General features: G+C 70.1%; 51 protein-coding genes (2 of these 51 running past the window's edge). 19 read left to right on the forward strand and 32 right to left on the reverse strand.

The genetic code is table 11. The features are described from left to right. From BLR21_RS06870 to BLR21_RS06880, 3 genes are all read left to right on the forward strand, one after another. Positions 1-306, forward strand: the 3' portion of a protein-coding gene (locus BLR21_RS06870) for a COG4315 family predicted lipoprotein (protein ID WP_090004832.1). The gene continues 186 nt to the left of window position 1, outside the view; only the last 306 of its 492 coding nucleotides appear in the window; its start codon lies off the left edge, out of view; it ends in the stop codon at positions 304-306. A gap of 18 nt (positions 307-324) precedes the next feature. Next, the gene (locus tag BLR21_RS06875; protein ID WP_090004833.1) at positions 325-1,296 is read left to right on the forward strand and encodes a LysR family transcriptional regulator; all 972 of its coding nucleotides are present in this window, start codon (positions 325-327) and stop codon (positions 1,294-1,296) included. A 230-nt stretch (positions 1,297-1,526) separates the two neighbouring features. Further along, entirely contained in the window at positions 1,527-3,767 is a 2,241-nt protein-coding gene (locus tag BLR21_RS06880) for an exo-beta-d-1,3/1,6-glucosidase (protein WP_090004834.1), read from the forward strand. On the opposite strand, the gene BLR21_RS06885 is transcribed toward BLR21_RS06880, so the two are convergent. From BLR21_RS06885 to BLR21_RS06920, 8 genes are all read right to left on the reverse strand, one after another. After that, the gene (locus BLR21_RS06885) at positions 3,745-4,518 is read right to left on the reverse strand and encodes a hypothetical protein (protein ID WP_090004835.1); all 774 of its coding nucleotides are present in this window, start codon (positions 4,516-4,518) and stop codon (positions 3,745-3,747) included. The two genes, BLR21_RS06880 and BLR21_RS06885, sit on opposite strands and share 23 nt — an antisense overlap. Beyond that, positions 4,515-6,248, reverse strand: coding sequence for a class I SAM-dependent methyltransferase (locus BLR21_RS06890; RefSeq protein WP_090004836.1), 1,734 nt, complete (start codon positions 6,246-6,248; stop codon positions 4,515-4,517). Before BLR21_RS06890 ends, BLR21_RS06885 begins: the two co-directional genes overlap by 4 nt. Then, the gene (locus tag BLR21_RS06895) at positions 6,245-7,372 is read right to left on the reverse strand and encodes a glycosyltransferase (protein WP_090004837.1); all 1,128 of its coding nucleotides are present in this window, start codon (positions 7,370-7,372) and stop codon (positions 6,245-6,247) included. Before BLR21_RS06895 ends, BLR21_RS06890 begins: the two co-directional genes overlap by 4 nt. After that, positions 7,369-8,136 carry an alpha/beta fold hydrolase gene (locus BLR21_RS06900; RefSeq protein WP_030475932.1) on the reverse strand — a complete coding sequence of 256 codons (768 nt, stop codon included), beginning with the start codon at positions 8,134-8,136 and terminating at the stop codon, positions 7,369-7,371. Before BLR21_RS06900 ends, BLR21_RS06895 begins: the two co-directional genes overlap by 4 nt. Beyond that, positions 8,129-8,389 (reverse strand): acyl carrier protein, encoded by a 261-nt coding sequence (locus BLR21_RS06905; RefSeq protein ID WP_090004838.1) that lies wholly within the window; start codon positions 8,387-8,389, stop codon positions 8,129-8,131. The genes BLR21_RS06900 and BLR21_RS06905 overlap by 8 nt, the downstream gene beginning before the upstream one ends. Next, positions 8,389-12,054, reverse strand: a complete 3,666-nt coding sequence (locus BLR21_RS06910) for a type I polyketide synthase (protein WP_090004839.1) — start codon at positions 12,052-12,054, stop codon at positions 8,389-8,391. The genes BLR21_RS06905 and BLR21_RS06910 overlap by 1 nt, the downstream gene beginning before the upstream one ends. Then, complete coding sequence (locus BLR21_RS06915; RefSeq protein ID WP_256334516.1) at positions 12,042-18,527, reverse strand: type I polyketide synthase; 6,486 nt, start codon at positions 18,525-18,527, stop codon at positions 12,042-12,044. Before BLR21_RS06915 ends, BLR21_RS06910 begins: the two co-directional genes overlap by 13 nt. Before the next feature lie 283 nt (positions 18,528-18,810). Continuing rightward, a complete protein-coding gene (locus tag BLR21_RS06920; RefSeq protein ID WP_090004840.1) occupies positions 18,811-19,683 on the reverse strand; it encodes an aminoglycoside phosphotransferase family protein in 873 nt (290 codons plus the stop codon). 120 nt (positions 19,684-19,803) lie between these two features. On the opposite strand from BLR21_RS06920, the gene BLR21_RS06925 reads away from it, so the two are divergent. Then, on the forward strand, positions 19,804-20,193 hold the full coding sequence (locus BLR21_RS06925) for a MerR family transcriptional regulator (RefSeq protein WP_090004841.1): 390 nt from the start codon (positions 19,804-19,806) through the stop codon (positions 20,191-20,193). After that, positions 20,181-20,492 (forward strand): thioredoxin, encoded by a 312-nt coding sequence (trxA, locus tag BLR21_RS06930; protein ID WP_090004842.1) that lies wholly within the window; start codon positions 20,181-20,183, stop codon positions 20,490-20,492. The genes BLR21_RS06925 and trxA overlap by 13 nt, the downstream gene beginning before the upstream one ends. On the opposite strand, the gene BLR21_RS06935 is transcribed toward trxA, so the two are convergent. Genes BLR21_RS06935 through BLR21_RS06945 form a run of 3 tightly spaced genes read right to left on the reverse strand, consistent with a single transcriptional unit; the run spans position 20,489 to position 23,118 of the window. Continuing rightward, positions 20,489-22,063 carry a hypothetical protein gene (locus tag BLR21_RS06935; RefSeq protein WP_090004843.1) on the reverse strand — a complete coding sequence of 525 codons (1,575 nt, stop codon included), beginning with the start codon at positions 22,061-22,063 and terminating at the stop codon, positions 20,489-20,491. The genes trxA and BLR21_RS06935 overlap by 4 nt on opposite strands. A gap of 58 nt (positions 22,064-22,121) precedes the next feature. Continuing rightward, positions 22,122-22,295, reverse strand: a complete 174-nt coding sequence (locus BLR21_RS06940) for a DUF397 domain-containing protein (RefSeq protein ID WP_090004844.1) — start codon at positions 22,293-22,295, stop codon at positions 22,122-22,124. Then, on the reverse strand, positions 22,270-23,118 hold the full coding sequence (locus BLR21_RS06945; protein WP_090004845.1) for a helix-turn-helix domain-containing protein: 849 nt from the start codon (positions 23,116-23,118) through the stop codon (positions 22,270-22,272). Before BLR21_RS06945 ends, BLR21_RS06940 begins: the two co-directional genes overlap by 26 nt. Before the next feature lie 130 nt (positions 23,119-23,248). On the opposite strand from BLR21_RS06945, the gene BLR21_RS06950 reads away from it, so the two are divergent. Genes BLR21_RS06950 through BLR21_RS06965 form a run of 4 tightly spaced genes read left to right on the forward strand, consistent with a single transcriptional unit; the run spans position 23,249 to position 26,693 of the window. Next, positions 23,249-24,340: an efflux RND transporter periplasmic adaptor subunit gene (locus tag BLR21_RS06950; RefSeq protein WP_090004846.1), complete on the forward strand. Its 1,092-nt coding sequence runs from the start codon at positions 23,249-23,251 to the stop codon at positions 24,338-24,340. Beyond that, positions 24,337-25,017 (forward strand): ABC transporter ATP-binding protein, encoded by a 681-nt coding sequence (locus BLR21_RS06955; RefSeq protein ID WP_090004847.1) that lies wholly within the window; start codon positions 24,337-24,339, stop codon positions 25,015-25,017. The genes BLR21_RS06950 and BLR21_RS06955 overlap by 4 nt, the downstream gene beginning before the upstream one ends. Next, positions 25,014-26,204, forward strand: a complete 1,191-nt coding sequence (locus tag BLR21_RS06960) for an ABC transporter permease (RefSeq protein WP_090004848.1) — start codon at positions 25,014-25,016, stop codon at positions 26,202-26,204. The genes BLR21_RS06955 and BLR21_RS06960 overlap by 4 nt, the downstream gene beginning before the upstream one ends. Positions 26,205-26,216: 12 nt before the next feature. Continuing rightward, positions 26,217-26,693, forward strand: a complete 477-nt coding sequence (locus BLR21_RS06965) for a hypothetical protein (RefSeq protein WP_143027636.1) — start codon at positions 26,217-26,219, stop codon at positions 26,691-26,693. 6 nt (positions 26,694-26,699) lie between these two features. Here the strand turns inward: BLR21_RS06965 and BLR21_RS06970 are convergent, their stop codons facing one another. The 3 genes from BLR21_RS06970 to BLR21_RS06980 all read right to left on the reverse strand — a co-directional run bounded on the left by BLR21_RS06970 (position 26,700) and on the right by BLR21_RS06980 (position 29,155). After that, complete coding sequence (locus tag BLR21_RS06970; protein ID WP_176929513.1) at positions 26,700-27,749, reverse strand: DUF1684 domain-containing protein; 1,050 nt, start codon at positions 27,747-27,749, stop codon at positions 26,700-26,702. Beyond that, positions 27,746-28,495, reverse strand: a complete 750-nt coding sequence (locus tag BLR21_RS06975) for a class I SAM-dependent methyltransferase (protein ID WP_090004851.1) — start codon at positions 28,493-28,495, stop codon at positions 27,746-27,748. The genes BLR21_RS06970 and BLR21_RS06975 overlap by 4 nt, the downstream gene beginning before the upstream one ends. A 90-nt stretch (positions 28,496-28,585) precedes the next feature. Beyond that, on the reverse strand, positions 28,586-29,155 hold the full coding sequence (locus BLR21_RS06980; protein ID WP_090004852.1) for an XRE family transcriptional regulator: 570 nt from the start codon (positions 29,153-29,155) through the stop codon (positions 28,586-28,588). An 83-nt stretch (positions 29,156-29,238) separates the two neighbouring features. Between BLR21_RS06980 and BLR21_RS06985 the strand changes: the two genes are divergently transcribed. Further along, positions 29,239-30,054, forward strand: a complete 816-nt coding sequence (locus BLR21_RS06985) for a bifunctional 4-hydroxy-2-oxoglutarate aldolase/2-dehydro-3-deoxy-phosphogluconate aldolase (protein ID WP_256334517.1) — start codon at positions 29,239-29,241, stop codon at positions 30,052-30,054. A gap of 110 nt (positions 30,055-30,164) precedes the next feature. Beyond that, positions 30,165-31,103 (forward strand): sphingomyelin phosphodiesterase, encoded by a 939-nt coding sequence (sph, locus tag BLR21_RS06990; RefSeq protein WP_176929514.1) that lies wholly within the window; start codon positions 30,165-30,167, stop codon positions 31,101-31,103. On the opposite strand, the gene lysA is transcribed toward sph, so the two are convergent. Both lysA and BLR21_RS07000 read right to left on the reverse strand, forming a co-directional pair. Further along, positions 31,094-32,404 (reverse strand): diaminopimelate decarboxylase, encoded by a 1,311-nt coding sequence (lysA, locus tag BLR21_RS06995; protein WP_090004853.1) that lies wholly within the window; start codon positions 32,402-32,404, stop codon positions 31,094-31,096. The genes sph and lysA overlap by 10 nt on opposite strands. Positions 32,405-32,514: 110 nt before the next feature. Then, positions 32,515-34,005 (reverse strand): amidohydrolase family protein, encoded by a 1,491-nt coding sequence (locus BLR21_RS07000; protein ID WP_090004854.1) that lies wholly within the window; start codon positions 34,003-34,005, stop codon positions 32,515-32,517. Positions 34,006-34,532: 527 nt separating this feature from the next. On the opposite strand from BLR21_RS07000, the gene BLR21_RS07015 reads away from it, so the two are divergent. Next, a complete protein-coding gene (locus BLR21_RS07015; protein WP_090004855.1) occupies positions 34,533-35,237 on the forward strand; it encodes a hypothetical protein in 705 nt (234 codons plus the stop codon). 15 nt (positions 35,238-35,252) lie between these two features. Here BLR21_RS07015 and BLR21_RS07020 read toward each other — a convergent pair whose 3' ends face one another. The 3 genes from BLR21_RS07020 to BLR21_RS07030 all read right to left on the reverse strand — a co-directional run bounded on the left by BLR21_RS07020 (position 35,253) and on the right by BLR21_RS07030 (position 39,040). Further along, positions 35,253-36,356 (reverse strand): winged helix DNA-binding domain-containing protein, encoded by a 1,104-nt coding sequence (locus BLR21_RS07020; protein ID WP_090005105.1) that lies wholly within the window; start codon positions 36,354-36,356, stop codon positions 35,253-35,255. Between the two features lie 14 nt (positions 36,357-36,370). Beyond that, on the reverse strand, positions 36,371-38,347 hold the full coding sequence (locus tag BLR21_RS07025) for an MMPL family transporter (RefSeq protein ID WP_090004856.1): 1,977 nt from the start codon (positions 38,345-38,347) through the stop codon (positions 36,371-36,373). 102 nt (positions 38,348-38,449) lie between these two features. Beyond that, complete coding sequence (locus BLR21_RS07030; RefSeq protein ID WP_090004857.1) at positions 38,450-39,040, reverse strand: maleylpyruvate isomerase family mycothiol-dependent enzyme; 591 nt, start codon at positions 39,038-39,040, stop codon at positions 38,450-38,452. Positions 39,041-39,096: 56 nt separating this feature from the next. Here BLR21_RS07030 and BLR21_RS07035 point away from each other — a divergent pair, with 56 nt between their 5' ends. Next, positions 39,097-40,047: an RNA polymerase subunit sigma-70 gene (locus BLR21_RS07035; protein ID WP_090004858.1), complete on the forward strand. Its 951-nt coding sequence runs from the start codon at positions 39,097-39,099 to the stop codon at positions 40,045-40,047. 15 nt (positions 40,048-40,062) lie between these two features. Further along, on the forward strand, positions 40,063-40,416 hold the full coding sequence (locus BLR21_RS07040) for a VOC family protein (RefSeq protein ID WP_090004859.1): 354 nt from the start codon (positions 40,063-40,065) through the stop codon (positions 40,414-40,416). Here BLR21_RS07040 and BLR21_RS07045 read toward each other — a convergent pair whose 3' ends face one another. Both BLR21_RS07045 and BLR21_RS07050 read right to left on the reverse strand, forming a co-directional pair. Next, positions 40,417-40,959 carry a hypothetical protein gene (locus tag BLR21_RS07045; protein ID WP_090004860.1) on the reverse strand — a complete coding sequence of 181 codons (543 nt, stop codon included), beginning with the start codon at positions 40,957-40,959 and terminating at the stop codon, positions 40,417-40,419. Between the two features lie 68 nt (positions 40,960-41,027). Continuing rightward, entirely contained in the window at positions 41,028-41,714 is a 687-nt protein-coding gene (locus BLR21_RS07050; RefSeq protein WP_090004861.1) for a DUF6338 family protein, read from the reverse strand. Between the two features lie 75 nt (positions 41,715-41,789). On the opposite strand from BLR21_RS07050, the gene BLR21_RS42330 reads away from it, so the two are divergent. After that, positions 41,790-41,939: a hypothetical protein gene (locus BLR21_RS42330; RefSeq protein ID WP_176929515.1), complete on the forward strand. Its 150-nt coding sequence runs from the start codon at positions 41,790-41,792 to the stop codon at positions 41,937-41,939. 50 nt (positions 41,940-41,989) lie between these two features. Beyond that, complete coding sequence (locus BLR21_RS07055; RefSeq protein WP_143027637.1) at positions 41,990-45,952, forward strand: CHAT domain-containing protein; 3,963 nt, start codon at positions 41,990-41,992, stop codon at positions 45,950-45,952. Here BLR21_RS07055 and BLR21_RS07060 read toward each other — a convergent pair whose 3' ends face one another. Further along, positions 45,953-46,600 (reverse strand): response regulator, encoded by a 648-nt coding sequence (locus tag BLR21_RS07060; protein WP_030475967.1) that lies wholly within the window; start codon positions 46,598-46,600, stop codon positions 45,953-45,955. Further along, on the reverse strand, positions 46,597-47,859 hold the full coding sequence (locus tag BLR21_RS07065; RefSeq protein WP_256334520.1) for a sensor histidine kinase: 1,263 nt from the start codon (positions 47,857-47,859) through the stop codon (positions 46,597-46,599). The genes BLR21_RS07060 and BLR21_RS07065 overlap by 4 nt, the downstream gene beginning before the upstream one ends. A gap of 58 nt (positions 47,860-47,917) precedes the next feature. Here BLR21_RS07065 and BLR21_RS07070 point away from each other — a divergent pair, with 58 nt between their 5' ends. Further along, positions 47,918-48,670 carry an MBL fold metallo-hydrolase gene (locus BLR21_RS07070; RefSeq protein ID WP_090004863.1) on the forward strand — a complete coding sequence of 251 codons (753 nt, stop codon included), beginning with the start codon at positions 47,918-47,920 and terminating at the stop codon, positions 48,668-48,670. Here BLR21_RS07070 and BLR21_RS07075 read toward each other — a convergent pair. The 3 genes from BLR21_RS07075 to BLR21_RS07085 are packed head-to-tail and all read right to left on the reverse strand — an operon-like array spanning position 48,657 to position 51,880. After that, positions 48,657-49,079 (reverse strand): VOC family protein, encoded by a 423-nt coding sequence (locus BLR21_RS07075; RefSeq protein WP_090005109.1) that lies wholly within the window; start codon positions 49,077-49,079, stop codon positions 48,657-48,659. The genes BLR21_RS07070 and BLR21_RS07075 overlap by 14 nt on opposite strands. A gap of 10 nt (positions 49,080-49,089) precedes the next feature. Next, complete coding sequence (locus BLR21_RS07080) at positions 49,090-49,524, reverse strand: helix-turn-helix transcriptional regulator (RefSeq protein WP_030475971.1); 435 nt, start codon at positions 49,522-49,524, stop codon at positions 49,090-49,092. A 37-nt stretch (positions 49,525-49,561) separates the two neighbouring features. After that, entirely contained in the window at positions 49,562-51,880 is a 2,319-nt protein-coding gene (locus tag BLR21_RS07085; protein WP_256334521.1) for a glycosyl hydrolase family 18 protein, read from the reverse strand. A 149-nt stretch (positions 51,881-52,029) separates the two neighbouring features. Here BLR21_RS07085 and BLR21_RS07090 point away from each other — a divergent pair, with 149 nt between their 5' ends. Continuing rightward, positions 52,030-52,476 (forward strand): hypothetical protein, encoded by a 447-nt coding sequence (locus tag BLR21_RS07090; RefSeq protein WP_090004865.1) that lies wholly within the window; start codon positions 52,030-52,032, stop codon positions 52,474-52,476. A gap of 5 nt (positions 52,477-52,481) precedes the next feature. Here BLR21_RS07090 and BLR21_RS07095 read toward each other — a convergent pair whose 3' ends face one another. Genes BLR21_RS07095 through BLR21_RS07110 form a run of 6 tightly spaced genes read right to left on the reverse strand, consistent with a single transcriptional unit; the run spans position 52,482 to position 57,048 of the window. Beyond that, positions 52,482-52,934 carry a DUF4396 domain-containing protein gene (locus BLR21_RS07095; protein WP_090004866.1) on the reverse strand — a complete coding sequence of 151 codons (453 nt, stop codon included), beginning with the start codon at positions 52,932-52,934 and terminating at the stop codon, positions 52,482-52,484. A 21-nt stretch (positions 52,935-52,955) separates the two neighbouring features. Further along, a complete protein-coding gene (locus tag BLR21_RS07100) occupies positions 52,956-53,951 on the reverse strand; it encodes a YdcF family protein (RefSeq protein ID WP_090004867.1) in 996 nt (331 codons plus the stop codon). A gap of 22 nt (positions 53,952-53,973) precedes the next feature. Next, positions 53,974-54,150: a hypothetical protein gene (locus BLR21_RS42335; RefSeq protein WP_176929516.1), complete on the reverse strand. Its 177-nt coding sequence runs from the start codon at positions 54,148-54,150 to the stop codon at positions 53,974-53,976. A 16-nt stretch (positions 54,151-54,166) separates the two neighbouring features. Then, positions 54,167-54,319, reverse strand: coding sequence for a hypothetical protein (locus BLR21_RS42340; RefSeq protein ID WP_176929517.1), 153 nt, complete (start codon positions 54,317-54,319; stop codon positions 54,167-54,169). A gap of 23 nt (positions 54,320-54,342) precedes the next feature. Beyond that, the gene (locus tag BLR21_RS07105; protein ID WP_090004868.1) at positions 54,343-54,597 is read right to left on the reverse strand and encodes a hypothetical protein; all 255 of its coding nucleotides are present in this window, start codon (positions 54,595-54,597) and stop codon (positions 54,343-54,345) included. Positions 54,598-54,651: 54 nt separating this feature from the next. Further along, complete coding sequence (locus BLR21_RS07110) at positions 54,652-57,048, reverse strand: ATP-binding protein (RefSeq protein ID WP_090004869.1); 2,397 nt, start codon at positions 57,046-57,048, stop codon at positions 54,652-54,654. A gap of 60 nt (positions 57,049-57,108) precedes the next feature. Between BLR21_RS07110 and BLR21_RS07115 the strand changes: the two genes are divergently transcribed. Next, positions 57,109-57,553: the 5' portion of an IclR family transcriptional regulator gene (locus tag BLR21_RS07115; RefSeq protein WP_090004870.1), read on the forward strand. It continues 317 nt past the right edge of the window; the window shows 445 of its 762 coding nt (coding positions 1-445); it begins with the start codon at positions 57,109-57,111; its stop codon lies off the right edge, out of view.

The following is a 57,553-nucleotide window of genomic DNA, read 5'->3' on the forward strand; positions in this document are numbered from 1 at the left end:
GCCGACCGCGAGCACTACACCCTGTACTTCACCACCAGGGACGGCGCCGCCCCGACGTGCCTCGAACCCGAATGCACGCTGGTGTGGCCGCCGCTGCTGGCGGCGGGCGGCCAGATCGAGGCGCCGGCGCTCGACCGGAAGCTGCTCGGCACCGTCAAGCGTCCCGACGGCCTGGAGCAGGTCACCCTGGCCGGCAAGCCGCTCTACCGGTACGTCGACGACGAACAGGCCGGCGACGCCACCGGGCACGGGGTGGACGACCGCTGGTTCGCCATCGCGCCCGACGGATCGAAGGCGTCGCGCTAGGGCGTCTACTGTGGTCGGATGGAGCTGGAGCTTCGCCACTTCCGGATCGTGGCGGCGATCGCCGAGGCGGGCAGTATCACGAAGGCCGCGGCCGCACTGGGGTTGGCGCAGCCTGCGCTGACGGGCCAGTTGCAGCGGATCGAACGCATCATGGGCGGCCCGTTGTTCGACCGGGACCGGCGTGGCGTGCGGCCCACCGAGCTGGGCGAGCTGGTGCTCGACCGGGCCAGGGTCCTGCTGTCCGCGGTGTCGGGACTGCGGGCCGAGGCGGCCCGCCTGAGCAACAGCGCGGCTGTGCGCGGTGAGGTGCCCGGCCGGGTACGCCTCGGTTCGGCGTCGGGTCCGGTGCTGGGCGGGCTGATCCACCATCTGTGCGCCGCCCATCCCGACCTGCGGGTCAGCACGCACGTGTCCTGGTCGTCCGAGGAGCTCGTCGGCATGGTGGACGAGGGCCAGCTCGACTTCACGATGGTCGGGGTGTGCGGCGATGCCGAACCGCCCACGCGGCCCGGAGTGCGGTGGCGCACCCTGGCCGTGGACCCGGTCTTCGTCCTGTTGTCGGACCGGCATCCGGCGGCGGGGCGGGACGAGGTCGAGCTGGCCGAGCTGGCGGGCGAGCAGTGGGGCGCGACTCCGGGCGACGGATGCTTCGGCGACTGCTTCGCCGCGGCCTGCGCGAGGGCCGGGTTCGCTCCGCGCGCGCTGTACGAGACCGATCTGGCCACCTGCATCGACATGGTCGAGGCGGGCGACTCGGTGGTGTTGTGCCAGCCGATGTTCCGGCCGATGCCGGGGATCGTGGCCACGGCGATCGCGGGCAACCCGCTGACCTGGCGCACCATGATCGGCTGGCACGGGGACGGTGCGGCGGCCCCGTTCGCCGAGGAGGTGCTCAAGTGCGCCGGTCTCGCCTACGCCGACATCATCGCGCGCAGGCCTCGCTATGCCGCGTTCCTGGAACGGTTTCCGGACTTCGGGGTACAGATCTGAGACGGCGCCGCGCATCGTGCCCGGCGGTGCCGCTGTAGGTCCATCCAGCCGAGCTGATGGCAACGCGGCTCCGCCCGATGCACGGGCAGCCGGTTTGTCCCGTTCGGCCTAGCCGACCCCACCGTTCGTACCGGAAATGCCGAAACCGGTTTCGCGCGGAACCGGTTTCGGGTATCACTGTGAGAGCGCTCCCATCACGCTGCCGCCGCACGAGCCTTCTCGGAGACCACATGGATCGCGACGACGTGCCCTACCTCGACGCCACGCTGCCCACCGCAGAGCGGGTAGCCGACCTGCTGGGCCGCATGACGCCGGCCGAGAAGGTCGGCCAGATGATGCAGCTGGACTCGAGGGAGGACCTGGACGACCACGTGCTGCGCAAGCACGTCGGCTCGATCCTGCACACCTCGCCGGAGCGAGTGCTGCGCGCGCAGGACCTCACCACGCGGACGCGCTTGCGTGTCCCTCTGCTGATCGCCGAGGACTGCATCCACGGCCACTCGTTCTACGAGGGCGCCACGATCTTCCCGACGCAGCTGGGCATGGCCGCGAGCTGGGACCCGGCGCTGGTCGAGCAGGTCGCCCGCGTCACCGCCGTCGAGGCGGCCGCGACCGGCGTGCACTGGACGTTCTCGCCGGTCCTGTGCATCTCGCGGGACCTGCGCTGGGGCCGCGTCGACGAGACGTTCGGCGAGGACCCGGTGCTGATCGGTGAGCTCGCGGCCGCGATGGTCCGCGGCTACCAGGGCGACGGCCTGACCGACGAGACGGCGATCCTCGCGACCGCGAAGCACTTCGCCGGGTACTCGGAGACCCAGGGCGGCCGGGACGCGAGCGAGGCCGACCTGTCGCGCCGCAAGCTGCGGTCGTGGTTCCTGCCGCCGTTCGAGCGGGTCGCCCGTGAGGGCTGCGCGACGTTCATGCTCGGCTACCAGTCCACCGACGGTGTGCCGATCACGGTCAACTCGTGGCTGCTCGACGAGGTCCTGCGCGGCGAGTGGGGCTACCAGGGCACGCTGATCACGGACTGGGACAACGTCGGCCGCATGGTCTGGGAGCAGAAGCTGCAGCCCGACTACGCGCACGCCGCCGCGGCCGCCGTGAAGGCCGGCAACGACATGATCATGACGACCCCGCAGTTCTTCGAGGGCGCGCTGCAGGCCGTCGAGGACGGGCTGCTGGCCGAGTCGGACCTCGACCGCGCGGTCACCCGCATCCTGACGCTCAAGTTCGACCTCGGGCTGTTCGAGAACCCGCGCAGGCCCGACGCCGAACGCCAGCGCGTGATGATCAACCACGACGACCACGTGGCACTGAACCTGCAGGTCGCGCGGCGTTCGCTGGTGCTGCTGCGCAACGACGGCGTGCTGCCGTTCAGCAAGCCCAAGGGCAGGATCGCGGTCGTCGGCCCGCTCGCCGACGACGCGCAGACCCAGCTCGGCGACTGGGCGGGCTCCTCGGGCCAGGCCGACTGGCTGCCCGACGGCCACCCGCGCGAGATGATCACGACGGTCCTCGACGGACTGCGCGAGCTCTCGTCGCAGGAGGTCACGTACGCCCGCGGCGCCGACATCCTGACGCTGGAGCCGGACCCCGAGGGCGACACGTTCCCGGACGGCCAGCCGCGCCCGCCGGTCGTGCGGGCCTGCGCGCCGGACGCGAACCTGATCGCCGAGGCCGTCGCGGCGGCCGAGGGCGCCGACTACGTGGTCGCCGTCGTCGGTGACCGGATCGAACTGGTCGGCGAGGGCCGATCCACCGCCACGCTCGACCTGATCGGCGGCCAGATCGCCCTGCTCGACGCGCTGGCCGGGACCGGCACACCGCTGGTCGTGGTGCTGCTCGCGTCGAAGCCGCTGGTCCTGCCCGCGTCCGCGCGGGGCGCCGCCGCGCTGCTGTGGGTGGCGAACCCCGGCATGCAGGGTGGCCGCGCGATCGCGGAGGTGCTGCACGGGCTGATCGAGCCCAGCGGCCGGTTGCCGATCTCGTTCGCGGCGCACGCCGGGCAGCAGCCGACGTACTACAACCAGATCCGCGGCCAGCACGGCACGCGTTACGCCGACCTGACGCAGGAGCCGGCGTTCGTCTTCGGCGAGGGCCTGTCGTACACGACGGTCGAGTACGGCGACCTGCGCGTCGAGACGGCGGTGCTGCGCCCGGACGAGACCGTCAAGGCGTGCATCTCGCTCACCAACACCGGGTCACGGCCTTCTCGCGAGACCGTGCAGGTCTACGTCAGCGACGCGGTCACCTCGGTGAGCTGGGCCGACAAGGAGCTCAAGACCTTCAGGCAGGTCGACGTGGAGCCGGGCGAGACCGTGCAGGTCGACCTCGAACTCCCGGTCTCCGCCTGCACGATCGTCGACGCGGACGGTCACCGGGTGGTCGAGCCGGGCGAGTTCGTCCTGCTGGTGGGCCCGAGCTCGAAGGACCTGCGCCGGGCCGAGTTCACCGTAAAGCCACAGTATTGAAGAGAGCAGGAACGATCGTGAGGTAGCGGGGAGGGATCTCCACCGCCTTCGTGATCGCCTTCTTCACCGCCGGGACCAGGTCCGCGTCGACCAGCGCGACAGCGGGCCTGCCCGGCGGGTCGATCAGCAGGCTGGCGCCACGCGCGCCCGCCGCGAGTGCGGCCTGGACCACCTCGTCCTGCTCCGGATCCGGGTTCTGGGCGTGGTGGTACGCCGTCAACTCCGCCCCGAGATCCGCGGTCCCCGGCATGTACGGCCGTTCCACCTGCGGTTCCGGGCGGCGAACCCTCGTGTCGACGACGAGCAGCCGTTGACCGGGCAGGTCGAGCACTTCCGGCCGTGGATCCTCGAACGGATCGCCCGCCAGGTCGCGGAGTGCCAGTCCGACCGCGGTCCTCAGCGCCTCGCCGGCGGACAGTCCGCTCCCCTGCGGCAGGTCGACGCTGCACAGCAACGCGGCTCCGCCCCTCGCCCGCACGCCCGCCGCCCAGGCTGGAACGTCGTCGGACGGCAAGAAAGCGCGTTCGGTCGGCCGGTTCACCGACACGAGTTCGAGCAGGCCGTCACCGCGCCGGTCCCCCGCCACGATGGCACCCCACTTGGCAGGCACCTTGATCGCGCCACCGAGCAGGTTCAGGACTCCGGGGGCGTACCAGACGCCTGCCGCGGGCCGTCCGAACGCGCGCCGGAACGCATGCGGCACCAGCCTGAGCTCCGGCGCGAGCTCAGGCCGATCCGCGATGTCCGTCACGACTTCCGCGCCAGCAGGCGGTAGGCGTTGCCCTGGCCGGTGCGGTACGCCAGGAAGCGGTTCACCGTCTGGTCCAGCGCCAGCGCGACGAAGAACGCCGGGATGCCCAGCGTCCACACCAGGAAGCTGCGGGTCCTCCTGAGCCGCACCTTCCCCGGCCGCCACGGCGCGGGTGTGCGCGGGGCCTTGTCGCCCAGCCACAACAGCAACGCGAGCGTGAAGTCGTTGCACAGGTGGGCTTTCGCGCGTTCGGTGGCCACTGTGGTCAGTCCGCGGTCGGCGAGGGCTTCCTGCAGGTTGCCGATCGGCATCATGTGCTGGTGCTGCGGCTGGAACCACGGCATCCAGTACTGGCCGAACAACCTTCCGAGCCGCCACTCGGGGTCCGGCAGCTCGATCAGCAGGTAGCCGCCGTCAGGCAGCACGTCCGCGGCGATGTCGAGCTCCTCCCACGGATCGCGCACGTGTTCCAGGTAGTGGTGCATGCTGATGACGTCGTAGCGGCCCTTGAGCTCGCCCGCGAAGTCCTTGAAGCTGCCGCGGTAGGAGTTCTCGATCCGGCCGAGCCGTGCCGCGTCCTCGATGGCCGCGCCCTGGTCGAGCCCGTCGAACCTCGTCTGCGGCAGGACCTCCTTGGCTCCCAGGCAGAAGTGCGCGTGCCCGGAGCCGACGTCCAGCCAGCGTTCGGGCTTGGTGAACGGTTCGACCATGCGCGCCCGGCCGTAGTAGGGCTCGGTCTTGCCGGAGAACACCGCTTCCGCCGACGTCTCGCCGAGGCCGTCGTAGAAGTCGCGGTAGTAGAAGCCCAGGCCCTCCTCGGTCAGGCGCGGGTTCTGCCAGACGTGTCCACATCGGACACACCGGTCCATCGTGAACGTGCCGGGCTTGCGCTGCACCAGGTCCGTCGCGGTGACCCAGCGGCGCAGGTCCGTGCTCCCGCACGACGGGCAGTTGTCGCGCGGTGCCTCGTGGAAGTTCCGGTCGCGGTTCTGCTCGTACCAGGGCGCGGCCTGGTCGAGGTGCTGGGCCTGTCGCTTCTCGGCCGTCGACTTCCTGCCGCCGGAGGTCTTGAACCACAGGTAGGGCGTGCGCAGGACGCGCGGTACCCACAGGTCACGCGGCCGCAGCGGCGTTCCGGCGAACACCAGGATCGGGTGCGCCCAGTAGGCGGCCAGCGCGGCGAGTCCCCATTGCCAGTTCGTGACCAGGGCGGCGACCACGGTCGCGAACCCGATGACCGAGCCGGCGATCCACAGCGACGGCCGCTTTCCGAACCGCCGCAACGTCGCCGCGCGGTACCCGAGGTCGTACGGCCCGGCCTGGAGCCCCGGCGCGACCGCGATGTCGACCCGCGCGGGCACGTGGTCCTTGACCCGCCGCACGTACGCCACGAACTCGGTGGGGTCGTCGGGGTTGACCTCCTCGACGTACGGCTCCCGCACCAGAACGGCCTGCGAGGCGCTGATCCCGCGCGCCCACCGGTCGTCGCGGTACTTGCCGGGATCGACCGCGCCGAGCAGGTCCAGCGCCGCGACCGTGGGCAGGTCGCGCGGGACGAGGTCGACAAGATCGGCGTCGGACTCCCACGAGCCCTCCGGATGGACTCCGGTGGCGGTGCGGAGCGAGTGCCCGCCCGCGCCCTGGGCGAGCACCCGCAGCTTGGACGCGCGGGAACGCAGGCGCAGCACGTCCAGCAGGACGACCACCACGACCAGCACGCTGAGGATCACCCGGCCACCACCTTTTCCAGTAGGTCGGCCGCGGCCACTGCGCCGCCTGCCGCCACGAACGATTCGCGCACCAGTTCGGCGGAGGCCACGTACTCCGGCTCGTCCAGCACGGACGCCAGTGCGCTTTGGATGTCTGCTGCCCGTGCCCGCGAGTACGTCAGCCGCACCCCGGCGCCGGCCTGCACGACCTGGGCGGCGACGGTCGGCTGGTCGTCGCGGATCGGTGCCACCACCAGCGGCAGCCCGTGTGCCAGCGCCTCGCAGACCGTGTTGTGGCCGCCGTGCGTGACGACGGCGTCCAGGTGCGGCATCAGCGCGAGTTGCGGCACCGAAGGCAGCATCAGGACGTTCGCCGGTGCGGGCCGCGGCGGAGCGACCATCACGGCCTGCACGTCGAGTTCCGCTACCGCTTCCAGGGCCTGGCCCAGGAAACGCTCGCCCGCAGGACCGTTCAAAGTGCCCAGGGAGATCAGCACCCGGCGCCCGCCGGTCAGCCTCTCCCACGGGAAGTCCACCCGTTCCACGCGATGGCTCAGCGCGGGCCCCACGAACGCCACTTCCTCGCCGAAATCCCCCGCCACCAACGCCTTCGAGCTGTAGACCAGCACCAGGCGGTCGGAGAACCTGATGTCCCCACCGGCGAAGTCGTGCAGCAGGTCGCGCACCCAGGCGTCGACCTTCGGCATCGTCCTGAGTGGATTGACCAGCTCGGCGGACGTGCTGGCCGACGTCACCCAGGGCAGTCCGGCGCCCCGCGCCACCAACGGTCCCGCCAGCGCCTGCTGGTCGGCGACGACCACGTCCGGGGCGAACGCCCTGACCGCGTCAGAGACTCCCGGCACCATCGCGTGCCCCAGTGGGATCAGGAACTCCTCCCAGAAGAACTTGAGCACCGCCATCCCGCGCAACGCGAGCCAGCGCTCCCGTTGCGCGCGAATGTCCGCTTCCAGGACGTCGTCGATCGCGGGGAACACTCGGGCGCTGTCCGGCAGGAGCGGTGTGAGCGTGCCCGGATGCCCGACCCACGCGACCTCGTGCCCGCGCGCCAGCAACTCGCCGCCCACGGAGGCGGTCGGGTTGACGTGGCCGGTCAGGGGCGGCACCACGAACAGGAACCGGCTCATGACGGCAACCAGTCGAACAGCACGTCCAGCAGTTCGGCCGTGGCCTCACGGAGAACCGTGTGCCCCAGCCCGGAAACGACGTGCAGCCGGCACGACGGGATGCGCTCGCGCAGTTCGGCGGCGGCCCCGATCAGTTCGGACTCGGCGCCGTACACGCCGAGCACCGGGCACTGGACCTGGGTGAGGTCGAGCTTCGCGCCGGAGCCGAGGTCGTCGATCAGCGTCGTGCCGTTGAGCAACGCGTTGGCGTTCACGGCGAGCTTCGCGATCTTGCGCTGGCCCAGGGCCATCAGCTGGTCCTGCGTCCGGTCGAACTCCAGGCCCAGCGCGGCGACGGTCAGCGTGTTCGTGATGTCCTCGAACCACGCGTCGCCGACCACTCCCCCGACGGCCGACTCGACCAGCACGACACCGCCGACGCGTTCGGGAGCCTGGACGGCGGCGTGCATCGCGACGACACCACCGTAACTGTTGCCCAGCAGGAAGACCGGCTCGGTCACGCCGATCTCGTCGAGCACGGCGACCAGGTCGAGCGCGCTCTCCTCCGGCGTGTAGCCGGACGGCGGCCGTTCGGACAGGCCGTGCCCGCGCAGGTCGAACAGCACGGTGCCGAACCCGGCCTGGGCCAGCGGCGCGGCGAGCGTGTAGTAGAAGCTGGACAGGTTGTCCATCACCAGGCCGTGCACGAACACCACCGCTGGTCCTGTTTCTGGTCCGAGCCGCTGCACGTGGAAGCGCAGCCCTCGGGCGTGAACCTCAGACACGGGCCGTGATGTGGTCGACGAGCCGGCCGACGGACATCGCCATGATCTCGTCGATGTCCATGTCCGCCAGGAAGGCCACGAGATCGACGCCGTAGTGGGCGTTGAGCTTGTCCGCCAGAGCCACGAACTCGATCGACTCCAGGCCCAGGTCGTCGCTGAACGTGGTGTCGCGGGTGATCTCCACGCCCAGCAGGAAGTCCGTCCCGACCACCTCGGTGATCAGCTTCGCGACCTGCTGCAGCACCTCGTCCATCAGATCTCCGTTCGCACGCGGGCGGCGGCTCGCCCCGGTTCGGATGTCACTTCGATTCGCGGCACGGCGAAGGCCCCGCGCACGCGGCCATCTGCGGTCACACTCAGCTCGGCCGGGTAGACCGGCCCTGCTCCGCGATCCCACAGCCACGAGCGCACGGCGTCCTTCACCGCGATCACGCGCAGCAGCCAGTCCCGCTGGGCGGGCACGTCCAGATCGCCGTAGTGGCGCCGCTCGCCGGAGTTCAGGTAGCGGCGCATGATCAGGTCGCGGGTCGCGCTGTCGGCCCAGTTCTCCACTACCCGCACCCACTCACCGTCCTGAGTGGACAGCATTTCGGTGCCCGGCCTGAGCTTGACCTGCCAGATCCGGTCGTCCGTGGTGAACCGGCGGGTGGTCCAGCCGGTGATCCGGCACCACAGCGTGCCGTTCACGGTCAGCTCGGCGTCCGCGACCATCACCTGCGCGGTGACCTCGCGGATCCACGCGGTGCACCGGACGTCACCGGCCGGCGCGGGCCCGTGGAACGTCACCCGCTCGATGCCGGTCGGCAGCACGGTCTGGTCCTCGGTGCGGCAGACCTGCATCCAGTGGCCGATCAGCTGTCCGGCACTGTCCAGCAACGCTCCCGGCGCGGGCAACGGCGTCAGCACGCCCGCGATCCCGTTGTCCGCCAGGCAGTCGATCTTCGTGACGCCGGCGAACGCCGGTCCGTGGAACATCCAGTTGTCCCGGTACAGCTCGGCGGCGGTCACCGGCGCCTCGCGCACGCCTTCGAGTTCCCTGCCGACCGGCTCCGGCGTCTGCGGTGACATCAGCACGATGCCCTCGGCGTAGTCGCCGACCTTGACGAGGACGCGGTCCTGGCCCTCCGCGCGGGCGGAGATCTTGGCGGTCGTCGCGGGCAGCGCGGTGAGCCAGCGCTTGGCCTTGACCTGCGCGAACCCGTGCACCGTGCCTCCGGTGAGCCGGCGCGCGGCGTCCGCGAACACCTCCAGCAGGCCGGTCGCGGGCACGATCGGGAACCCGTCTGCGAGGTCCGGCCAGCCCGGCGCCTGCGGGAACACCGAGTGGTCGGCCAGCTCCGGCATGGTCCGCAACGAGAACTCACGGGTGAAGCCCGCCTCGTTCGGCCTGAGCGCGCCGACGACTTCACGTGCCACGGCGTTGGTGTGGGCCAGGAGCTTGTTGACCGCGGCGGACATCGGGCTGCCGTCGGCCACCAGCACGGGTTCGGCGCCGAGCGCGTCGAGCGTGATCTTCGGTGTGCCGAGCCGGAGCTTGACCTTGTGGGCGGTGCCGCGCTTGAGACCGAACGCCCACAACGCCTCCGGCGCGATGTCGGCGTTCACGGCGATGTGCGGCCTGTCGTTCAGCGTGTCTCCGACGAAGCCGGGCAGGCTGCCCTGTCCGATCTGGACGAACGCGCGGAAACCGGCGCCGTGCAGGCGTTCCAGCAACGGCCGGAACCGGACGGGCTCGACCAGGTGGCGCAGGACCAGTTCACGAACCTCGTCCGCGCCCATCGGTTCGAGGGAGTTCGCCGACCACACCGGGATGTCCGACGCGCGGACCGGCAGCTGGTCGAGCATCTCCTTGGCCCGCCCCAGGTAGGGGGCGAGCGCCGGGGTGTGGAAGCCGGTCCGGAACGGCATCAGCTGCGCCATCACGCCGTTGGCCTTGAGGGTGACCAGGACCTGTTCGAGGCGGTCGATCGGTCCGCAGATCACCGACTGGTGCGGGCAGTTGTCGTGGCTGATCGTCACGCCGTCGACCAGGTACTGCTCGGCGGTGCCGGCGGAGCAACCCAGTGCGGCATAAGCGATGTCGACGACCGCGACCGCACCCGGCCCGAGCGCCGAGACGAACTCGTCGATCGTCGGGTAGATGCCGCCGACGACCATCGCGGTCCACTCGCCCATGCTGTGCCCGGCGAGCGCTCCCGGCGTGATGCCGAGCGCCATGAGTTCACGGGCTTCGCGGCGGCCGTCCTGCAACAACCCGACGGCGTGGTCGACGACCTCGCCGCTGAACTCGCGTTCGAAGCCGGGGAACACGAACGCGACCTGGTCGGTCCCGGTCAGCAGCGGTTGCGGGGAGAACCAGATGTCGTGGCGGCCGGGCCACGCCCTGCCCTGGGCCAGCACCCGTTCGGCGAGCTTGAGCTTGCGGTCGTCCGGGTTGCCGATGGCGAGCCGGAACGCCCTGTCGGCACTGGAGGTGCGGCGTTCCCTCAGCGCGTCGGCGAGTTCTTCCGCGGTGTCAGCGGCGAACGTCATGACGGGCTTGCGCGGCTTGGCGATGGTGTGGCCGTCGAGGACGGCATGGGCGTTGATCCCGCCGAACCCGAACGCGTTCACGACCGCGCGATGCCGTCCGGTCCACTCGCGAGCACTCGTCACGGGTGTGAACCTCGTACCGGCCAAGCTGCTGTGCGGGGTGTCGACGTGCAGGGTCGGCGGAAGCGTGTTGTGGTGCAACGCGAGTGCGGCTTTGATCAGCCCGGCCATCCCGGCGGCGGGCATCGCGTGACCGATCATCGACTTGACCGTGCCGATGCCGATCTCGTCGCCCTGCCCGCCGAAGGCGTTGATCATCGTCTGCAGTTCGGCGGCGTCACCGGCGGGCGTGGCCGTGCCGTGCGCCTCGATCAACCCCGGTGCCTTCTCGCGCGGATCGAGACCGGCGTTGGCCCAGGCTCGTTGCACGGCAAGGAGCTGACCGTCCGGGTTGGGCGTCATCATGCTGGTCGCGCGGCCGTCGCTCGCGGTGCCGATGCCGCGGATCACCGCGTAGACGCGTTCGTCGCCGACGTCCTCCAGCCGCTTCAGCACGACCATGCCGACACCCTCGGACAACAATGTGCCGTCCGCGCTCGCGTCGAACGGCCGGATCCGCTCGGTTGGGCTCAACGCCCTGAGCTGGGTGAACACACTCCACAACGTCGGGTGGTGGCAGACGTGGACGGCACCGGCGAGCATGGCGTCCGCGCGACCCTCCTGGAGTTCGCGGACGGCGTGCTCGACCGCGACCAGCCCGGACGCGCAGGCCGCGTCCACGGTGTAGGCGGTGCCCCTGAGGTCGAACCGGTTGGCGATGCGCGACGCCGCCAGGTTCGGCACGAGGCCGATCGACGACTCCGGCTGCTCGGGGCCGAGGCGGTCGCGAATGGCCTGGCGGACGGTGTCCAGCTCGGTGCCGGCGAGGTTCGGGAAGAGGTCCCTGACGACCGACACGACCTCGTCGGCGAGCCTGACCCGCTGGTCCAGCCGCGCGCAGCCGGGCGTGAGGTAACCGCCGCGTCCGACGACCACGCCGACGCGGTCCCTGGACGGCAGCACGGACTCACCGCCCGCGTCCGCGATGGCCTCGGCGGCGGTGGCGAGGGCGAGCAACTGGTCGGGCTCCGCGCCGTCCACAGTGGACGGCATGATGCCGAACCTGGTCGGGTCGAACTCCGCGAGGTCGTCGACGAACCCGCCCCTGCGGCAGTAGAACCTGTCGCCGGTCGTGCTGTCCTGGTCGTAGTAGGTGGCCGGGTCCCAGCGGCCGGGCGGGATCTGGCCGATCGCGTCGACGCCGCTGACGATGTTGCGCCAGAACGTCGCCGCGTCCGGGGCACCGGGGAAGACGGCGCCGATCCCGACGATCGCTATGCCTCCCATCGGTAGACCACCTGCACGTCCTGACCGTTCGCGATCTCGTTGAGCAGCGCGTCCACGCCCTGCGCCGGCTCGATCATCGGGATACCGCGCCGCGCGTACTCGCCGGCGAGCCCGGCCGCCATGCCCGCGCCCGCCCAGGGACCCCAGTCGACGGCGACGACATGACGTTGCGGACCCCAGAACCGGGCCATCCGGTCGAGCGCGTCGTTCGCCGCCGAGTAGTCGGCCTGGCCGCGGTTGCCGAACACGCCGCTGACGCTGCCGAACAGCACGAGGAACCCGTCACCGAACGCCTTGGCGCCGTTGACCTTCGTCGCCCAGACCCGGTCGAACGACTCCTGGGTCTTGGCCTCGATCAGCTTGTCGTCCAGCACACCCGCGCCATGGACGACGCCGTCGAGCCGGCCGAACCGGGCCTTGATGTCGTCGACCACCCTGCCCACGGCTTCGGCGTCGGTGACGTCGCACTCGTGGTAGCGCACACTCGATGCCTTGGCGCGCAACCGTTCCATGGTCTGACGGACTTCGCGTTCGGCGAGGACCTTGCGCGCCTTGGCCGGCACGTCGTCCTTCTCGCCGAGCTCGAACAACGCCTTCACGAGTTCGGGCTCGGTCGTGGCGTGGCTGAGCCGGTGATCCTCGGTCGCGATCGGAGTGCGGCCGATCAGCTCGATGTGGCAGCCGGTGCGCTCGGCCAGTCCGGTCGCGGCGAGCGCGGTGATGCCGCGGGCGCCACCGGTCAGCAGCACCACGCTGTCCGCGTCGAGGGTCAGCGGCGCGGCGTCGAGTTCGGTCTCGACCACCTCGATGACCTGGCGCCGGCCGGCCTGGTAGCCGACGACGGCCGGGCCCGGCCCGATCTCGGCGAACAGCGCGGTGGCGATGTCGCGGTGGCTTTCCTTGGGGTTGACGTCGACCGAGCGGACCACGAGGTCCGGATACTCGAGCGCGGCCGTGCGAATCAGGCCGTGCAGGCCGATGTCCGCCGGCAGCTCGTCGGGCTGGTGGTCGAACCCGAACGTGCCGCCGCCCGTGGTAACGACGACGAGCGCGACCCCGTTCGTCACGCACGCCTTGACCTCGCTGAACGCCTCCGGCAGCCGTGCCTGGAGCCGGATCACGACGTCGACGCCGGTCAGGTCGGCCGGGAAGGAGGGCTCGACGCGCGGCCGGGCGGTGTGGCGTTCGAGCAGGTCGGCGAGTTCGAGGCCGATCCCGTTGTCGTCGACGATCAGCACGGTCCTGCCGGTGAGGTCGGTGGGGGCGGCGGGTTCCGCGGCCACGACCTGGGGCACGAGCCTGACCAGCCGGCCCGGACCTGCCTCGATCGCCTTCGGCGCCGGGGTGTCGCCGAACCAGCCGACGATCCCGTCGATCGTCTTCAGCTGCGCCAGCTCGTCGACCGCGCCCACCGCGCCAAACTCCTGGGCCAGCTCACCCACTATCTCCGCGCGCTTGATCGAGTCGATCGACAGGTCCGCCTCCAGGTCCAGCCCCGGCTGCAACATCTCGACCGGATAGCCCGTGCGCGTGCTGATCGTCCGCAGCACGACCTCCCGGACGTCCACAGCGGCGACCGGGGCGGCGGCGCCGAACCAGCCCACGATGCCCTCGATGGTCTTGAGCTGCGCCAGCTCGTCCACCGACCCGGCGGCGCCCAGCTCGGCCACCAGCTCGCCGACGATCTCGGTCCGCTTGATCGAGTCGATCGACAGGTCCGCTTCCAGGTCCAGCCCCGGCTGGAGCATCTCGACCGGATAGCCCGTGCGGGCGCTGATCGTCCGCAGCACCACCGCGCCCACGTCCTCCTGCGGCTTCGCCACCGGCTCCGCGACGACGACCGGCTGCTGGTCGATCACCTGCCGAGGTGCCGGCACCGACGCGGGCTCGGTGCCGAGGTAGCTCAGCAGGACGTCGCGCTGGGCGCTGACCGCGTCGCGCATGCCGTCCAGGAACTTCTCGATGATCTCGTCACGCCCCAGCCCCGACCCCACGCGCAGCGTCGGGAACTCCGTCGCGGGCCGCAGCCCGCCGGGCAGTGCGTCACCGTTCGCGTTCCGCACGAGTCCTCCATCCACGTACCAGCCCGGCCTCGGCGGCACGGCCGTGGCCGGTTCGGTCCTGTCCTCGAACAGTGGTGCGGTGTCCACCTCGACACCGGCGACCGCGAGCGTCGCCAGAGTGCGCAGGAACGTCACGTGGTCGTCGCAGCGCAACGCCTGGTGCGGCCGGTCGCCGAGGGTCTTGCCGACCAGTGACGTCAGCACGCCGCCGGGTCCTGCCTCGACGAAGATCCGGGCGCCCGCCGCGTACATCGACTCGATCTGGTCCACGAACCGCACCCGGCCCGAGAGCTGCGCGGACAGCCCTTCGAGCACGTCGTCGTGCGGAGCCGCGGACACGTTCGACCACACCGGGAACCGCGTCTCGCCCAGGGAGATCTCCGCGAGTCGCGCCGCGAACCGGTCGCGGGCACCGGCCATCAGCGGGCTGTGGAACGCGGCGGCGACCGCGATGTCCCGCACGGTCAGGCCGGCGGCCCGGAGCACCTCGACCGCACCGGCCACGGCCTCGGTCGGACCCGAGATCACGACCTGCTCGGGCGCGTTGTGGTTGGCCACCACGACATCGGCCGGCAGCAGCGCCTCGACCTCGGCCACCGGCGCGGTCACCGCGGCCATCGTGCCGGGGTCCTCGCCGACCGCCTCCAGCATCGCCTCGGCGCGTGCCGCGCTGAGTTCCAGCAACTCGGCGGCGCCGAACGCGCCCGCCGCCGACAGTGCGACCAGTTCGCCGTAGCTGTGGCCACCGGCCAGGTCCGGCCGCACACCGACGGAGTCCAGCAGAGCCGTGACCATGAGCCCGGCGATGCCGAGCGCAGGCTGGGCGTTGCGGGTGTCGGTGATCTCCGCGCGCTGCCGGGACACGTCCTCGGCGGTCAGCGCGGCCGGCGGGTACATGACCCGCTCGTAGCGCGCGTCGAGGAAGTCCTGCAGGCGCGGGAAAGCGGTGACGAGGTCGAGCAGCATGCCCGGCCGCTGGCTGCCCTGGCCGGGATACAGGAACGCGACCTGGGCCCGCTCCCCCGTCCGCAACGACACGACGTCCGAAGCACGCCAGGCTACGACGTCCGCCAAAGCCTTCTTCAGTCCGGAGTGGTCACTCACCACGAATGCCGCTTGGACCGTGCCGTTCCCGCAGGCCGCAGCCAGCGATCGCAACGGGGTTCGTGCATCGATCAGTCCGGCGAGACGGACGGCTTCCCGTTGTGCGGCAGCCTGGTCGTCGCCGCAGATCAGGAACAGCTCGGCAGGCCACGCGGTCAGGCCGTGCCGGGGTTCGTCGGCCCCGGCGTAACCCGCGATCACGGTGTGGAAGTTCGTGCCACCGAACCCGAACGCGCTCACGCCCGCGACCCGGTTCCTGCTCGCCCACGTGCGGTGGCCGAACGCGAACGGGCTGGTCCGCGCGTCCCAGAAAGCGTTGGGCTGCTTGACGTGCAACGTGCCGGGTCGCACGCCGGTGTGCACGGCCAGGGCCGCCTTGATCACGCCCGCGAGTCCGGCCGCGCACTTGGTGTGGCCGATCTGCGACTTGACCGAGCCGATCGTGCACGTGCCGGGTTCGACGCCGGAGAACATCTCGGTCAACGATGCGAGTTCCGTGCGGTCGCCTACTACGGTTCCGGTGCCGTGCGCCTCGATCAGTCCGACGGCGGTGACCGGCAGTCCGGCCGACGCGTAGGCACGGCGCAGGGCTCGTTGCTGACCTTCCGGTCGCGGCGCGGTCAGGCCCAGCGACCGGCCGTCGCTCGACGCGCCGATGCCCTTGATCACCGCGTAGACGCGGTCGCCGTCCCGTTCGGCGTCGGCGAGTCGCTTCAGGACGACGGCGGCCACGCCCTCGCCGAGTGCGATGCCGTCCGCCGCGGAGTCGAACGTGGCGCAACGGCCCTTGGCGGACAAGGCTTTCACCGAGGCGAACATCTGGTAGTCGTGCGCGCTGTTGTGCAGGTCGACCGCGCCGCACAGGACCATGTCGCTGGTACCGCCGACGAGTTCCTTGCACGCCACGTCGAGCGCGGCGAGGCTGGACGCGCAGGCCGCGTCGACCGTGTAGTTCGCGCCGCCGAGGTCGAGCCGGTTCGCGACCCGGCCGGCGATCACGTTGCCGAGCACGCCGGGGAACGAGTCCTCGGTCAGCGACGGCAGGTGGTCGTCCAGGCCATGGATGCCCAGGGCGGGCAACGCGGTGCGGACCGTGTAGGCGTTCGCGAGGTCGGCGCCCGCCTCGGCACCGAAGATCACCGACGTGCGTTCGCGGTCGAACACCCGCGTCGCGTAGCCGGCGTCCTGGAGCGCCCGTGCAGACACTTCGAGCGCCAGCAGCTGGGCTGGTTCGATCGAGGTGAGCGAGGTGGGCGGAATCCCGTAGGCCAGCGGGTCGAAGGCCGTGCGCGGGAGGAAGCCGCCCCACCGGAACGGGCTGCCGTAGCGTTCGGGCGACCAGCGGTCCGGCGGGATCTCGGTGATGGAGTCGGTGCCCGCCAGGACGTTCGCCCAGAACTCCGCGACGTCACGGGCGCCTGGCATGATCGCGGCCATGCCGACGATGGCGACGTCCAGCGGTTCGGCCTCAATGGCTTCCGCGCCGGTCTCGGGCAGCACGCCGGACACGATGTCCTCGTGCAGCCGCGCGATCGTGGTGCGTTCGGACCGCAGCGTCGCGACCTGGCCGATCATGAACATGCCCTCACGGCGCTGCTCGTCCTCGCCGACCGGCTTGAGGCCGCCGTCCCCGCGCACGAGACCGCGGCTGGCGAGCCGGAGCCGTCCCAGGTTGAGCTGTTCGAGCCTCTCCCAGCTCTCCTGCTTCGGAAGTCCGGTCAGCTCGGCCCGCGCCTGCTCGAACGTGTCCACATAGGACGTCTGCGCACAGCGGACGGCGTGACCCGGCGAGGTCTCCAGCAGCGCCGTGTCCTCGCATTCCAGCGCGACCTGCTGGAACACCGGCTGGATGGCGCCGTGCGTGACGGCTTCCTCGGTGAACAGGTAGGCCGTGCCGACGAGAACACCGATCGCCGCACCCCGTGCCGCGATCGACGCGGTCATGGCGGAGATCATCGCGGCCGAGCGGGCGTCGTGGATGCCGCCCGCGAACAACGCGACGACGTCCTTCTCACGCCCGCGCAGCACGTCGATCTGCTGCTGCCACAACGTGAAGCTGGTCCGGGGACCGGTGTGGCCGCCGCACTCCGAGCCCTCGAAGACGAACTTGCGCGCACCCTCGTCGAGGAACCGGCGCAGCAACGCGGGCGACGGCACGTGCAGGAACGCCTCGATGCCGGCGTCCTCCAGTTCACGTGCCTGCGCGGGCGTCCCCCCGGCGACGATCGCGTACTTCGGCCGGACAGCCAGCACGGCCTCCATCTGCCGTGCCCGCAGGTCCGGCGGAGCGAACCCGAGCAGCCCGACCCCCCACGGCCGTTCGCCGAGCTTGGCCGCGGTGTGGTCCAGCAGCACGCGGACCGCCGGACCCTCCATCAACGCGAGCGCGAGGAACGGCAGCGCACCCCCCTCGGCGACGGCCGCGGCGAACGCGGGCTGGTCGCTGACTCGGGTCATCGGGCCCTGCGCGATCGGGTACCGCAGCCCGGGGACGCGGTCGCAGAACGGCCCACCGGCCCGGATCGAGCGGTGCTCACCCGCCAGGGTGAGATTGTTCCTGATCCCCCGTGCAATCGCGCCGACCACGCCTCCGACAGTGCCGAACGAGGTACGGTAAGAATCAGCCAGGGCGCCTTCCTGACCGATTTCGAGCGCCTTTTGACGAACATGAACACGTAACCCGTCGTTCACGACGGTGTCGGCGCCGTCCATCATCCGGACCACGTTGACAATTTCGCCGGAAATATGTTTCCGGGCCTCCGCGACGAGTGTGAGCTGGCCCTCCAGCACCACTCCGCGAGCACCACCGGCGATCGCGGCCGCAGCCGTGTCGGGGCCGATCGACCCGGCCACCCAGACCGGCAGATCGGTCAGCGCGAGCACCTGCTGGAGCAACACGAACGCGGGCGAACCACCCACTCGGCCGCCTGACTCGGCACCCTTGGCGATCAAGCCGGTGGCTCCGAACTCGATCGCCGCAACGGCTTCCGCCACCGAGGTGATCACCGCCAGGATGCGGCGTCCACCCAGCTCAGCAAGGTTCGGGGCATAACGAACAAGATCCACGACGACGGTGTCGACGGCATCCGGCAGGGGCACCCTCAACGATCCGTGCAGCCGCACCCCGAACGCGCCTGGGTGCCGCGTGGCGACACGGCCGAGGTCGGCGGCGGCATGGGGCCCGATGTCGAGCACACCAAGCCCGCCGGCTCGTTCGGCCGCGACCACAAGGGCCGGGTTGGGGGTGCCGAAAGGACTCAGGCACAGCACCCGTTCTCGATCCGACAGCATGTTCACTGCGCTCACTTCCTCACCCTGCAGGGGTGGGGAGAAAGGAATTCAGCTAGGGTTCCTACTGACCGGTACGGTTACAGCGCGCTCACCGTACGCACAAACCCGCGGCGCCGTCGAGGGGGGTAGTGAAACTTTCTCACATACGTAACCTGACGAATGGCCCCGGATGGCGGGGCCTCTTACTCCGGTTCGCGGATAGCGCGACGTGCTATGGCATCAGCAGCACGGGCTTGATCACCGCGGCTGCCTCCGCCGAGAACTGGCGGCGAACCAGTCCATCCACAAGGGATCTGGGTCAGTCGTCCCAGCCGGGGCAGAGCTGGTCGAGCGTCCGACTGGCAATACCCGCGAGAAACCTGTTGGTGTCGCGGTAGTAAGGCAGCGCGAGCACGGCGAGGTGCAACGCCCAGCCCTTCGCACGCGCCCAGGCGGCGTCGTCGTACTCGCCCATCTCCCGCCGGAACGCCTTGCGGCCGCGTTCGTCGAGGTAGAGCCAGGCCGTCATGAGGTCCGCGGCCGGGTCGCCGACGCCCGCGCTGCCCCAGTCGATCACGCCGGTCAGCTCGCCTGAAGTGAAGATGAGGTTGCCGACGTGCAGGTCGGCGTGCAGCCACCGGCCCGGCTGGTCCCAGCGCGGGGCGTTCAGGGCGTCCTCCCAGATCGTGACGAGCCTGGGGTCGCCGCCGACCTGCGCGATGTGGTCGCGGATGATGTCGTCGTGGTCGCTGCCGTCGAGGCGGCCGCGATTGGCGGTCCACGGCCGGTCGGTCGCGTCGGCCTGGTGCAGGGCGCGGATCAGGGCGGCGAGCCGGAGCGGGGTGTCCTCGGCGGTCTCCTCGATCGGGGCGGTCTCGCCCACGACCCAGCGCACCACGGACCACTGGTACGGGTAGTCCCGCGCGGGTTCGCCCAGTGCCAGCGGTTCCGGCACGGCGACCGGCAGGTGCGGCGCGACCAGCGGAACGGTGACGGCTTCCTTCGCCGCGTCGTCCCTCGCCCATTCGCGGCGGGGCAGCCGCACCGCCAGGTCGTCGCCCAGCCGGTAGAGGGCGTGGCTCGTGCCGCCGTGCACTACCTCGGTGATCGGCAGACCGTGCCAGCGCGGGAACTGCGTGTGGATCAGTTCGTCCACAAGGGACACGTCGGTGGCGGTCTCGCCGTCGAGCATCGATCAACTCCCCCGGATGAGCCTCCCATGCAACACCGCACCTCCGGCCGGAGCAACTCGTTTACCCGAGATGCTCGCGGGCTTGCGTTGACGTGAGCGTCAAGGTTTAGCGTTGCGTCCATGAGGATCGGCGAACTGGCCAAGCGAGCCGGCACCACGACCCGTGCGCTGCGCTTCTACGAGTCCGAGGGGCTCCTCGAAGCGCAGCGCACGCCCAACGGCTACCGCGAGTACGACGAGCACCACCTGCGGCTGGTTCGCGAGATCCAGTCACTGCAGGCGGTCGGGCTGTCCCTGGAGGACGCGCGGCCGTTCGTCGCGTGCCTGCGCGCCGGGCACGAGTCGGGCGATTCGTGCCCGGACTCGCGGGAGGTCTACCGGCGCAGGCTCGCCGAGGTGGACGCCTGCCTGGACCGGCTCGCCACCGTCCGGGAGTTCCTGCTGGCCAGACTCGCCTTCCAGGACCCGTGCCTCGTGCCCGAACCCAAGGAGTTCCAGTGCAGCAACTGACCGACGCCACGTTCTCGGACCAGACCCGGACGGGCACCGTCCTCGTGGAGTTCTGGGCGCAGTGGTGCGGGCCGTGCCACATGCTCACCCCCGTGCTCGAGGAGATCGACCGCGAGCGCGACGACCTGACCGTCGTCAAGATCAACGCCGACGAGAACACCGCCACCGCCCGCGACCACCAGGTCATGTCGCTGCCGACGATGCTGCTGTTCCGCGACGGCGTGCCGATCCGGCAGATCGTGGGAGCGCGTCCGAAGGGCCGTCTGCTGGCTGAGCTGGACGACGCGCTGAGCGCCTAGCTGACCAGGGACAGGCCGCGCCGGACGGGCTCGGCGGCCGTGGTCTCGGCCGACGGGATCTCGACCTCCTCGCCGCCGATCTCGCGGGTGATCCACGCGCCGGACTCCACCATGACCTTGAGCGTGCGGGTGTCCAGGGCGTTGACGCGGCCGTAGTACCACTCGTCGGTGGCCAGCGGGCCCATGCGGTCTCCCATGCGCTTCTTGATGCCGATGACACGTTCGAAGAGCGTCTGCACGAGTGCGGCGCGGTCGTACGGGCCCTGCAGGCCGTCGCGGATGCGGTCCTCGATGCCGCGCGGGATGCCTTCGGAGTCGGGCATGAGCATGGTCGTCCAGGCGCGTGACTTCTCGCGGTACTGGAGCTGCTGCATGACGCCCTCGTGCTGGGCGAAGTCGGCGGCACGGAAAGCCTTGCCGCGCCAGCGCTTCTGCAGGTTCACGGCGAGCGAGAGGGCGCTCTTGAGGCCCGTGTTGAGGCCTCGGCCGGGCCAGAAGTGCAGCGAGTTCGCGGCGTCGCCGAGCAGGAAGCCGAACGTCGACGGCGCGAGCTGCGCGGTGAACTTCGACATCTGCTGCATGCCGAGCGTGAACGAGTTGATGCCGACGACGTCCGCCACGCCGACGCCGAAGAAGCGCAGGCCGTCGAGGATCCGGGGCCACAGATAGGAGAGCTTGTCGACCGACGGCTTGAAGACGGCGCGGTGGCGGTCGCAGACGAAGCGGCCGTTCGAGGCAGGACGCATGGTGCAGCCGAACTTGCCGATGCACGAGATCGGCCCGCTCTCCCCCAGAGCGACGATCTCGGACGCTTCCTCGGCGGTCAGGCGCATGTTGATGAAACCGCCACCGAGCGAGTTGAACAGGAACCTGTTCTGCGCCACGGTCAACGGCACGGTGTGCTCGTCGGGCGACTTGGCGGTGACGCGGATGCCCAGCACCCGCTCGTCCAGCGGCGAACCGTCCACGGAGAACAGTTCCCGGCTCGGCGTGCCGAACTGGTCCTTGAACGCCTCACGGGTCGCGGAACGGGCGCCGTCGGCGATAGCGAGGACGTGCAGGCCGTCGAAGCTCGTCGGTGGGGTGTAGGCGCCGGGAACGACCTCGATGCCGTAGACGTCCTGGGCCATGTCGAGCAGGCAGTCCTCGATCCAGCGGATCTTGAGGTTGCGCGGACGCCCCTTGGACGCCGGGGAGTCCGGGCCGAGCGGCCACATCTCGGAGAACTTGCCGGGCGCGAAGAGCCGCTCCTGCACAGCGGCCGGCAGCGCCGCCCAGACGTTGCTCTGCAGCGTCACGACCTGCTCGCGGCGGTTGTTGCCCTCGGCAACGCCCTTCCACACGACCCGGTCGCCCTGGCGCATCCACCGACGGTCGTGCACGCGGACCGAGACCTGGTCGCCCAACAACGACTTGATCGAGCACGCGAAGGCGAGCCCGACCGGGCCGCCACCCGCCACGTCCACCCGCAGCGGGGTGGACCTGCGCAGCGGCACGATCCGGCTGCCCTGCTTCGGCAGCATGACCGTCGGACCGCATCTGCCGATCAGCACCGTCTTCTCGTCCGCCATGACCCATCCCCCTCGATCCCGTTCGACGGCGGGAACACGTAGTGGGACGGGAGACGGTTCAACGGTTCTCGAGGAAATTTTTCCAGGCGGCAGAAGTGAAGGTCAGGACGCCTCCGGACGGGTTCTTCGAGTCACGGACGAGCGCGTCGGAGGACAACGACACCTCGACGCAGTTGTCGTCCTCGGTCGCGCCGCTGTAGCTGCTCTTACGCCAAGCGCGGGCCTCGCTCATTGAGTTCCTCTCGCGGTCGGCCGACGTAGTCCGCCAGCACCTTCCGCGATTGTTCCTCATCCAGTGCGACCTCGGCCAAGCGGTCGAACAGCAGCCGGGTCCTCGCGATGGCGCCCGGATCCTGTACGAACACCTTCGCCAGGTCGGTCGAGGTGAACGCCACGGGCATCGCCTTTTCGTACTCCCACAGCACGCAGCTGGTAGCCACGAGCTTCGCCGTCGCAGGGACGATTCGGATCGTGGGCGCGCCGAAAAGCAGCTTGGCGTACTGGTCTTCCATGGTCTGTGCGTCGCCGACCTGTGTCTGCAGCGCATGCTCGTGGATGTAGAACAAGCAGGTCGGCCGATCGTGCCGGTTCAGGATCACCTGCCGGTCCATCCGGAACTTGACCACCGTGGGGATCCGCTCCTCCACGATGTACCCGCCCATCCGGTACAGGCTGTCGGCGTACTCCGGTGTCTGCGACAGACCCGGCACAGCCTGCGGGTCGTAGCTGGTGATCATGATGGCGGTCGACTCGGCCATCGCCAGTGTGCGGAGGTTGTCCGAGACCTGGACGATGTACTCCTCGAACGCGTACCGGAAGCGACGTTTGAAGTCCTCGAAGAAGTCGATGTCCTTGCCTAGCATCGAGAGGTACTGCACCAGGTCGATCTCACTGGGGCGGTACTTGCCGTTCTCCAGCGTGGAGACCTTGCTGGGATCCCAGCCCAGGCGGACGGCCAGTGCGGCGCCCGTGAGTGCGGACGACGTCTCGCGAACTTTGCGCAGCTCGTCGCCGAGATCCCGGCTGTATGCGGTGGATGGAGTACTGGTGGCCATAGACCGACCGTAGGGCTTGCTCGAAGAGCAACAAGGGGCTCATTCGGGTGAAAACGGAGTGGTTGATCTTCAGCTCGTTCCCAGGAAACTCGTAGCTCTGGCACAGGTTGGCGGACGACCGTCACCGGCCATGACTCGACGTCGCAGATCCCTGGTGATCAACGGACTGCTGGTGGTGGTGCTCCTCGGCGCCGGCGTGGCCGGCTACCTGATGTTCTTCGGTTCCCCCGGCAGTGCCCAGCCCACCGCCGCCCGCACGGCCGCCGCCGCGAACCGCGACGTCAGCGAGGTGGTGACGGCGTCCGGGACGGTGCAGAGCTCGTTCAGCGCCGCCGCGTCGTTCGGCGCGAGCGGCACGGTCACCGAGGTCAACGTCAAGGTCGGCGACGTCGTCACCCAGGGCCAGCAGCTCGCGAAGCTCGACCCGACGCAGGCGCAACTGCAGGTCGACATCGCGCAGGGAAACCTGAACGCCGCACTGGACAAGGGAACCGGCACGACCGCGTTGCTGACGGCGTACCGGCAGGCGCAACTGGCGCTCCAGCAGGCGAAGGACACGCTCGCGTCCACCACGCTGACCGCGCCCGGCGACGGCACGATCACGTCGGTCACCGGCGCTGTCGGTCAGAAGGTCAGCAGCGCCAACACCTCCAGCACGACCAGCACGACCACGACGTCCGGGTTCGTCGTCGTCACCGACCTGAAGAACCTGGTGTTGCACGCGAACGTCTCCGAGTCCGACGTCAGCAAGCTCAAGGGCGACCAGGCCGCGACCGTCACGGTCAACGCGATGCAGACGCAGCCGATCCAGGCGAAGGTCACGCAGGTCGACCTCACACCCACGACCGCGAACAACGTCGTGCAGTACGGCGTGACGCTCACGCTGACCGAGCCGCCGGCAGGGCTGAGGCCGGGCCAGTCGGCGAGTGTCGAGATCACCGTCGCGGGGGCCACCAACGTGCTCGCCGTGCCCGCTGCGGCCGTGCAGACGGTCGGCGGCGCGAGTTCCGTCGCGGTGCTGGAGAACGGGGCGGAAGTGCGCAGGACCGTCGAGGTCGGGGTGCGCGGCGACCAGTACGTGGAGGTCAGGTCCGGGCTGGCCGCGGGTGAGGAGGTCGTGCTGCCGCAGGTGACCACGCCGACCGGCCAGCAGCAGGGTGGCCAGTTCCCCGGTACCGGCGGCCAGCGCAACGGTGGCGGCTTCACCGGGACCGGTCGATGAGCCCGGTCATCGAGGTTCGCGACCTCCGCAAGACCTACGGCAGCGGCGACACGGCCGTGCATGCGTTGCGGGGGCTCGACCTGACCGTCCAGAAGGGCGAGTACATCGCGATCATGGGCGCGTCGGGGTCGGGCAAGTCGACGCTGCTCAACATCCTCGGGTGCCTCGACGTGCCGTCGGGCGGCCGGTACCTGCTCGACGGGATCGACACCGGCGAGTTCGACGAGGAGCAGCTCTCGTTGCTGCGCAACAGGAAGATCGGTTTCGTCTTCCAGTCCTTCAACCTGGTGCCGCGCACCACGGCACTCGCGAACGTCGAGCTCCCGCTGGTGTACGCGGGAGTCCGACGTGCCCAGCGCCGGGAACGGGCGCTGGCGGCGCTCGAACTCGTCGGCCTCCAGGACCGGACTCACCACCGGCCCAACGAGTTGTCCGGTGGTCAGCAGCAACGCGTTGCCATCGCACGGGCTCTGGTCACCTCGCCCGCGATCGTGCTCGCCGACGAGCCGACCGGGAACCTCGACACGGACTCCAGCCGTGAGGTGCTGGGCATCCTCGACCGGCTCAACGCCGGCGGGCGCACGGTCGTGCTGATCACGCACGAGGACGAGGTCGCCGCGCACGCCATGCGGACCGTACGGGTCGTCGACGGCAGAGTCGCGGGGGTGCTGGTGTGAGGATCTTCGAGATCGCCGCCTTCGCCGTACGGGGGCTGACCGCGAACAAGATGCGGTCCGGCCTCACGACCCTGGGCATCCTGATCGGTGTCGCGTCCGTGATCCTGCTGATCGCGGTCGGCAACGGCGCGTCGAGCGCGGTGCAGCAGAGCATCGCGGGGCTCGGCACGAACATCCTGACGATCAGCCCGCAGCGCGCCCAGCCCGGCAGCACCACCAAGCCGCTGACCACGGCGGACGCGGCGGCACTGGTGGGTCAGGACTCCCCCGACGTCAGGTACGCGTCGCCCGTCGTGTCGGCGCAGGCGACGGCCGGGTACGGGGACACCACGCACGACATCGGGCAGTTCATCGGCTCGGACCCGCGCTACTTCGACACCACGAACAGCGCGGTCGCGCAGGGAAACCTGTTCTCCGACAACGACGTCCAGCAGGCGCGCAAGGTCGTCGTGATCGGGGCGACCGTGGCCACACAGCTCTTCCCCGGTCTTGATCCGATCGGGAAGTCCATGCTGGTCAACAACATCCCGTTCACGGTGGTCGGGGTGCTGGCGGCCAAGGGTTCCAGCGGGTTGCAGGACGCGGACGACCTGGCCGTGGCGCCGCTGACGACCACGCAGAACGCGTTGACCGGGTACGGCAGCCTCACCCAGATCGTGGTGCAGGCGCGGTCCGCGGACGCGTTGCCGAACGCGCAGGCCCAGGTGACGACCATCCTCAACGGGCGGCACAAGATCACCGGCACGGCCGACTACCGGATCCTGAGCCAGGACCAGCTGCTGACCGCGCGCACCGCGACGACGGAGACGTTCACCGTGCTGCTGGCGTCGGTGGCCGCGATCTCCTTGCTGGTGGGCGGGATCGGCATCACGAACATCATGCTGGTGACCGTCACCGAGCGGATCCGGGAGATCGGCATCCGCAAGGCCGTTGGGGCGCCTCGATCTTCGATCCTCGGGCAGTTCCTGATCGAGGCGACGTTGCTGAGCCTGTTCGGCGGCGCTCTGGGGGTGGCGGCGGGCGTGATCGGCAGCCGGTTCACCATCGCGGGCATCCAGCCCGTGCTCGTGCCGTCGTCGGTGCTGCTGGCGTTCGCGGTGTCGGCGTTGATCGGCCTGTTCTTCGGCAGCTACCCGGCTTCCCGCGCCGCGAAGCTCCGTCCCATCGAAGCCCTCAGGCACGAATAAGGAGTCCTTGACGTGACCAACCCACTGGATCAGCCTGTGGAGAACGACATCACGGCTGAGTTGAAGGAGCGCAAGGCGGGCGTCGGCAGGACCACCGTGGTCCTCGGGGTCGCGGTGCTCGCGATCGTGGCGTTCGTCGGCGGGGTGTTCGTGCAGAAGTCCTTCGGTGCCGCCGAGACTCCGGCGCGTCAGAACGCCGCCGGCCGGCAGTTCGGCGGCACACCGCCCTCGGGCCAGAACCGGCCGAACCCCGCAGGGCGCGGCACCGTCGGCACGATCGACCGTGTCGAAGGCACGACCGTCTACGTGAAGACGCAGAACGGCCAGGTCGTGAAGGTGTCCACTTCGGACACGACGAAGGTGGAGATCAGCTCGGAGGGCAAGCTCACGGATCTCCAGGCGGGCCAGCAGGTCGTCGTGCAGGGTCAGGCCGGTTCCGACGGCACGGTGACCGGGCAGACCATCACCCAGCGGCCGGCCACCGGGTGACGCTCGTCAGCCGGCCAGGCTCGCGTACTCCTCGATCCGGGTGATCAGGCCGTCCTCGAAACGGAAGTACACGGCGGCGTCGATCCTGAACAGCCCGCCGTCCTTGGTGGCGACGTTCACGACGTGCTGCTGCAGGACCTCGCCCGGCTGCTCGAACTGGCGGGTGATGTCGTAGCGCATCGACTCGATGGGCTCGACCAGCGCTTCCATGCCGGCGATGTTCTCGCCGATCGAGGAATCGCCCTTGCCGTCGTTGTGCCAGACGGTGGCATCGGTGGCGCACATCGCCTTCGCCTCGGACCACGCGCGGTTCTCCAGGTGGCGGAGGTAGGTGGTGGCCTTGGTCTTGAGGTCGTACATGAGGGCCCGTTCTCCTGCTTCTACTCTGGCCGGGAGGTGGTTGCCGGGCGGGGACAGCGGGCAGGTGAAGACTTCCGGGACCAGGTGGTGGTGCGAGAGGCTGGCCTGGTTGAAGTCGACGGTGAGCTTGCTGCCGGGCTCCAGGAGCGGCAGGACGAGCCAGCGGCCGATGTCCGGCGTCCCGGAGCCGTTGGTCTCGTCGGTGAAGATGACAAGCCGTTGGCCTGGCATGGTTTCGATGACGGCGAGGACGTGTTCCTCGCCGTTGATCGTGACCGCCAGGTCGACGGGTGCCCGCACGGCCTCCGTGGTGCGCGGGGCCGTCAGGTGCTCCACCTCGATGTGGCGATCCGCCGGAGCGGCACGGAACTCGCCCTCGAAGACCCACGCCGGGTCGTAGGGGTAGGTGTCGATCCCTTGCAGGCCTGACTGTTCCAGGGCCTTCTCGTCCATGACGACCACGCCGTAGAAGCCGTCGGCGCCTCCGGCGAACGCGTGTCGGCCGCCAGGGAGTTCAATGGTGCCGCCGACTTCCTTCGCCTCGTAGGTCAGGGCGCCTGCCTCGGTGACGCGCCACTCCCCCGGAACCCCCGGCAGGAGCACGGGTTCGGGTCCGGACACGGTGCCCTTCGCCACCACCTTGCCCTTGTCGGTGATCTCGTTCAGCCTGGCGGCTCGCCACTGTTCGTAGGTCATTTCCTCGCGGCCCATACCGTGCGTTCGGTGCGCAGGGCCAGGTCGTCGCGGCGCAACGCTTCTTCGAGGGCTTCCGGGTCGAGCCGCCGCTTCAGGACGATGCGGGCGTAGCGTTCCACGGCCTCGGACCGTTCGATGTGGACGGTGATCGTGCGGTCACCCTCGATCGTGAACCCGGCTCCGGTCAGCATCGGGCCCCAGTCGGCGCCGCGGTGCGGAACGCGCTCGTCGTGGCCGTCCGGCGCGTGTTCGGGCAGGAACTGCGGCATGCCGGCCAGTTCGACCACGGCGAGCAGGCCGCCGGGAGCGAGGGTCCTGCGCAGCTGGGCGAGGGTGTGGCCGGGGTCGGCCATGTGGTGCAGGGAGGCCGAGGCCCAGATCAGGTCGGGCGTGCCGAGGTCCGGCCAGTCCGAGTCGAGGTCGGCGACGACGGTGTGGACCCGGTCGGCCAGGCCCCGTTCGCCGGCCTGGGCGCGCAGGCGCTGGAGGTGCTCGACCGAGGAGTCGACGGCGGTGACGTGGGCTTCGGGGAAGCGGCTCAGCAGCGCGAACGTGCCCGCGCCGGTGCCGGCTCCCAGGTCGACGATGTGGCGGGGTTTCGAGATGGGGAGCCAGTCGATGATGCCGGCGGTGTGGCCGGCGAGGAGTTCGGCGTCGAGGTCGAGGACCTCCGCCAGGTCGCCGGCGTCGTCATGCCCGTGCCGGTGGCCGTGCCCGTGGCCATGTCCGTGTCCGTGTTCGCTCATGGGTCCAACATAGGTCGATCGTGCGTAATATGCACGGTGGCTTGCGTATTACGCAAGGCGGTCGGTCTCCACGCTGCCGCCCGCGCAAGATCACGCCGTCTTGTCGGCGTTGTGGCCGCGGCGCGCCTCCCGGTCGAAGATGCCGAGGATCTCGCACGGACCGCCCGCCGTGCCGATCGCGTGCGGCAGCATCGTCGGGAACTCGGCGGCCTGGTTGGTCTCCACCCGGAACCTCCGGTTGCCGAGCAGCAACAGCGCCGTGCCCTTCAGGACCACCAGCCATTCGCGGCCGGAGTGCGCGCGGAGTGAGGCGGGGTTGTCGGGCGGCGGGGTGGTCATCCGCTGGCGCATGACGGTCATGCCCGGCTCGGCCTTGATCGGCCAGCGCATCGTGCCGTGCGCGCCGTCGAGCATCGGGCTGACGATCACGTCGTCGGTGTCGGTCTCGACCAGCTGGTCCAGTGAGGTGTCGAGGGCCTTGGCCAGCGTCACCAGCTGGTCCAGGGCCAGGCGGCGCTGACCGTTCTCGATGCGGCTGAGCGACGACGGGCTGAGCTTGGCACGGGTGGCGAGCTCGTCCAGGGACCAGCCCTGGGCGACCCGCAGGGCGCGGATCCGTTTGCGCACGAGGCCGTCCAGATCACCATCTTCTTGCGTCATGCGCACGACTGTATGCATCTCCAGCAAACTCCGCACAGCTTCGCGGCCATTACTCGAACGAAAACCCTGGTCGCGGTGCGTTGATGGCCGTGATCTCGCCGGTGACCGGGCTCGACGTCGCCCAGCCCCACCTGGCCGCCGAGCTCGGCGCGTCCCAGAGCACCCTCCTGTGGATCATCAACGGCCCTGGGCATCGCCCGGCTCGGCGTGATGGCCACCATCGAGTCCTTTGTGGACGGCTGGCGAACCGCCATGTGGACCGGCGTGGCCATCATGGCGGTCCTGTTCGCCGTACGCTGGCGGGCGTGAGGTACCGCTACGAGATCACCCAGGCAGTCGTGCGGCAGGGCATCATCGCGATCATTCGCACCGCCGACGCCTCCTCGGCTGTTCAGGCCGCCGCCCCGTTGCTCGACGCGGGGATCATGTCCCTCGAGTTGCCGCTGACGAACCCCGGTGCGCTGGAAGCGATCCGGCAGCTCCGCGCGGACCACCCGGCGGCGGTGATCGGCGCCGGCTCGGTGCTGGACGAGGCCTCCGCCGTCGCCGCGGTGCGCGCCGGGGCGCAGTTCCTGGTGGCGCCCAACCTGAACGTGCCGGTGATCCAGGCCGGGCACCGCTACGGTGCCCCGGTGCTGCCGGGGGCGGGCTCGGTGTCCGAGGTCGTGCAGGCTCTAGAGGCAGGGGCGGACGCGGTGAAGGTGTTCCCCGCGCCCACGCCTCAGTGGGTCAGGGACGTGCTCGCCGTCCTGCCGTACGCGCCGCTGGTGCCGACGGGTGGCGTCGCGCCCGCCGACGTTCCGGCGTGGCTGGAGGCCGGCGCGGTGGCGTGCGGGGTCGGGTCGGCCCTCGCCCGCACGCCGATCGACGAGATCAAGTCCCTGCTCAGAGGGGCGTGAGCACGACACGATCCGCCGCCCTGACCTGCATCGGCTCTTAATCGATACGACACCTTCGGGTTACCCCAGGCTGTTGTGAAAGACTTTCACGTACGTCACCATCGGGCTTCATGCGCCTGTTCCCGCTCGCCGTCGCCGCCGCGCTGACGATCTCGCTCGCCACCCCGGCGGTCGCGGCCCCCGCTGCCCCGAAGATCGCCACCTACAACGTCTTCATGCTGTCGCGGAACCTCTACCCGAACTGGGGCCAGGTCGCCCGCGCCGACCTGATCGACAGCACCGGTGTGCTGAACGGCCAGGACGTCGTCGTGCTCAACGAGGCCTTCGACAACACCGCCTCGGACCGGCTGCTGACGAACCTGCGCGACACCTACCCGCACCAGACGCCGGTGCTGGGCCGCAGCAAGGCCGGGTGGGACGTGACGAGCGGCAGGTACAGCGACTCGACGCCGGAGGACGGCGGTGTCGCGGTGCTGAGCCGGTGGCCGATCACCACGCGGGTCCAGCACGTCTACGCGGACGGCTGCGGCGCGGACTGGTTCTCCAACAAGGGTTTCGTGTACGTGCGGATCGAGGCGCCGACCGGGCCGCTGCACGTCATCGGGACGCACATGCAGGCCGAGGACTCGGCCTGCACCAGCGCGCCGGGCGGGTACCGGGCGAAGCAGCGGGCCGAGATCAGGGCGTTCCTGACGGCGCGGAACCTCCCCGCGGGCGAGCCCGTGTACGTGGCGGGCGACCTGAACGTGGTCAAGGCCGGTGACGAGTTCCCGCGGATGGTGTCGGAGCTGGGCGCGCAGACGCCCGAGGTGGGTGGGCACCCGTTCTCGTGGGACTGCGCGGACAACAGCGTGTGCCGCGAGCAGTACGGGCCGGAGTACGCGTCCGAGCACCTCGACTACGTGCTGACCATCCAGGGACCGTTGCTGCGCAACGAGACGCGGCGCGTGAAGAGTCCTGAGTGGTCGATCTGGTCGTGGGGACGCAAGTACACGTTCAACGACCTGTCCGACCACTACCCGGTCTTCGCCGGCGCCGCTCAAACGTAGCGGCGCAACAGGTCCTCCTCGGTCTCCCTGCGCACGATCGGCCGGGCGACCCCGTCCCTGACGGCGACGACCGGCGGACGGCAGACCTGGTTGTAGTTCGAGGCCAGCGCGTGGTGGTAGGCGCCCGTCGCGGGAACGGCTAGCAGGTCTCCCGCGTGCACGTCATGCGGCAGGAGCACGTCCTCGGCGAGCACGTCGCCCGCCTCGCAGTGCCTGCCGACAACCGTGACGGGCTTGGGTTTCCCGCCGCGGCCCACAAGTCGCACGGCGTACTTCGCGCCGTACAACGCGGGACGCGGGTTGTCGCTCATGCCGCCGTCGACCGCCACGAACGTACGGGCCGATTCCTTGACCGCGCACACCCGGTACAGGGTCACACCGGCGTTCGCGACGATCGAGCGGCCCGGTTCGACGAGCAGGCGCGGGGGTGGGACGCGGCGCAGCGCGCACTCGTAGTTGAGGGTGCCCTGGACCCGGTGGGCGAACCCCGCGAGGTCGAAGTCCGGGTCGCCGCGCAGGTACGGCGCGCAGAACCCGCCGCCGAGGTCGAGCTGCCCGATCCTGGTGCCGCAGGACGCGATCAGGCCGACCATCCGTCGCACGGCTTCTTCGTAGCTCGCCACGTGTTTCACCTGCGAGCCGATGTGGCAGTGCAGGCCCACGAGTTTCAGTGACGGCTGCTCGACCACGCGCAGGATCGCCTCCAGGGCGGCGCCGGAAGCCAGTGAGAAGCCGAACTTCTGGTCCTCCACGCCGGTCGCGATCTTGGCGTGGGTGTGGGCGTCGACGCCGGGTGTCACGCGGATCATGACCTCCTGGCCGTGTGTCGCCAGGGCACCGAGCTGGGTGATCTCGTCGAACGAGTCGACCACGATCCTGGAGACGCCGTACTCCAGGGCTGCCTTGAGGTCTTCGGCGGTCTTCACGTTGCCGTGCATGACGATGCGCGCCGCCGGGAAGCCGGCGGCCCTGGCCAGCGCGAGCTCTCCGGCCGAGGACACGTCCAGGGACAGGCCTTCCTGTGCCATCCAGCGGTAGACCTCGGGGCAGGGCAACGACTTTCCCGCGAACACGACCTCGGCGGCTGGAAGCGCGGTGCGGAAGGCCCTCGCCCTGGCGCGGACCGTCTCTTCGTCCAGTACCTGGCACGGGGTGCCGAAACGGGCCGCCAGCTGCGTGGCGGGGAGTCCACCGATGACGAGGTCCTGGCCGTCGAGCCGGGTGCCGTCCGGCCAGAGACCGTCTTCCAGCACCGGTTCGGTGGAGCATCCGGTGCTGGGCAACAACTCCGCGAGTGTCATGCGACCAGCACACGCCTGCCGCGGGTCTGTGCCCAGGTCCCGGACGAGACCCTGACACGGACGGGCCCCGCCTTGACGCGATCCTGACGATCGCGGTGGCGGGGGCCACATCAGTGCGCGCAGCACCCCATCGGTGTCGCCGGTGCCTCGACCGGTTCCTGTGCGGCGGCCTCGATCTCCCGGAGGATGCGCGTGCGATCGGCCGGGCCCAGGTAGCGGCCCCGGCTGACGACGGCGTGGACGCGGCTGACGTTCGTGATGTCCCGCGACGGGTCCGCGTCCAGCACGACCAGGTCCGCCTGCTTGCCCGGGGTGACCGTGCCCGACTCGTGCTCCCGGCCGACGCAGCGCGCGGCGTCGCGGGTGGCGGCCTGGAGGGCCTGGGCCGGGCTGAGGCCTGCCTGGACCAGCAACGCCAGTTCGTCGTGCAGGGAGAAGCCCGGGAAGACGTAGGCGAAGCCCGCGTCCGTGCCCGCGACGACGCCCACGCCCGCCTCGTGCATCTGCCGGAGCAGGCGCATGCGGGCGTCACCGAACTTTTGCAGCTCCGCCACTTCCTCGGGGCTGCGGGCGGGCCGGCCGGACATGATCTGCTGCCATTGCGCGCGCAGGCCGACCGGGATGTAGCGCATCCGTTCGAGGGCCACCGGGTCGTTCGTGATGGTCTCGAGCGAGCGGGACATGTTCCGTTCGACGAAGAGCGTCGGCGACTGCCAGGTGCCTCGGTCAGCCATCGCGGCGAACAGTCGTCGTGCGCGGGCCGGTGAGTGGGTGGCGACGGCCGCGCGTTCGATCCGGCCCGCGTGGCGGCCCCACCAGTTCGGGTCGGCCGGGTCGTCGGGCATGGCGCGGAGCCGGGCATAGAGAGCGTCGGCTTCGTCCGATGTGGACGTGAACAGGTTGTAGAGGTGTTCGTGGGTGTGCTGCGCCAGCGCGTCCTGCACCGGCACGCGGGCCGGAACGTGCCCGGCGAACGGGATCCGCAATCTGCGGGCCTCGTCGGCGATGGCGGCGTAGCACTCCGGCGAGAGGAACGAGTAGACCTTGACGAAGTCCGCTCCCCCGTCCTTGGCCCTGCGCACGGCGGCGCGGGCTTCTGCCGGGGTGCGGACGACGTCCGAACCGGGCCAGATGGAGCCGGGCCCGTCGACGATCGCGCTGGCGATCACCATGCGCGGGCCGAGGATCTCGCCGGACTCGATGCGGCGGCGGGTGTCGTGGGTTTCGGGCTGACCCCACATCTCGCGGATACCCGTGACGCCCTGGACGACGTGCAGTTGCGCGACGGTGTTCTCGAAGAACGTCGCGTGGGTGTGCAGGTCCCACAGGCCGGGGATCACGTACTTCCCGGCCACGTCGATCACCCGCACGCCACGCGGGACGTCACGGTGACGGCCGGCGGCCAGGATCCGGTCGCCGGCCAGCACGACGGTCGAGTCACGCACGGGCAAGCGGCCCGTACCGTCGATGAGCGTCGCTCCGCGCAACACGGTCACGCCGCTCGCCGCCGCCGCGGGTTGCCCCACGGCGCCCAGCGCGACCGCTCCGAGTGCGCCTTTCCCCAGCCAGGACAACACGTCCCGGCGCGCCAGTTCCCCCACCGCTCCACCTTCCCCCGAAGTCCCCTGCTTCCAAGCTAGCGACTTCGGGGCGGCGGAGCAGTGGGGCCAGCCGGAAGAACCACGGTCGGGTCCACCCCGCCACGTAGTCGACGGCCATCGAACGGCCGGGCGTCGTCTCCGGGACAGGAGTGCCGCGGCCTGCCACGCCGTTCGGGAACGCGCCGCCCATCGCCACGTTCAGCAGAACGAAGTAGCCCTGGCGGGACGTCATGTTGTTCCAGGAGGTCGCGTCCATCTGGTTCTGCCGCACGGTGTGGAAGAGGTGTCCGCGGCGCGGATGGCCGCGCGGGACGGCAGTCCGTCCGATCCGGACGACCCCCGCAACCGCCGGTACGTCGAAGGTCAGCGGCTGTACCTGGCGGCGTGCGACCCGGCCGCGCGGGCCGGTCTGGTGGTCGACCACAACGCACACCGACCCCCAAATCGTTACCGAACGCGATAACGCCAGGTCACCTCCCGACGACGTAAGGGCCACAGCGTCCGAACGGCGTAGCGAGGAGGCCGCGATGGCGACCACGTTCTGGGCTTGGCTCGTGTCCGCACTCGTCGTCGTGCTGCTCGCGGTGGTGGTCCCCAGCCGTCTCGGCACGCAGAACGTGCTCAGGGACGCCCGTGGCCGCTACAGCCTCTCGCGGGTGCAGGTGATGGTGTGGACGGTCGTGCTGCTCTCGCTCGTCAGCGGCATGGCGTTCGGCCGGTTCGCGGCCGGGCAGGTCGACGTGGCCGGGTTCCAGATCCCGGACCAGGTGCTGTGGCTGCTCGGCATCTCCGTCGGTTCCGGTGTCGTGGCGGGCGCCATCAAGGTCACGAAGAGCACGGCCCGGCCCGGCTCGGTGGCCGCCTACCCGCTCGGCGCCGGGGGCGGGCGGTTCTGGGAGATGCTCACCGCCGAGGAGGGCGCGTCGGCGGGCAGGTCGATCGACCTCGCGAAGTTCCAGAACTTCGTGATCACCGTGCTGCTGGTGCTGATCTACGTGGCGCAGGCCGTCTCGGCGTTCAGGGCCGTGGACAACCCCGCCGGTATCGCCGGGCTGCCCGCGTTCTCCGACGCGTTCCTGGTGCTGCTCGCGGTGAGCCATGCCGGGTACCTGCTGGGCAAGGTGCCGTCGCCGGCCGGAACCCCCGCGGGCGGCACGATGGCCCAGCGGCTCGCTTCCGTTGCGTCGGAGGAGAATGCGACCAAGGTCGTCCCGGGGGCGCTCACCGCGTGACATCCCACTCTTAGGTCACAGAACACGAACGTCGTGGGCCGGAAGGCCGGTCCACCATCGTGCATAACGCTTGTACACCTGCGGTTCCCGGTCGCCCAGGAGCTTGCGCAGGGCCGCCGCTTCATCGGCGAGCCCGGTCCACTGCTCCTCGTCAAGAGCGTGGAACGCGGTCGCCTCGACGCCACCGTCCTCGGTCGGGCGCCACACCCCGGCCACGTGGCCGTCGACGAGCAGGGTCGGCAGGGTGTCGCCGTTGTTGCGGATGACGAGCTTGCGGTACTCGTCCGGGATGATCCGGCTCCGGTCGGCGTAGGCGAGCAACGTGCTGTCCCACATGGCCATCAGCCGCGGCGGCGCCGGGACGTCCTCGTCCGGGACCGTCCGATCGGGAACGTCGTAGTGGTCGCCGTGCCGGACGAGGTCCAGTGACGCCAGCGCTTCGCGGATCGTGGTGCGCGGCAGCATGCTGAACTGGTTCATGTCGAGGACGGTCGCGGGCCCGAACCCGGTGAGGTAGCGGCGCAGCGTCTCGGCGACGGCGGCCGGATGTTCGCGCGGCTCCGTCGTCACGGCCCGATAGGCCGGCCGCAGCCCGAACGACCACGGCCCGCCCGTCGGCGCGTGCACGAGCCCGCCGTAGGTGCGCAGCGCCCACCAGACGCCGGGCTCACCGACGTCGCCGACGTGCGAGTGGAGCAGTTCCTCGATCTCCGCCTTCTGGCGGGGAGCCGCGGCGAACTCGAGCAGGTGCTCCAGCAGCGCGTCGGTCTGCTCGATCGTGACGTTCATCGACTTGAACCGCTTGTCGTACAGCCGTGACGCCCTCAGCGCGGGCAGCATCGCGTGGTGGAACACCTCGTGGTCCGCGGCCGTCACGGCGTGCAGGGTGATCCGCATCAGCGATGCCTTGCGGACCACCCCGCTCGTGAACGCCTCGTCCAGATCGGCGGGGTCGAAGCCCTCGATCCGGTTCCACAGCGCGATGTACGGCGACGCGGGTTCCTGCGCCTGGATCGCCACGACCCTGTGCACGGCCGTCGGCAGGCCGACCGGTTCGCGCCGCAGCAGCATCTGCCGGTCGAGCGTGGCGCGGTTGAGCTGACGTGCCGTGAAGGTCATGCCGAGATCCTGGCTCACCGCAGCTTCGACGGCCACCAGATTCGCCCGCCGACGTCCACCGAGAGCGCCGGCACGAGCAACGACCGCACCAGCAGCGTGTCGAGCAGGACACCGAACGCGACGATGAACGCGATCTGCGTGAGGAACAGGATCGGCAGCACGGCCAGTGCCGCGAACGTCGCCGCCAGCACCACACCCGCCGACGTGATCACGCCGCCGGTCAGGCTGAGGCCGCGCAGCGTTCCCTCGACCGTGCCGAGCTGCTGCGTCTCCTCCCGGACGCGGGTCATCAGGAAGATGTTGTAGTCGATGCCCAGCGCCACCAGGAACACGAACCCGAACAACGGCACCACGGGATCGGCTCCGGGGAAGTCGAGGACGTGGTTGAACACCAGCGCCGACACGCCCATCGTGGCCGCGAACGACAGCACGACGGTCGCGATCAGCAGCAACGGCGCCAGCAACGACCGCAGCAGCAGCGCCAGGATCAGGAAGATCACGATCAGCACGATCGGGATGATCAGCATCCGGTCGTGCTCGGAGGTCGTCCTGGTGTCGAGCAACGTCGCCGTCGGCCCGCCCACCTTCGTGCCCTCGATGCCGCCGACGGCCGCACGAAGCCGTTGCACGGTCTCGACCGCGGCATCGGAGTCCGGCGCGTCCTTCAGCGTGGCCTCGATCCGCACGAGCCCGTCGGCCGTTCCGGACGGCCGCACCTCCGCCACACCGTCCACCTTGGACTTCCGCACGACCTCGGCGGCCCTGTCCTCGGCTGCGATGATCACAGTCGGCGAGCCGGTGCCGCCGGGGAAGTGCCGCGACAGCAGCTCCTGTCCCGCAACGGATTCGACCGGGGTGAGGAACACGTCGGACTGTGCGGTGCCGGACGCCTTGAGCTGCGGCAGGAACGCGGCGCCGGCGAGCAGCACGAGCGTCGTGACGATCCAGATCGCGCGCGGCCTGCGGCGCACCAGGTTCGCGACGCGGCCCCAGAGCCCGCTCGTCTCGGGGTGCTTCGAGCCGAACTTCGGGGCGAACGGCCAGAAAGCGCCGCGGCCGAGCAGTGCCAGGGTCGCGGGCAGGAACGTCATCGTGGTCAGCAGCGCGGCGCCGATGCCGATGGCGGCGACCGGGCCGAGGCCCTTGTTCGAGTCGAGGTCGCTGAACAGCAGGCACAGCACGCCGAGGATCACCGTGCCGGCCGAGGCCGCGATGGGTTCGATCGTGCCGCGCCAGGCCGTTCGGACGGACGCGAACCTGTCCTCGGTGTCGCGCAGTTCCTCGCGGAACCTCGACACCAGCAGCAACGCGTAGTCCGTCGCGGCGCCGAACACCAGGATCGAGAGGATGCCCTGGCTTTGGCCGTTCAACGCCAGGACGTCGTTCTTCGCGAGCAGGTACACGACGAAGCTGGCCAGCCCCAGCGCGAACACCGCCGACACCAGCACGACGACCGGCAGCAGCGGACTCCGGTAGACCACCAGCAGGATCAACGCGACCACCGCGCCCGCGACGATCAGCAGCAGCCCGTCGATCCCGCCGAACGCCTCGACGAGGTCGGCCACCTGCGCCGCCGGGCCCGTGACCAGCACGGTCAGCCCTGGTGGAGCGGCACGCGCGCCGTCGCGGAGCTGGAAGACCGAGTCCTTGACGTCCTTGGCCGGGTCGAGCAGGACGACGACCTGCGCGGCCTGGTCGTCGTTCGGTGAGGGGATCACCGGCGACGCCTGGAAGCCCCTGGCCTGATCGGCAAGGTACTTCTTGTCCTCCTCGGTCAGGCCGCTGGTCCGTTCGATCACGACGATCGCCGGGATCGCGTTCTCGCGCTGGAACTTCTTCTGCAGCTCGGCGACCTGGGTGGACTCGGCGGAGTTGGGCAGGAACGCGCTGCCGTCGTTCTCCGCGACCTCCGACAGCTTGCCCGCGTACGGCCCGGTGAAGCCGCCCAGGGCCAGCCAGACGACGAGCAGGACCCCGGCCAGGACTCGCATCAGAATTTCCTTCGATCGCCGGACGTTTGATGGCCGAAACAGTAAGTCGCCGGGTCGAGCTCCGGGTGCTCGACACGGCGACGGCCCGCGTGCGCGACCAGGTCAGCTGAGCCTGCCGGGCGGCAGCGTCCGTCCGCAGACCAGCAGCAACAGGTCCTGGGCCAGTCCCCTGACCGGCTCACCCTCGCCGAACGTCCAGTCCAGGTCGGTGGCCTCCAGGCGTGTGCCGTCGAGGTCCGCGCCGAAGTACCTGACGGTGGCCGGTTTCAGGCCGTCGAGGACGATGCGGAGCCGGTCGTGCGGGACCCGGCGGTCCAGTCCCAGGGCCACGGTGATGTCCAGGCCGTGGATGACGTCGTGCGAGAGCGCGCCGGCCGGGCCACCACCGGGCGGCGTCCACGGGTGGTCGATGTTGTTCTTCAGCGCGTTCAGCAGGTCGCTCGCCGGCAGTTGTGCGTCCTTGCGGGCCATGCGGTCGGAGGCGTGGTTGAACCGGCCGCCCGATTTCAGGGTCTCCAGAACCACTCTCGTCACCGACGATCGGAACGGCAACGTCGTGTGCGCGACGACGTGCTGCACGGTCCAGCCCTCGCACAGGCTCGGTGCGAGCCACTGCTCCCCGGTGAGTCCACTCAGGAGTTCCGCCTGGTCACGCCGTTCCGCCGCCACCGCGGCGCGGATGTCTTCGGTCATGCCCTGATGTACGAGCCGGGCGACGAGAACTCATCGGTCCGCGTAGGGTCCCGGGTGTGATCGAGACGCTGGAGCCGTTCCGGGTCGAGCTGACCGGCTACTGCTATCGCATGCTCGGCTCCGGCTTCGAGGCCGAGGACGCCGTGCAGGAAACACTCGTGCGCGCATGGAAGGCGTTCGACAGCTACGACTCCGCGCGCGCGTCGCTGCGGACGTGGCTCTACCGGATCGCCACGAACATCTGCATCGACATGCAGCGCAGCCCTCAGCGGCGCGCCCTGGCCGTGGACCTGGGCCCGTCCGGCGGGGATCTGGGCGCTCCTCTGCTGGAGAACGTCTTCGTGCAGCCGGTGCCGGACGCCTCGGTGCTGCCGGAGGACCAGGCGATCCGGCGCGAGACCGTGCGGCTGGCGTTCGTGGCCGCGTTGCAGCACCTCCCGCCACGCCAGCGGGCCGTGCTCGTCCTGCGGGACGTACTGGCGTGGCAGGCCTCCGAGGTCGCCGCACTGCTGTCCGACTCGGTCGCGTCGGTGAACAGCGCACTGCAACGGGCCCGCGCGACACTGCGGGTAGCCGACGTCGGCGCACCGCTGGACGTGTCCGATCCCGTGCAGAAGTCGCTCCTGAGCCGCTACTGCGAGGCGTTCGACCGGCATGACATGCGGACACTCGTGGCTTTGCTGCACGAGGACGCGACGATGTCGATGCCGCCGTTCAGCTGGTGGCTGCGGGGCCGTGAGTCGATCTCCCGCGTGTTGAGCACTCCCAACGCCTCCTGCGACGGCGCCTGGCTGGTGCCGGTGCGGGCCAACGCCTCGCCCGCGTTCTGGCAGATGCGGCCCGGCCTGGAGAAGCCGTTCGGGCTGGTGTTCCTCGACGTGCGGGACGGGCTGGTGACCGGGACCACCACGTACCTGAACGTGGAGGAGTTGCTGCCCCTGTTCGGTTCGCCCCCGGCCACGCCGATGAGTTCCGGGCGGCCGCCTCGTACCTCTGTGGACGACTAGTTCTGGAGGAAGTCCATGGCTGTGCAGCCCATCATCCTGACGCCCGATCTGGACCGGGTGCAGGCGTTCTACACGCAGGTGCTCGGCGCTGTCGAGGTGTTCCGCCACCCGGCTGACGGACCGGTGTTCTACAAGACGCTGCAGATCGGCGACGGGCAGTTGGGGCTCGTGGCCAAGGAGTCCGACGTGTCGGTGCCCGCGCGCATCGTGCTGAGCATCGGCGTGGAGGACGTCGACGCGGTGCTGCCGCTGGTCGAGGCCGCCGGAGGGCGGGTGCAGGGTCCTGCGAACGACATGCCCTGGGGGCAGCGCGTGGCGCACGTCCTCGATCCGGACGGGAACCCGGTCAACCTGACCCAGGACCTCTGATCAGACCGCCCCGACCAGGTCGCGCCGGCCCTTGACGGGTTCGGCCGGCCTGCGGATCCGGCCCCACGGCTTGAACACGGACAGGAAGTAGGCGAACAGCAGCAGCGTCGGCGCGACCACGACGGGGTACAGGACGTCGGGCGGGATCACCGCGGCCGGGTCACCCGCCAGCATCCGCCTGCCGATCCCGGCCGCCTCCGCCACGCCGGGCCGCAGCGAGAACGCGATCAGCAACGACATGCCGGCGTTCAGGACGAACTTGATCGCGACCCACCAGTACCGCACGAGCCCGTACTTGCTGCCGAGGCCGAGCACCGCGCCGGAGATCATGCAGACGACGCTGGCACCGAACATCGGCCAGATCGCGAAGAGGTCGACCGCCTGGATCGCCACACCGGCGGTACCGGTGTCCTCAGTGGACAGTGCGACCACGATGAGGATTCCCAGCGCCAGGTCGATGCCGAGCCACGCCGCCGCCGACAGGACGTGCACGAGCAGCACGGCCTTGCGGGCGCGGCCACTGAGCTTGCGGGTCGTAGTCATCTCGATGCACTCCTTCTCCCGTGGTGTCGCGTCCTACTCTCGTCACCACGGGCGGCTGCATCATCCGCTCACGTTCTGATCTCGCGTACGTCAGATTGCGTACCCGGCTGCGCGACGCGGACGTAGCTGACCTGCAGCAGCGTCAACTGCCGCGCGCTCACCGCCATGGCACCGACGTTCGGCAGCTCGATCGCCTCCTGCCGCCCCGCGGCCCGGTACTGCACGGGCCCGCTGATCGTGAGCTCGCGATCCGCCACGTCCGCGGCCGACCGGCTGTAGGTGAGCAGCCACCCCGCGACGTACGTGCCGTCCGACAGGTGGCAGCCCACGTGCACCCGGCAGCCGGGATGAGCGGTGAACAGGCGGCCCCACGCGGAGAGGTACGGGGCCTCGTTCCTCCTGCCCAGCCGGTCGAACAACGGTCCCGCGACCAGCACCGCCAGCAGCGTCGCGACGGCGATGAGACCCACTCCCCAGATCCAGAGCTCCAGGTGGTGTTTGACCGCGTAGTCGCCCGGCCTGGTGAGCAACGCGGTGAGGTCGACGGTCTGCTTCGGCAGCACCGACCACACCGCCAGCGCCAGGGACAGCACGACCAGGTCGCACACGACGCTGACCACGACCATCGCCACGGTCTCCCGCAGCGCCGAGAACTGCCGCTCCGGCCCCGAGCGCTCCCGCCGCGCGCTGTACGCGAAGCCGGGGGTCAGCAGTGCGATGAACAGGACCAGCCCGACGAGCGTCGTGGGGATCATGCCGCCCTCCCAGTGGTGCTCCGCGGCCTATGATTGTGTCACGAAGATCTTTTGAGCAGCTGGACGGAGCCACCCGTGTCATCACCACCGGACCCGGACTTCACCGACTTCGACCTCTCCGACCTCGACGTCGGCACCGTGCGGGGGCAGGCGGTGGCGGCTCATGCCCAGCTGCCTCCGACGGCGGACGCGCCTCCTCCCCCACCGCCGCCCGCCCAGCAGTAAACGGGTTCGTTCACACCCAAAAGCCGCGATGGTCACGCTACGGTCGTTCGGTGGACATCGATGCTCTTCGCGCACACGCGGCTGATCTGCACGCGAAAGCACGAGAGTCACCCACCGCCGAAGTTGCGCAAGCCGCCGTAGAGGCAGCACGCGCCGTGGTGTTGCACAGCCCGTCGGACGACGTGCGCGCGGAGGACCTCTGGTTCCTCGGCTGGGCGCTCGTCACGTGGTGGAACGCCGGCGGCGAGGACGGCCTCTTCGACGAGGCCATCACGATGTTCCGCGTCGTCGCGGGCCTTCCGGGGTCCCGCAGGAACGCGGTGCTGGCGATGGTCTCCGCGTGGGGCATGCGCGCGCAGCGGGATCCGTCGCGGGCCATGCTGGACGCCGCGATCACCGAGGTGAGCGCGTACGCCGGCGAGTTCCCCGAGGCGGCGGAGGAAGAAGCGAACCTGCTCGTCCGGCGCTACACCGTCGCGAACAGCCCTTCCGACCTCAACGAGGCGATCGTGAAGCTCACCGCGCAGGCGGGGCTTCCCTCGGCGGATTCGCGGCGAACCCGGTGGCTGCTGGGCAGTCTGCTGCGCTTCAGGTACGAGTCCTTCCAGGGCGTCGACGACCTCGTCCGCGCGATCGGCCTGGCGGTCGCGGTGATGCTGGAGGCCGACGAGCGCGACGACGAGGAGGGCAGGCTGGAGGCGGGCGGGCTGTTCGCGGACTGCCTGCAGAGCCTGCCCGACACGCCCGCCGCGGCCGCGGACGCCGTGGCAGTGCTGTGCGACGCGCTGCACGAGAAGGGTGATCGGCGGTTCCACCAGGAACTGGTCGCCATGATCGTGACGAGCCGGTACAAGGCGACCGGCAAGCCGAGTCTGCTGAGGGTGTTGTTCGGGCTCTGCACCGAGGCCGGGTACGAGGACGAGCGCGGACTCTTCGCGCGGGAGATCGTGCTCGAATGGGCAGGCCACCGGCAGGAGCGGTACGCCCCGCTCGACCTCCTCGACCACGAGATCATCATTCTGCTCGGGTTGTGCGCGCACGCGATCAGGACGCACACCGCGTTCGGCGATCTCGTCAACTTCCTGACCGTGCAACTCATGCTGATCGCGAACGTGTGGAGCAGTTCGGGTGCCGAGCTGTCCCCCGCCACGCTGAAAAGTGCCATCGAGATCATCGAACCGGTAGTCGACGTCGTTCCCGAGGGTGGCCGCAAGGCATTGCTGTCGACGCTGTCGGCGTTGCACCTCAAGTACCTGAACCGCGCGGCGGAGCCCGGCGACGGCAGGGCGTTCATCGAGGTGAACCGCCGGCTCGCGGCCGACCGGTCGCCCGGCGCGCTGGCCGGGCTCGCGAACGCGCTGCTCTCCAACTACCGGCGGATCGGCGCCGGTGCCGATCTGGACGAGGCCGTCCGGATCCTGGCGGAGACCGGCTCTGCGGACTACACCACGGCCCTGGTGCACGCGAACGCGCTGCTGATGCGGTTCGACCGCGACCAGGCGACCGGAGACTGGCTCTCCGCGCTCGGCCTGCTGGACCAGCCGGGCGAACAGCTCCCGGACCTCCCCAAGATCCGCGCGGGTTTCGCCGACGTGGTGGCCCGTCTCGACACGGCCGCGAACGCGGTCAGCACACCACTGCCCCCTGAGGCCGTGCAACGGCTGTACGCGCTGTGCACACGGGCGATGCTCGTCGTCGACGACGAGCAGACGTTCCAGTGGCTCCAGCACCGGGCGCACACGTGGCAGGAGAAGCTGACCGAGGCCGGGCCGGCTGACGACGATCACGCGAAGTGGACGCTCGCCCGTTCCCTGATCGGCACGCACGCGGACGACACCCCCACGGACGATCTCGATCGCGCGACTCGGCTGCTCGAGGAGCTGCTCTCGAAGAGGACGGGCAAGCACTTCCGCGCGCTGGCGCTCTCCGACCTGTCCGGCGCGTGCCTCGAACGATTCGCGAAGACAGGCGACAGGGCCGATCTCGACCGTTCGATCACGACGATGTGCGAGGCGGTGCAACTCCGGCCAGGCGACGCGTTGATGCTGGCCAACCTGTCGCACAAGCTCTCGGAGCGGTTCGAGATCATGGGGAGCAAGGCCGACCTCGACGAGTCGCTGGCGCTGGGCGAGCACGCGCGGGACCTGATCGGCGACGACACCGACGAGTGGATGCGGTTCATCGTCCACAACGGACTGGCCGGCGTCTACCGGAAGCGGTTCGCCTTCACCGCCGACCCGGCGGACCTGGACCGGGCGCTCACCGCGCTGCGTGCCGCGCTCGACGCCCTGCCCGCCGACCATCCGGACAGGGCGATGGCCCAGCACAACCTCGCCGGGTTCCTGCTCTACCGCACCACCCAGGTCGAGGGCGCGGATCCAGAGGAGATCGTGCGGCTGTTCAGCGCCGCGGTGGACGCCACCCCGGCCGGGCACCCGGCGCGGCACAGCCGGAGGGTGTCGCTCGCACAGGCACTTCTGCACCGGTCGGAGACGTCGTCCGCACGCCCCGACGACCAGGCGGAAGCGCTGCGGATCATGCGGGACCAGCTGGCGGGGTACGGGCCGGACGAACCGAGGCGGTTCGAAGCGGCCTACGTCCTCGCCAGCGCCCTGACGCTGCACGCGGACTCGGCGACCGAGGCGATGGAAGTGTTCCAGGACATCGTTCGCGCGCCACGAGCGGCCGCGGAGACCAGGCTCAGGGCCGGGGTGGGCTGGGCGATGCTGGCGGAGCGCGCCGACTCCCCGGAGGGCGCGCTCGCCGCCTGGGACGAGGTCACCCGCCTGCTCGGCGTCGTCGCCTGGCAGGGGCTGCCGCGCGGTGACCAGGAACGGTTCCTGGCCACGTACCAGCACCACGTCGCCCGCGCGGCCACGTTCGCGATCAACGCGGGTGACCCGCGGCGCGCGCTGGACCTGCTGGAGCACGGCCGGTCGATCCTGTGGCAGCAGGAGGGTTCGGCCGAGCTGGAGCTCGGTGCGGGCGAGTCGGCGGTGGTGCTGGTCGCGCACGGTGAACTCGGCCACGCGGTGCTCGTCGGCCACGACGACGTCCGGGCGATCGAGCTTCCCGGCATGACGGCTCCCGAGATCGACCGGTGGTGCGGTGTCCTCGATGCCGCGACCAGTGCGCTCGGCTCCGGCGACCGCGAGACCTACGAGCAGGCCCAGCAGGCGGCCGCCGCTGTCCTCGACTGGTTGTGGCACGTGGTCGTCGAGCCTGTCCTCGCGGCTCTGCCCGAGACCGAGGGACGACGGCGGTTGTTCTGGTGTCCGACCGGGCCTCTCGCGATGATGCCGTTGCACGCCGCGACCGACCACGGGACCGGGCGGTCCTGTCTGGACCTGGCGGTCTCGTCTTATGTGCCGAGCCTGAGGTCTCTCGCGACCACGCTGGCCCGTCGCGGTGCGGGGCAGGAGATCGAGGAGTTCCTCACCATCGCGATCGACGATCATCCCGACGAGAAGCTGGCGCTCGTCCACGTCAAGGCCGAGGTCGCCACCGTCGAACGGCTGCTGCCGTCCGCCCGGCACACGGCTTTGCTGAACCTGCAGGCGACTCGGGCGGCCGCGGCGGCCGAACTGGCCCGGCACCGGTTCGTCCACGTCTCCTGCCACGGCGCGCACGACCCGAACGCGCCGTCGGGCAGCGGCATCGTGCTGGCCGACGGTGTGCTGAGCGTGCTGGACATCGCGCAGGTACGCACCGACGACGCCCAGTTCGCGTACCTGTCCGCGTGCCGGACGGCGATGGGGGCACCGGAGCTGTCCGACGAGTCGATCCACCTCGGCGCCGCGTTGTTCCTCGCCGGCTTCCGGCAGGTCGTCGGCACCCTGTGGGCCGTGGGCGACCAGCTGGCCGCCAAGATCGCGGAGGCGTTCTACCGCAAGGTGGTCGTGTCGGGACCGGACGCCGCGGCGACCGCCATCGGTGAGGTCGCGCTTCTCGTACGTGCGCAGCGCAAGGCAGAACCGTTGCTGTGGGCTGGATACGTCCACATCGGCGCGTAGCTAGCCGCCTGGCGTGACGATCCCTCTCTCGTACGCGAACACCACGGCGTGCGTGCGGTCGCGCAGGCCGAGCTTGGTGAGCACGCGCGACACGTGCGTCTTCACGGTGGTCTCGCCCAGGAACAACGTCGCGGCGATCTCCGCGTTCGACGCGCCCTTGGCCAGTTCCACCAGCACTTCGAACTCGCGATCGGTGAGCTCGGGCGGCCGGGTGCGTTCCCTCGGCGCCGTGCTGAAGCGGGCAATCACCCGCCGGGTGACTTCGGGCGAAAGCAAGGCGTCCCCGCGCGCGACGACTCGCACGGAGTCCACGAGGTCTTCCGGGGAGGCGTTCTTGAGCAGGAAGCCGCTCGCGCCCGCCTGCAGCGCCTCGAAGAGGTAGTCCTCGCGGTCGAACGTGGTCAGTATGACAACACGGGTACCGTGACCTGCGGAAAGAATGTGACGGGTGGCTTCCAGGCCGTCCATGCGCGGCATCTGGACGTCCATCAGCACGACGTCGGGACGTAGCTCGGCGACGAGTTCCACGGCCTCGGCGCCGTCGCCCGCCTCGCCGACCACCTCGATGCCGGGCTCGGTACCGAGGATGACCCGGAAACCGGCGCGGACCAGGTCCTGGTCGTCGGCCAGCACTACTCGCAGACTCACGCCTTCTCCTCCAACAAGGTCGGCAGCGACGCACGGACCAAGAAGCCCGCCTCGCGCCGTGGCCCTACTTCCAGCGAACCTCCGTGCACGGCAAGACGTTCACGCATTCCGACGAGACCGAACCCTGAGCTCGTGGAGGCGGAACGGCCGCGGCCGTCATCCGTGATCTCCAGCTCCAGCGCACTGTCCAGAAACCGCATCCGCACGTCGACGTGCTGCGCGTCGGCGTGCTTGACCACATTCGTCAGTGCTTCCTGCACGACCCGATACGCCGACAACGCGACACCGGACGGCACCTCGCGCGCGTCGCCGTACACGCCGTGCGAGACCTCAAGGCCGGCCGCGCGAGCACTCTCGAACAGCTCCGGCAGGTCGTCCAGCCCAGGCGCCGCCTTCAGGTCGGGCTCCGCGTCCGCGCGCAGCACGCCCAGCAGCCCGCGCAACTCGCTGATCGCGGTGCGGGCGGTCTGCTCGACGGTCTGCAGCGCGTCGCGGGCCAGGCCGGTGTCGGTGTCGAGGACGCGGCGCGCGGCACCGGCCTGGATGCCCATGACGGACACGTGGTGCGCTACGACGTCGTGCAGGTCGCGGGCGATGCGCATGCGTTCGGCGGCGATGGCTCCACGGGTGTTCTGCTCCTGCGAGCGGCGCAGCTCCTCGGCCTGGAACTCGAGCTGTGCCCGGCGCCGGGCACCCGACCACGCCATCTCCCCCACCACGTAGGCGAACAGGAAGAAGAAGATGTTGAACTCCAGTCCGTAAAGGACGGAGGCGAGCACCGGGTCCATCGGCCCGGCGGCGTCCTTGAAGTCCCCCTTGGGCCCGAGCAGGGCTCGCACCAGGCTGAACCCGAGCCACAGGAACATCGCGGAGATCACGCCGACCCGCGACCAGCGCGCGACACGGCGGTTCTGCTCCCAGGCGCCGACCGTGTAGATCGCGAGGAACAGGATCGCGGACGGCACCAGCGTGTCGCCGGCCCGGTTCACCTGCGCGGCGATGAACAGCGCGGACACCACGAGCATCACGGCGAGCGGATAACGGCGGCGCACCACCAGCGGCACGGACAGCACGAACATCCACAGGACCTGCGCCAGCAGCCCCGGCGGGTTCTGGAAGACGTAGGCGCCCATGCTGTTGACCAGCGTCGTGACCTCGACCGCGCACACCAGCACGATCGCGGCGATGCCGATGTCGCGCCGCCGTTGCGCGACGGTCGGGCCGGGCCGCCGCCACTCGTTCCACACGGGCTCTTCCACGCGATGAAGGTACCTGTCGCGCGTTTCCGGGAACCGGGACGTGATCTACCGTTGACCGATGGACCTCAGCCTGACCGTGCTCGGGTGCGCGACTCCGTACCCGAGCACGGACAACCCGTGCTCGGGCTATCTGGTGTCGCACGGCGACACTCGCGTGTGGATGGACGCCGGTACCGGCACGCTCGGCCCGTTGCAGCGCCACACGCGGCTGGAGGACCTGGACGCGATCTGGATCTCGCACCTGCACGCGGATCACAGCGCGGACCTGCTCACCGCCTACTACGCCCTGCTCTTCGCGGACGTCGAGCGCGACCCGGTCCCGTTGTACGGCCCGCCCGGCATCGCCGACCGCCTGGCAGGCTTCCTCACCAACGGCCCGGTGCGCAGCCCCATCGAGGACGCGTTCGAGGTGGTCGAGCTGCACGACGGCCTTCAGGCGGCGGTCGGCTCGATGTGGCTGACGACAGCGGCTGTCGAGCACGGCATCCCGGCGTTCGGCGTGCGGATCGAGGCGGGCGGCGCGGCGCTGACGTACTCCGGTGACACCGCGCCCTGCCCGAGCCTCACCGAGCTGGCGAACGGCACCGACGTGTTGCTCTGCGAGTCCGAGAGCACGGAGAAGGCTCCGGACATGGTCCACCACACGCCGGAGGACGCGGGCGACACCGCCGCCGCGGCACAGGCACGAAGGCTGGTCATAACGCACGTGGGCCGCTTCCTGACCCCGCAGGAAGCGGTCACCCGTGCCTCGGCCCGTTTCAGCGGCTCGGTCGACTACGCCGAACCGGGCACCACGGTCAGAGTTGGTTGATGCGGACCAGGTTGCCGGCCGGGTCGCGGAACGAACAGTCGCGCACGCCCCACGGCTGGTCTTCGGGCTCCTGCAGCACTTCGCCCGCTCCGGACGACTCGACCCACGCCTTGGCGCGGTCGAACGTGCCCTGCAGGTCCTGGGAGGCCAGCGAGATGGCGGTGTAGACGCCCTTCGCCATGAGGACGGCGATCGTGCGGCGCTCCTCGTCGCTCACGCCGGGGTCGGCGGCGGGCGGGTGCAGCACGATTCCGGTCCGCGGCTGGCCGGGCGGCCCTACGGTGATCCAGCGCATGGTGCCCTGCCCGACGTCCTGGCGGACCTCGAAGCCGAGTGCGTCGCGGAAGAAGCCGAGGGACTTCTCGGGGTCGTCTGCCGGCAGGAACGCCGAGGCGATGATGACTGACATGGCGGTCAACCTAATCGGACGGACCGGCCGCCGCTTCTCGATTCCTGATCGGCCTCATCACGGCCTTGGCCAGGCAGTTCGGGATGCCCTGACCGTCGGTGGCGGCGACCTTGCGGTACTGGCTCGGGGACATGCCTACCAGTTCGGAGAAACGGGTGCTGAACGTGCCGAGCGATGTGCAGCCGACCTCGAAGCACACGTCGGTGACGGACATGTCGCCCCGGCGCAGCAACGTCATGGCCCGCTCGATGCGGCGGGTCATCAGATAGCTGTAGGGCGATTCGCCGAAGGCCGCGCGGAACGCGCGCGAGAGGTGGCCCGCGGACAGGTGCACGCCGCGGGCCAGCGCCGCGACGTCGAGCGGCTGCCGGTACTCGCGGTCGATCCGGTCGCGGACCTTGCGGAGCAGGACGAGCTCCTGCAGGCGCGGGTCTTGGGCGGTCACGATGACAGCCTAAGACCCGCGCCCGGATCAGGAGGGACTAACAGGCACCCTGGTCGCGCCAGACGCCCCACTCACCCGTGGTTCCGGGCTCCTCGTTCTGCGTCCACCACTGGGCCCGCCACTTGCGGCCCTTGTGCGACACCTCGTTGCCACCGGTGTAGATCTTGCCGGTCTCCCACGCGGGCAGCGCGCACGTCGGCGGCGTCGTCGTGGTGGTGGTCGTGGTCGTCGTCGTGGTGGTCGTCGTGGACGTGGACGTGGTGGTGGAGGTCGGCGGGTTGCCGCCCCCGATGCGCGGGTGGTCCGCGCTGATCGCGTACGACTGGCCGCCGAACGTGAACACGAAGTTCGACGGCGTCGAGATCGGCAGCTGGTAGCTGACGGTCACCTCGATCGACGCGCCCGGAGCGAGCGACTGCCACGACGGCAGCGTGAGCTCCGCCTTCTGGAAGTCGCCCTTCAGGCCGCCTACGTTGGGTCCGCTGTGTCCCTTCGAGACGACCTTCAGGCCGAAGCCCGACTGGTCGGCCATGCTGCCCGGCGCGCTGGTGCCGTAGTCGAACGCGATCTTCGTGCCACCGGGGATGGTGACGGTCGAGCGGTTCGTGAACTTGATCTTCGGCGTGATCGGGTAGTTGTTGTCGCCCAGCGCGAAGCCGTGGATGTCCACGTCGACCGCGAGGGACTGGGTCTGCTGCGTCGAGGCCTTCAGGTTGCCGTAGGGCGCGGCGCCGTTCAGGCCGGTGTTGATGGTCGACAGCAGGGTGTCACCGATGAAGTACTCGTTCTTCGCGGAGTCGAACCGGTAGTCGCCGGCGAGCTCCCAGATCATGATGCCGCCGAGGCCCTTGTCCTTGACGTACTTGGCCTTCTCCGCCATCGACTGCTCGGTCTCGGTGGAGAGGAACACCTTCTTGTCGTTGTTCCACAGCCACGGCGACTTGAGCGTCGAGTCGTAGTACGGCGTGTAGGTGCCGGTGATGCGGTCGGCCGGGTCGTTGACCGGGTCGAGGCCGTACTGCGCGCCGTAGGAGCCGGTGATCTTGGCTTCCAGGTTCTTGGTGTGCCACAACGGGTTCACACCGGACGGAACCTCGGCGCCGCCGGCCGTGACGTCGTGCCAGAGGTTGTCGACACCGGCCGCGCCGTTACCGCACGGCGTGGTCGAGCCGACCGACGAACCGGTGCCGGGCGGGCATTCCGACTGGTTCGGCAGCGGGGCCTTGCCCCACAGGCCGTTCGTGCCGCCGGTGACGCCCTGCCAGCCGCGCGAGTAGAACGGCACGCCGATGTTGATGCGTCCGGCCTGCATGGCACCGCGGTAGTAGTGGTAGGACCAGTCGGTGTTGAGGTAGCCCATGCCTTCGTACTGCGGCGCCGTGTACACGCCACCGGCCGAGAGCTCGCCGTCCTTGCCGTCGTCGTAGAGCGCGGCGTTCGGGCCGACGAACTGGTTCCACGAGCCGTGCAGGTCGTAGCTCATGACGTTGAGGTAGTCGAGGTACTTGACGACCTGGTACGCCTCCTGGCCGCGCAGCAGCCAGCCGGAGGCGGGCACGGCGGCGGTCAGCAGGTAGTGCTTGCCGTCGGCGGCACCGGCGCGGTCGAGCTTCTCGCGCAGCGTCTTCATGATCGCCTGGTAGCCGGCCCACAGCGTGCCGCGGTTGGCGTTGGAGATCCAGAAGTCGTCCGGGTTGCCGGCGTGGTTGTTCGACGTCGCGTACTCGTAGTCGATGTCAGCGCCGTTGAAACCGTACTGGCGCAGGAAGGCGACGGTGCTGTCGGCGAACGTGTCGATCGCTGCCTGGTCCTGGCCGAGCTTGTAGAAGCCGCCCGACGCGTTGCGCGTGCCGTCGGCGTTGAAGAAGCCGCCGGTCTCCGCCCAGCCGCCGACCGAGATCAGCGTCTTGACGTTCGGGTTCTGCTTCTTGAGCTTCGTGAGCTGGTTGAAGTGCCCCTTGTAGGGCAGCGACGGGTCCATCTCGGCGCCGGCGACACCCGGCCACTCCATGCCGATGGACGAGTTGTTCGCGTTGTTCGCGCCGACCGAGATCTTGTTCTGGGCGTCGATGTGCGCGAACGCGTAGTTCAGGTGCGTGACCTTGTTCCAGGGGATGTCCTTGGCGAGGTACCCTGGCTGGCCGTTCTTGCCGGTGCGCCAGCTGGTGAAGTACCCGATGACGCGTCTGGACTTGTCCCCCATGGTCTCGCGGCCGGCGGTGTCGTAGACGGTGCAGTACGGCACCTCGACGCCCGGCGTCTTGTACAGCCCGTCCGGCCGGCAGTCCTCGTGGGCTGCGGCTGCGGACGGTGCGTTGGTCACGGCGATCACGGTCCCGGCTAGCAGTGCTAGCACCGGGACCACTCTGGCGAGCAGTCGCAAGGGAAGGACCTCCTGGCTAGGGCGGCGGCCACTGCCAGGAACCGTAAAATGGTCCAGACCTTTGAGTCAATGTTTAGGTCACTGACAACGTCTGTCAGGGTTTGCCGCGAAGCTCCCGTGACATGAGCTCAAGCGACTTCGACTTCCTGCACGGACGGTGGCGGGTGGCCAACCGCAAGATCGCCGACATCATCGGGCGCGGCACCGAGTGGACCGAGTTCGAGGCGTCGGCCGAGGCCAGGCCACTGCTGGGCGGCGGGGCGATCATCGACAGCTTCTTCGCCGGCGACTGGGAGGGCATGACCCTGCGCCAGTACGACCCCGCAGCCGACGTCTGGCGCATCTGGTGGGCCTCCACCCGCGCCCCCGGCCACCTCGACCCGCCACTGGAGGGCCGGTTCACCGACGGGCACGGGGTGTTCTTCGGCGACGACGAGGTCGGCGGGCACGCGGTGAAGGTGCGGTTCGACTGGACGCCCGGCGACGAACCGGTCTGGGAGCAGCGGTTCTCCTACGACGGCGGCGAGACCTGGGAACCGAACTGGGTCATGCGCTTCACCCGCGCCTGAGCCGGTCAGTGGTGGTGCTGGTGGACCACGGCGTGGCCCTTGCCGCGCGCGATCATCCAGCGGTTCACCGGCACCGTCACCACGAACGCGACGGCCAGCGAGAACGCCAGCGCCGCCCAGAACACCCAGTTCGCCACGCCCGAGTCCATCGCGCCGGGCACGAGCAGCATCACCGCGTTGTCGACGATCTCCATGACCGTGATCGACACGGTGTCCGCCGCCAGCGCCACGCCGAGCGCCGCCTTGAACGCGAGGCCGGAACGCAGCACCGGGCGGATCGTCAGCGAGTAGCCGAACACGAACGCGAGCGCCACGGCCAGCACGATCGTGGCCAGGTTGCTCCAGCCCAGCGCGGTACCGATGACCATGCCGAGCACCTCGCCGATCGCGCAGCCGGTGAGGCAGTGCAGCGTCGCGGAGATCGCCTGCCTGGTCAGACTGGCGGGTGCGTGGTCCACGTGGTCCTCCTTCGAGCCGGGCTAGCCGATCTGGGTCAGCGCGAGCCCGCCGGCCATCAGCAGGGCGCACGCCAGCCCGTGCACGACTGGGTTGCGCACCAGGAGCGCCACAAACTCCCGCAGGAACGCGCTGGGCACGAAGTACCAGGCCGTCGGCGCGCCGATCACCTGCAACCGCAGGCCCTGCTTGCGGGAGAGCACGGCGGTGCGGAAGACGTGGTAGTTGTTCGTGACCGCGACGACCCGGCCGTTGAGGCCCCGTTCGGCGAGCAAAGCCTTGCTGTAGCGGAGGTTCTCCTCGGTCGTGGTCGCCTGGTCCTCCAGGACGACGTCGTCCTCCGGTACGCCGCGTTCGAGCAGGTACCGGCTCATGGCGAACGCCTCGGACACCTGCTCGTCCGAGCCCTGCCCGCCCGACACCACGATCACCGGTGACCGGCCGGCCTCGCGGTCGCGGCGGTAGAGGCGCAGCGCGCGGTCGAGCCGGTTCGCCAGCAGCCGGGGCACGCGGTCCCCGATCAGGCCGGCGCCGAGCACGACGATGCCGTCGAACCCGTGGCGGCGGCCGGTGCGGCCGTAGATCACCGAGTACAGCAGCAGGCTCACGAACAGGAACGCGATGTACGCGGACACCAGGAACAACCCGAACGCGGAGCCGCGGATCCAGTCGTTGGGCTGGGTGATGCCCCACGCGAAGTAGACCATCTCGCCGAGCAGGGCCAGGCCCGCGAGCAACGACAGCAGATTACCCAGCGAGCGGCCCTCGCGGCGGACCATGACCATGCCGTTGGCCAGCAACGCGAGCGGGAGCAGCAGCAGGCCCAGCACCGCCAGCATGAACGCGATGACCAGCGGCAGGCTCAGCACCGGGTTGTCCCGCCCGGCCTCCGCCAGCAGCAGGAGCAGCATCACCAGCGCGATGCCGAGCCAGACGGCGTTGCTCAGCCTCCGGCGGTCGCGGAGCACGCCGACGACGAAGAACGTGGCGGGGATGAGGAAGAGCAGCCCGGCTAGCACCGGGCCAGGGTAGTACCGGTGATCACTCGGCGCTGTCGGTGCTCTCGGGTTGCGGGGCCGGCTTCGGCCGCGGCCTCAACCGGATCGCGCCCGCCGTGAGGTCGAGCGGTCCGGTCTCCTCGTAGTCCTCACCCGTACCCGCGTCCGTCGCCTCGCGGCGGACCTTGGGGCCGGGGAACAACTCGCCCAACTGTCCCATGCACCCGACCCTACCCTCAGAACAGAGCGATGAGCAGCACGATCACGGCGATCACGGCCACGACCGGGATCCACCTGGAACCCTGCGGCCTGCGGTAGTGGCTGCGGACCGTCGTGGTGCGGAACCAGCTGTACGGGGCGCTGCGGCGGTGCCGGCGAACCCAGGGCATCTCGTCCTCCTCGGCTGTGGCTGTCAGCCGTGGGGTACCCCGGTTCCGAGCCGGTCCCGTACTCCAGCCAGCCCAACCTCGACCAGCTCCGGGTCGCCGATGTCGTTGCCGTACAGGACCTCGTGCCACGGTCCGAGGCGGTGCCAGATCAGGGCACGGTCGCGCAGTTCGCGTGTGACGCCGTAAGCCTCGGCGAGCGCGTCGGCGAACTCGGGTGGTGTGGAGTGCAGTGCCAGGAGCTGCGGCCCGATCTCCGCACGGCGCGGCCGCCGTTCCACCCAGCATCCGCCGACGAGGACGGCCCTGCTGTCCCAGCCTGCACCGAGGTACGGTCACCCGCCCAGTGTCACCAGCAACTCCCGTGCGTCCGAAGCGACTTTCCCCTGACCGCGCCGCCCGGCGGCGGAGAGCGCCTCCTGTGCCGTGTGGACGGACCCGGTGATCTGCGCGCGGACGAGCAACGCGCGGGACTGGTCCATGAGGCTGCCGGTCTCCTCGATGGTGCCGAGCACCTCGTCGATCAGCTCGACCGACCCGGTGGCGCGGGCGAGCAGGATGGACGCGGTGAGCACCCCCGGCCCGTAGCCGATCTTGCGGCCGAGGTCGACCGCGTCCGCCGCGTGCTGCCGCGCGCCCGCCGGTTCCAGCACGGCCATCGCGACCAGGCAGTCGACGCGTGCCTTGGGATGCTCGGCGTCCCTCGCGACCTCGAAGCACCTTTGCGCCGCCGCCAGGCCCTCGGCGATCTCGCCGCGTTCGGCGTGGATGCGGGCGAGACTGGCCAGCGCGTTGGCGAGTGCTCGCTGCTGGTCCTGGCCGGCGTGCAGGCGCACCGACTCGACGCTGGCCGCGAGCGCCCGGTCCAGCTCACCCAGCTCGAAGTAGGCCACGGACAGGTTGTCCAGGGTGATCGCGGTCTGGTTGAACAGCCCGAGCCGCCGGCTGAGGTCCGCGACCTCCTGGAAGTTCTGGGCAGCCTTGCGCAGGTCGCCGCGGGTGCCGTGGGTGATGCCGAGGTTCATCAGCGTGCCGATGGCGCCGTGGTCGTCGCCGATCTCCCGGCGCAGTCGCAGGGCCTCGGCGAAGCACTCCTCCGCCCGGCGGGTGTCGCCCGACTCCAGGTGCACGATCCCCATGCCGTTGTTGATCGCCGCCAGCGCGAGCGGCGTCCGGGCGTACTCCAGCGCCTGCGCGAAGTGGTCCAGCGCGTCGCCGTACTCGCTGCGGCTCCACGCGGACATGCCGAGCCCGTACAGCGCGGCGCACTGCCCTTCCAGGTCGCCGGCCGCCCGTGCGGTGCGCAGCCCGGCGTGGAACACCATGGCCTTGTCGATCTCGAACCGGCCGACGTGCAGGTAGATCCGCAGGACGTCGGCCAGTTGCTGCGCGTACGGCGACGGTGCCGCGACCACCTGCGCCACCAGGTTGGCGTGTTCCTCCTCCAGCCACGCCGCCGCCTCGGCCCGTTCGCCGAACGCGAGGCTCGGCCCGTCCAGGTCCGGCCGGGTCAGGAGGCTCGTCTCGGGCACGGCCTTCGAGATGGCGTTGTACGCCGTCCTGAGGTACCACGCGTACATGTCCAGCAGGCCGGCTCGATCGTCGTCGTCCGCCGCGTCGGCGGCGAACAGCCTGATGAGGTCGTGCAGCTGATAGCGAACGCCGACCTGGTCGACGAGCCCGGCGTTCACGAGTTCGCCGAGCTGCGGCCCGGGATCACGGCCCGCGAGCGCGGTGGTGGCGCCGAGCCCGGTGTCCGCGCCCGGCGGCAGGCCGAGCCGCCGGAACACGCGCTTCGCCTCGTCGCTCAACGCCCGGTAGGACAGCTCGAACGTGGCCCGCACGGCCGCGTCGCCGTCGATCTCCAGCACGTCGAGCCGATCGCCGCGCAGTTCGGCCAGGTAGTCCTCGATGTGGCCGTGCGCCACGTTCGCCCCGGCGATGCGCAACGCGAGCGGCAGGTGCGCGCAGAGCCGGACGAGCTCGGCACGTTCCTCGGGCGTTCCCTGAACGCCCATGCGGGTCAGCAGCTCGTGCGCGTCGTCGTCGGCGAGCACGTCGAGCCGCAGCTGGCCGGGCAGGTCGTGGCGGCTCGTGACGATCGCCAGGCAACCGGGCCCGCGCGGCAGCAGCGGTTCGACCAGGTCCTCGACGGCGTTGTCGAGCACGACCAGCACCCTCTTGCCGTCGAGCTTCTGCTGGTACAGCTCGGTCTGGGCCTCCAGGTCGAGCGGGATGGCGGTCTGCGGCACGCCGAGTGCGCGCAGGAACCCGCTGAGCGCCTGCTGCGCGGTGAGCGGCGGTCCCGAGGCGAACCCACGCAGGTTCACGTACAGCTGGCCGTCGAAGTACCGCTCCCGCAACCGATGCGCGAGCCGCACGGCCAGCGCGGTCTTGCCGACACCGGGCGCGCCGGTGATCGTGACACCGGGCAGGCGTTCGAGACGCGCCAGCTCGTGCTCGCGGCCGACGAAGTCCGGGAGGTCGGCGGGGAGCTGACACGGACCGGGCGTGCGCACCTTGAGCCGGTAGCCGGAAGCGTCCGTGACAATCTCGTCCGGAATGGTGCGGCGCAGCCGTTTCACCAGGCTGCGCAGTGCGGGCAGCGGGCCCGAGGGTGGCTGCTCGCCCCAGACCTCGCGGATCAGGTCGGCGAACAGCACCGGCTCGCCGGGGTGTGCGGCCAGTGCCCGGTGCAGGGCACGCAGTCTTCCCTCCGGTGTCGCGGCCATCCGCCCGATACTAGGGCGCCTGACCGGCTGAGCAGGAACGAACCGGGCAGAATCCCCGGGGTGGCCGCCACCGTCTCCTCCAAGCTGCTGTCGCTGCTCGGCACCTTCGACAGCCGGCACCGCCGCCAGACCCTGAGCGACATCGCGCGGCGCAGTGGGCTGCCGATCAGCACCACGCACCGGCTGCTCGCGGAACTGGCGGAGTGGGGCGCGGTGCGGCGGCTGGACTCCGGTGAGTACGTGATCGGCAGGCGGATCTGGCGGCTCGGGCTGCTGGCCGCCGGTGAGGTGGACCTGAGCCGGGTCGCGGAGCCGTTCCTTCACGACATCCACGCGGCGACGCGCGCCGTGGTGCACCTGGCCGTGCGGGAGGGGACCGAGGTGCTGTACCTCGACCGGGTCTCCGGGCATGCGTCGGTGCCGATCGTGAGCACCACCGGGAGCCGGTTGCCGTTGCACGCGACCGGGGTCGGGAAGGTGTTGCTCGCGCACGCTCCGAAGGAGG

The sequence above is a fragment of the Lentzea albidocapillata subsp. violacea genome (assembly GCF_900100275.1).
Taxonomy (GTDB): domain Bacteria; phylum Actinomycetota; class Actinomycetes; order Mycobacteriales; family Pseudonocardiaceae; genus Lentzea; species Lentzea violacea.

Bases quoted from the DNA above. Each gene is read 5' to 3' on its own strand.
- sph (WP_176929514.1), top strand. From the start codon at position 30,165: ATGCGCCTGTTCCCGCTCGCCGTCGCCGCCGCGCTGACGATCTCGCTC.
- BLR21_RS06920 (WP_090004840.1), bottom strand. From the start codon at position 19,683: ATGCTCGACGGCGAGACCGCCACCGACGTGTCCCTTGTGGACGAACTG.
- BLR21_RS06935 (WP_090004843.1), bottom strand. From the start codon at position 22,063: ATGGCGGACGAGAAGACGGTGCTGATCGGCAGATGCGGTCCGACGGTC.
- BLR21_RS07030 (WP_090004857.1), bottom strand. From the start codon at position 39,040: ATGACCGAAGACATCCGCGCCGCGGTGGCGGCGGAACGGCGTGACCAG.
- BLR21_RS06985 (WP_256334517.1), top strand. From the start codon at position 29,239: ATGGCCGTGATCTCGCCGGTGACCGGGCTCGACGTCGCCCAGCCCCAC.
- BLR21_RS42335 (WP_176929516.1), bottom strand. From the start codon at position 54,150: ATGGGACAGTTGGGCGAGTTGTTCCCCGGCCCCAAGGTCCGCCGCGAG.
- BLR21_RS06950 (WP_090004846.1), top strand. From the start codon at position 23,249: ATGACTCGACGTCGCAGATCCCTGGTGATCAACGGACTGCTGGTGGTG.
- BLR21_RS06945 (WP_090004845.1), bottom strand. From the start codon at position 23,118: ATGGCCACCAGTACTCCATCCACCGCATACAGCCGGGATCTCGGCGAC.
- BLR21_RS07050 (WP_090004861.1), bottom strand. From the start codon at position 41,714: ATGATCCCCACGACGCTCGTCGGGCTGGTCCTGTTCATCGCACTGCTG.
- BLR21_RS06940 (WP_090004844.1), bottom strand. From the start codon at position 22,295: ATGAGCGAGGCCCGCGCTTGGCGTAAGAGCAGCTACAGCGGCGCGACC.
- BLR21_RS07025 (WP_090004856.1), bottom strand. From the start codon at position 38,347: ATGCGAGTCCTGGCCGGGGTCCTGCTCGTCGTCTGGCTGGCCCTGGGC.
- lysA (WP_090004853.1), bottom strand. From the start codon at position 32,404: ATGACACTCGCGGAGTTGTTGCCCAGCACCGGATGCTCCACCGAACCG.
- BLR21_RS07070 (WP_090004863.1), top strand. From the start codon at position 47,918: ATGGACCTCAGCCTGACCGTGCTCGGGTGCGCGACTCCGTACCCGAGC.
- BLR21_RS06970 (WP_176929513.1), bottom strand. From the start codon at position 27,749: ATGACCTACGAACAGTGGCGAGCCGCCAGGCTGAACGAGATCACCGAC.
- BLR21_RS07015 (WP_090004855.1), top strand. From the start codon at position 34,533: ATGGCGACCACGTTCTGGGCTTGGCTCGTGTCCGCACTCGTCGTCGTG.
- BLR21_RS06980 (WP_090004852.1), bottom strand. From the start codon at position 29,155: ATGACGCAAGAAGATGGTGATCTGGACGGCCTCGTGCGCAAACGGATC.
- BLR21_RS07110 (WP_090004869.1), bottom strand. From the start codon at position 57,048: ATGGCCGCGACACCGGAGGGAAGACTGCGTGCCCTGCACCGGGCACTG.
- BLR21_RS42340 (WP_176929517.1), bottom strand. From the start codon at position 54,319: ATGCCCTGGGTTCGCCGGCACCGCCGCAGCGCCCCGTACAGCTGGTTC.
- BLR21_RS06955 (WP_090004847.1), top strand. From the start codon at position 24,337: ATGAGCCCGGTCATCGAGGTTCGCGACCTCCGCAAGACCTACGGCAGC.
- BLR21_RS07090 (WP_090004865.1), top strand. From the start codon at position 52,030: ATGAGCTCAAGCGACTTCGACTTCCTGCACGGACGGTGGCGGGTGGCC.
- BLR21_RS06925 (WP_090004841.1), top strand. From the start codon at position 19,804: ATGAGGATCGGCGAACTGGCCAAGCGAGCCGGCACCACGACCCGTGCG.
- BLR21_RS07075 (WP_090005109.1), bottom strand. From the start codon at position 49,079: ATGTCAGTCATCATCGCCTCGGCGTTCCTGCCGGCAGACGACCCCGAG.
- BLR21_RS06905 (WP_090004838.1), bottom strand. From the start codon at position 8,389: ATGGACGAGGTGCTGCAGCAGGTCGCGAAGCTGATCACCGAGGTGGTC.
- BLR21_RS06895 (WP_090004837.1), bottom strand. From the start codon at position 7,372: ATGAGCCGGTTCCTGTTCGTGGTGCCGCCCCTGACCGGCCACGTCAAC.
- BLR21_RS06975 (WP_090004851.1), bottom strand. From the start codon at position 28,495: ATGAGCGAACACGGACACGGACATGGCCACGGGCACGGCCACCGGCAC.
- BLR21_RS06880 (WP_090004834.1), top strand. From the start codon at position 1,527: ATGGATCGCGACGACGTGCCCTACCTCGACGCCACGCTGCCCACCGCA.
- BLR21_RS06875 (WP_090004833.1), top strand. From the start codon at position 325: ATGGAGCTGGAGCTTCGCCACTTCCGGATCGTGGCGGCGATCGCCGAG.
- BLR21_RS06910 (WP_090004839.1), bottom strand. From the start codon at position 12,054: ATGGGAGGCATAGCGATCGTCGGGATCGGCGCCGTCTTCCCCGGTGCC.
- BLR21_RS07020 (WP_090005105.1), bottom strand. From the start codon at position 36,356: ATGACCTTCACGGCACGTCAGCTCAACCGCGCCACGCTCGACCGGCAG.
- BLR21_RS07040 (WP_090004859.1), top strand. From the start codon at position 40,063: ATGGCTGTGCAGCCCATCATCCTGACGCCCGATCTGGACCGGGTGCAG.
- BLR21_RS07045 (WP_090004860.1), bottom strand. From the start codon at position 40,959: ATGACTACGACCCGCAAGCTCAGTGGCCGCGCCCGCAAGGCCGTGCTG.